Here is a 57671-nt window from a genome sequence, read left to right as displayed (position 1 = left end):
ACGCGGCCGTTCGCGCCCAGCGCGCAGGACCCTCCGGGCAGGCGGTCGACGAAGGCCGCGACCGCCGCCGCCTCGTCGGGTGGGACCGGGCGTCCGGCCGACGGGGACAGGGTCCGTGGCCGACCGGGGGGCGGCAGCGGGTCGCCGCGGTCCGCGGCCTGTTGCAGGAGGGTGCCCAGGCGGCGGCAGCCCGTCTCGATGGCGTCGCGTTCGCCGGTGCTCAGCTGCGGTGGACGACCCCCGGGCCACAGCAGCACCAGTCCGCCGCGGACCGCGGCGCTCGAAGTGACGGGGGCGGCCGACAGCGCGAAGTCGTACGGCAGCACGAGCGCCGGCCGCGGGTAGTGGCGCGCCATCTCCTCCTGACCGGCGATCCACACCAGGCGCCGCTCGCGCACGGCGTCGGCCACCGGCATCGGATCGGTCAGCGCGACCCGCCTCCACGGAGCCGCGATCTCGTACGGGGCCCCCGCCACGACGACCAGCCACAACGCGTTGTCGCCCGGCGGCAGTACGTACAGCAGCCCGCCGAACGCACCGGTTTCCCGCACCACGGCGGCCATCGCGGTGTCCATCAGCCGTCCAGGTGAAACCGCAGGGGTGGGGAGGCCGACCCGGGGCCGCTCCTCCCGGCCGCGTCCTGCCGCGCACCGCCGGCGGTCCGCCGCCGGCGCCGCGCCCGCCCAGCCGCTCGCCGGAGCGCCGGACCGCGGCAACGGCCGTGCCCCGTCGGTTCCGGTAGGGCCGTGTCACACCAGCCACACCGAACAGCGTCCATATGCGGACACTACGCCCAACTTTTCGCGGCGGCATCCAGGCACCGTGCCGTGTCGAGCGCCGGCCCCCGTCCCGGGTTCCGCCGGGGCGGCCAGGGCGCACCCGGCGGATGGTCCGGTGAGGGCCGCGTGGTGTCCTGCGCGTCGAAGGGGCCGGCGCGCCGCAGCGGCCGCCCGCGTGTCTTCCCGTGTTCCCGGCCCGGCGGCCGGAACGGTGCCGGAACCAGGAGTGTACGTTCGTACGCTCTCGATATAGGCTCGCGCGCATGACTGTGGACGTACTGCGCCGGCCCGCCCCGGCCGATCGGCAGGCCCGCGCGGCCGTCGCCGTGCTCTTCTTCACCAACGGGGCCCTGTTCGCCAACCTCCTGCCGCGCTATCCGCAGATCAAGGCGGACCTCGGCATCGGCAACGCCGCCTACGGGCTGGCCGTCGCGGCGTTCCCGACGGGTGCCATCGCGGCCGGCCTGGCGGCCGGGGTGCTCGTCCGCCGGTTCGGGTCGGCGCGCGTGGCGGTGGCCGGCACCCTGCTGACCGGCGTCGGGGTCCTCGCCGCCGGCCTGGCCGACTCGGTGGCGGTGTTCGCGGCAGCGCTGTTCCTGGCCGGGGCGATGGACGCGATCACCGATGTCGCGCAGAACGCCCACGGTCTGCGCGTGCAGCGCCGCTACGGACGCTCCATCATCAACTCCTTCCACGCCATCTGGTCCATCGGCGCCGTCGCCGGGGGATCCATGGCGGCCGCCGCGATCGCGCTCGACCTGTCACGCGGGCGGCACCTGCTGGTCTCTGCGGTGGTGTTCACCGTCGCCGCCTGCGCCGCCCTGCGGTTCTGCCTGCCCGGCCCCGACACCGAGCCGGACGGGAAGGAGACGGACACCGACGACCGGAAGCCGCGACGACAGCCCCCGGCGGCCCTGCGCACCGAATACGTGCTGGCCGCGCTCGTGCTCATCGCCACGGCCGGCACGCTCGTCGAGGACGCGGGCAACTCCTGGGCCGCGCTCTACCTCTCCGATTCGCTCGGCGCGCCGGTGACGCTCGCGGCCACCGGCTACATCGCCCTGGTCGGCGCCCAGTTCGTGGGCCGTCTCCTCGGCGACCGGCTCGTCGACCGGTTCGGCCAGCGCGCGGTGGCCCGCGCCGGCGGGCTCGTCGCCGCGGCCGGGATGGGCCTGGCACTGGCCGTGCCCACCGTGTCCGGGACGATCCTCGGTTTCGCCGCGGCCGGGTTCGGAGTGGCGACCCTGGTGCCCGCGGCCATGCACGAAGCCGACGAACTGCCCGGCCTCAAACCCGGATCGGGACTGACGATCGTCTCCTGGCTCATGCGCCTGGGCTTCCTGCTCTCCCCGCCCGTCGTCGGGCTCGTCGCCGACGCCGCCGGCCTCCGGACGGGCCTGCTGGCGGTGCCCCTGGCCGGACTGCTCGTGGTCCTGTTCGCCGGAGTGCTGCAACCCCGGCGACGCTGAACGGCGGCCGCACCGAGAACTTCGCGGGACCCGTTCCCGCACGGGCGGGGACCAGGCCGCCGGGGCGGAGAGCCGGGGGAGCGGCACGGTGCTCCGGCGACGGGGAGCGACTCGCTGTCCGTGCGCCTTCGCCTCCTCGGCGACGGCGGTGCGAGGTGGCGGCGAGCCGCTCCCCGCGGGCGGGGACCTCCCGGGTCCGGCGTCGCGCCGGACCCGGCACGCCGGGCCGGCCTGACCGCGGACCCCCGCGCGCACGGCGGACCGGCACGGTCCCGCATCGACCCGGACCGTGCGGGGCGCCAGGTCAGCCCGCCCACGCCAGGAGCCGCTCGCCCTGTTCCCGCTCCCGCAGGTGCGCCAGCGACTGCTTCTCCAGCTGACGGACGCGTTCGCGGGTCAGACCCACGTGCTCGGCGACCTCCTGCAGCTTGCGCGGCCGTCCGTCGTGCAGGCCGTACCGCAGGCTGAGGATCAGCGCCTCGCGCGGCGCGAGCGTGTCGATGGCCCCCCTGAGTTCCTCGGCGAGCGCCTGGAACTCGGCGACCTCCGGCGCCTGCAGGACGTCGGTGTCGGGGATGAGGTCGCCGACGACCGTGTCGCCGGTGTCGTCCACGGGGGTGTCCAGGCTGACCACCTGCCGTCCGACCCGGCGCAGCCAGGCGACCCTGTCCTCCGCGATACCGCTCTCGCCGGCCACCTCCTCGACCGTCGGCTCCCGGTCGAGACGGAGCTGCAGCCTGCGTTCGACCTTGCCGAGCTTCTGCAGCTGCTCCACGACGTGCACCGGCAGCCGTACCGTGCGGGCGTGCGTCGCCACGCCCCGTTCGATGGCCTGGCGGATCCACCAGGTCGCATAGGTGGAGAACTTGAACCCCTTGGTGTGGTCGAACTTCTCCACGGCCCTGATCAGTCCCAGGTTGCCCTCCTGGATGACGTCGAGCAGGGGCAGGCCGCGGTGGGCGTGGCGCTTCGCCATCGACACCACGAGCCGGAGGTTGGCGCGGATCATGTGGTCCTTGGCCGCCTGCCCGTCGCGCACGGCCGCCTCCAGCTCGCGCCGCCGCTCCCGCGTCAGGTCGCGGTCGCCGCTCCCGGCCCGCTCCAGTTCCTCCACGGCGCGCAGACCGGCCTCGATGCGCTGCGCCAGCCGCACCTCGTCCTCCGCGTCGAGCAGTGGCGTCGCCCCGATCTGCCGCAGGTACTGGCCCAGGAGGTCCGGTTCCTGATCGGGTTCGGGGAGGGCGCTGAGCCGCTTCCCGGCGCGGGCCGGGAGCCGACGACCGCCTTGTGCGGACGCCGTCGGCCTTCTTGTCGCGGGAGCCATCGTCGCGCTCCTCTTCTTCCCACGTTCCGGACGTCCCGGGTACCCGGGGGGGGCGTGGGCGAACCCACGGGCCCGCCCACCACGGCGGGGTCGTCCCCCGGCGCACCGGTCACGCCCGGGGACCGCCTTCCGGCAGAGCCGCCGGTCCCCGGGGCCCGGGCGGACGCCTCCGGGCGCAACGACGTCAGCGGGTGCCCGCAGGACGACGGCCGGCCCGCTGCGCGGCCTCTCGGGGGCTCCGCGTACCTTGCCGCACCCCTCAGGACGACCAAGGGCCCGTCGCGCCGGCCGGCCACCCGTACGGAGGTGCCGTCGTCACCGGCGACCGGCTCGGTGCGGGCACCGCCGGGGCCCGGGCGCTCGTGGCCACGGAGGGCCGTCCGATCGGCGGGCCCCCTCGCCGGGCCACGGCGGCTCGGTCAGATCATCGGAACGGCGCCGGCCCGCCCCACGCCAGGGCCGTTCGGCCCTGGGCCGCTCCTACGGACCGGACCGTCCGCGCGTCCTGCACGACCCGTTCCACCTGGCTGCGCAGCCGGTCCCGCAGCCGGTCCGCGAGCTCCCGGACGCCGGCCTCCCGGGCGTGGACGACGAGGAGGGCGTCGCCCACCCGGACCTCGGCCCCGGCCGACCACGGCTGCTCGGAGCGGGGCGCCGCCTTCGTGGCCCGCACGTCGCCGCTGACCGCCCCCGGCCCGTACCCGCACGGTGCCGGGGGGCCGGTCGGGCGCCGGTGTCCTCGAGGGGCGTGTGCTCGGGGGGGGGCGTGTGCCCGGCTCCTTGTGATCGCTGCGTGGCTCCAGCGTGCCGCGAGCCCCTCCCGGTCCCAGGGCCGTCCGGCCCCGGCACCGGGACCACGGGTCCTCGTCACCGGCTGCCGTCCGCCCCCGCTCCCGCCGACGCGGCCCGTCCGGCCTCCAGACGGGCCACCGGGACGCGGAACGGGGAGCAGGAGACGTAGTCCAGACCGGCGGTGTGGAAGAAGTGGACGGACTCCGGGTCGCCGCCGTGCTCGCCGCAGACGCCGATCTTCAGATCCGGCCGTGCGGCGCGGCCCTCGGCGACGGCGATGCCGACCAGACGGCCGACGCCCTCGCGGTCGAGGGTCTCGAACGGGGAGGAGGGGAAGACGCCCTTGTCGAGATAGGCGGGGAAGAACTCCGCTTCGACGTCGTCGCGGGAGAAACCCCAGGTGGTCTGGGTGAGGTCGTTGGTGCCGAAGGAGAAGAACTCCGCCTCCTCGGCGATCCGGCCCGCCGTGAGCGCGGCCCGGGGCAGCTCGATCATGGTGCCGACCGGGCACGTCACCGGGATGCCGGACGCCTCGGACACCTCGGCGAGGACGCGCTCGACCTCCGCGCGGGCGAGCCGCAGCTCCTCGACGGCGCCGACCAGCGGCACCATGATCTCGGCCGCGGGGGAGCCTCCGACCCGGGTCCGCTCCACCACCGCCTCGGCGACGGCCCTCACCTGCATGGCGACCAGGCCCGGGACCACCAGGCCCAGGCGCACACCGCGCAGGCCGAGCATCGGGTTCTCCTCGTGCATCCGGTTCACCGCGGCCAGCAGGGCGGCGTCGCGCGGGTCCGGCCGCTCGCCGCGGGCCTCGGCGGCGGCGACGCGCACCGCGAGGTCGGTCCGGTCGGGCAGGAACTCGTGCAGCGGCGGATCGAGCAGGCGGATGGTGACCGGCAGGCCGTCCATCGCCTCCAGGATGCCGGTGAAGTCCTGTCGCTGCAGGGGCAGGAGGGCCGCCAGCGCCCGGTCGCGCCCGGTGCCCGGGCCGGCGAGGATCATCTCCTCGACCAGCTTGCGGCGCTCGCCGAGGAACATGTGCTCGGTGCGGCACAGGCCGATGCCCTGCGCCCCGAACCGGCGGGCCCGCGCGGCGTCCTCGGGCGTGTCGGCGTTGGCCCGCACCTCCAGCCGCCTGACGCCGTCGGCCTCGTCCAGGACCCGGGCGACCGACGAGGCCACGCCCTCGGACGTCTCACCGGTCTCCAGGTACCGCATGACCGCCGAGTCGACCAGCGGGGCCGCACCGGGGTACACGGCACCGGCGGAACCGTCCACCGAGACGACCGTGCCCTCCTCGACGACGGTGCCGTCGCGGGTGGTGAAGCGCCGCCGCCCGGTGTCGACGGCGAGTTCCTCGGCGCCGCACACGCAGACCTTGCCCATGCCGCGCGCCACGACGGCCGCGTGCGAGGTCTTGCCGCCGCGGCTGGTGAGCACGGCCTGCGCGGCGACCATGCCGGGCAGGTCGTCCGGGGTGGTCTCCTGGCGCACGAGCACCACCTTCCCGCCGGCCGCGGCGCGCCGCACCGCCGCGGCGGAGTCGAAGACCACCGCGCCGACCGCGGCACCGGGCGAGGCCGGGATGCCGTGGGCCAGCGGGTCGCCGGTCGCGGAGGTGTCGAACCGCGGGAACATCAGCCGGGCGAGCTCCTCCCCGCTCACCCGGGCCAGCCCCTCCCGGGGGGTGATGAGCCCTTCGTCCGCCAGCGCGGTCGCGAGGGTGAACGCGGCCTCGGCGGTGCGCTTGCCGACCCGGGTCTGCAGCATCCACAGGGTGCCGCGCTCGATGGTGAACTCGATGTCGCACAGGTCGCGGTAGTGCCGCTCCAGCGTGGTCATGTGGTCGCGCAGTTGCCGGTACGAGCGCGGGTCCAGGCGTTCCAGCTCGGCCAGCGGCACGGTGTTGCGGATCCCGGCGACGACGTCCTCGCCCTGCGCGTCGGGCAGGTAGTCGCCGTACAGGCCGGGGCGTCCGGTGGCCGGGTCGCGGGTGAAGGCCACCCCGCTGCCGGAATCGCGGCCGAGGTTGCCGAAGACCATGCGCTGCACCGTGACCGCGGTGCCCAGGTCGTCGGGGATGTGCTCACGCCGCCGGTACAGGCGCGCCCGTTCCCCGTTCCAGGACTCGAACACCGCCAGGACCGCCCGTCGCAGCTGCTCGGCCGGGGACTGCGGGAAGGACTCGCCGGTCTCGCGCCGGATCAGGTCCTTGTACGTCTCCACGAGCCGGGCGAGGTCACCGGCGTCCAGGTGGACGTCGTCCGGGACGCCCCGCTCGTCCTTCAGCAGCGTGAGGGCGTCCTCGAACAGGGCGGCGTCGACCCCCATGACCGTACTGCCGAACATCTGGACCAGCCGGCGGTAGGAGTCCCAGGCGAACCGCTCGTCGCCCGACACCCCGGCCAGGCCCGTCACGGAGCCGTCGTTCAGACCGATGTCCAGGACCGTCTCCATCATCCCGGGCATGGAGAACCGTGCCCCGGAGCGGACGGACACCAGCAGCGGGTCGTCGGGCCGGCCCAGGCGCCGCCCGGCGGACTCCTCCAGTGCGGACAGACGGCGGGAGACCTCCCGGGACAGCCCCTCGGGCTCCGCCCCCGTCGCCAGGTAGGCGCGGCACGCCTCGGTGGTGACGATGAAACCGGGCGGTACCGGCAGCCCCAGCCGGGTCATCTCGGCGAGGTTCGCGCCCTTGCCGCCGAGCAGGTCGGCCATGTCCCTGCCGCCCTCGTGGAAGTCGTACACGTAACGGACCATGACGTCGCGCTCCTCAGCTCTGGACGGAGGGCCGGGGCCGCCCGGTGGGCCGATTCGTCCGTGCCGCCGCCCGGCGCCGGCGGGGCCGGCGGGGGGCGACCGCCCCCGAGCGGGTGGTCGGCGGTGGGGGCGAGCCGGACGAACGGTGAGGGGGGAGCCGCACGAACAGGGCCGACCGGCCCTGGCCGTCCGGCCCCGGACCGGGGAGGATCCCGAACGGTGGGCCGATGGGTCCATGATGGTTCACCGGCGCGAACCCGGCACGCAGAGAAACAGGAGCATTCCATGGCGGACGGCGAGCAGCCCGGTCCCGACAACCCGATCCGGGTCTTCCTGCTGGACGACCACGAGGTGGTCCGGCGCGGGGTGCACGACCTGCTGAACGACGAACCGGACATCAGCGTGGTCGGCGAGGCCGCCACCGCCGAGCAGGCCCTCGTCCGCGTCCCCGCGCTGCGCCCCCGGGTCGCGGTCCTCGACGTCCGGCTGCCCGACGGGGACGGCGTGAGCGTGTGCCGCGAACTGCGCTCGAGCATGCCCGATCTGGCCTGCCTGATGCTGACCTCGTTCGACGACGAGGAGGCCCTGCTGGACTCGATCATGGCGGGTGCGTCCGGGTACGTGCTCAAGCAGATCCGGGGCTCCGACCTGGTCGCGGCCGTGCGCACGGTCGCCCGGGGCCAGTCGCTGCTCGACCCGAGCGCCACCACCAGGCTGATGGCCCGGCTGCGCGGCGAACAGCGGAAGGAGGGGGAGCAGCCGGACGCGCTCCCGGGGCTGACCGGCCGGGAGCGGGAGATCCTCGCGCTGATCGGTGAGGGGCTGACCAACCGGCAGATCGGCCAGCGGCTGTACCTGGCCGAGAAGACGGTGAAGAACCACATCTCCCGGCTCCTGGCCAAGCTCGGCGTGGAGCGCCGCATCCAGGCCGCCGTGATCGCCACCGAGGCCCGGGACCGGCTGCGGCAGGAGGGCCACTGACGCCACGCGGGGACTTCCGGGGGCCGCCGACCGGGCGAACCGCGGCCCGCCCGGTCCTGTACCGTCCCTGGTGACGGGCCGTTGCCCCGGCCCCTCGCACGAGCGGCGGTCGGCGCCCGCCGCCGCGGACGGGACCTGGAGGACCACCGGTGGGAAGCTCCGAGGAGGCTCGGGAGGCCCATGTGCGGCTGCTGCCGCAGCTGAGGCTGGACGAGCTGCTGGAGGAGTTGCAGGCCCGCCTGGACGCGGCCCGCGGCACCCGTGACCGCGTGCACAGCCTGCTGGAGGCGGTGCTCTCCGTCGGCCGGGAGCTGGACCTGCAGCAGGTGCTGCGCAGCATCGTCGAGGCCGCGGCGCTGCTCGTGGACGCCGAGTACGCCGCCCTCGGTGTGGTCGGGCCGGACGGCAAGCGGCTGTCGGACTTCCTCACGGTCGGCGTCACCGACGAGCAGATCGCCAGGATCGGCCCCTACCCGGAGGGCCACGGCATCCTCGGGGAACTGATCCGGCACCCCGAGCCGCTGCGGCTGACGAGACTCTCCGACCACCCCGCCTCGTACGGCTTCCCGGCCCACCACCCGCCGATGAACTCCTTCCTGGGCGTCCCCATCCGGGTCCGCGACCAGGTCTTCGGCAACCTCTACCTGACCGAGAAGCGGGGCGGGGCGCAGTTCGACGAGGAGGACGAGTCGGTGCTGTCCACCCTGGCCGTGGCGGCCGGTGTGGCGATCGACAACGCCCGTCTGTACGAGGAGTCCCGGCTGCGCGAGCGCTGGCTGCGGGCGAGTGCCGAGGTCACCCACGGCCTGATGTCGGGCAGCGAGCGCGGCGAGGTCCTCGGGCTGATCGCCGAGCGGGCGCGGGAGATCACCGGTGCGGCCCTGGCCGTGGTCGCGGTGCCCATGGCGGACACCGGCTCGCTCACCGTCGAACTGGCCCTCGGGCAGGAGGCGGAGCTGCACCTGGGGCTGGTGCTGCCGGTGGGCGGCGGTCTGATCGGTGCCGCCTTCTCCGACGCCGCGCCCGTCTCCACTCCCGACATCACGCGCGACGAACGGGTCCCGCCGGGCCCGCCGCGCTTTCAGGGCCTCGGCCCGGCCGTGGCCGTCCCCATCGGCTCGGGCGACGGCGTACGAGGCGTCGTCCTGCTGGTCAGGGAGGCCGGCCGGGCCGTGTTCTCCGGGGAGGAGATCGAACCGCTGCAGGGCTTCGCCGCGCAGGCCGCGGTGGTGATGGAGCTGGCCGACCGCCGCAGGGACGCGCAGCAGATCGCGGTGCTCCAGGACCGCGACCGCATCGCCCGGGACCTGCACGACCTCGCGATCCAGCGGCTGTTCGCCACCGGCATGACCCTGCAGAGCGCCGCCCGGCTCATCGAGCACCAGGGAGCCTCGGAGCGGGTGGCGCGGGCGGTGGACGACCTGGACGAGACCATCAAGATCATCAGGTCCACGATCTTCGGCCTGCGGTCGCGCGACGAGACCGCCGGACCCGGCCTGCGGGCCCGGGCGGTGCGGGTGGTCGGCGAGGCGGCGCCGGTGCTGGGGTTCGCGCCCAGCGTGCGGATGGAGGGCCTCCTGGACACGCACGTGCCGAAGGAGACCGCCGATCACCTGGTGGCGGTCCTCTCCGAGGCGCTGACCAACATCGCCCGGCACGCGCGGGCGCGCCGCGCCGAGGTCGTGCTAGAGACCGACGGCCGCGAGGTGCGGCTGACCGTGTCCGACGACGGCGTGGGCATCCCGGCCGGGGGCCGGCGCAGCGGCCTGCGCAACATGGCCGAACGGGCGCAGCAGTCGGGCGGGGAACTGGAGTGGACCAGCCCCGCCGACGGCGGCACGACGCTGGTGTGGCGGGTGCCGATCACGACCCCGTAGGCACCGGCACCCGCGGGCACCGGCACCCCGGGACGGCTCGCTGCCGCCGGACACGCTCGGCCGCGCCTCGCGGCCCCTCCCCGCGCCTTCGCGACGGCACGACGCCGGGACCGGAGGCCGGTCGGGCCTCGTAAGGTCCCCCGGCGCGGCGTCCCCGCGGCGTCCGCCGCACGAGGCGGCGGACCGGTCCCGCACCCCTGCCCGGACGTGCGGCCGTGCGACGGACGGGGCGGGCGCCCCGCGGCCGAGGCGCCGATCGAGGCGGCCCCACGGGCCGGACCGCTCGTCCCGGAACACGCGCGGGCGGGAGGCGGCGGACGGGCACCTCCCCCTGCTCGACGGGCGCCCTCCGGCGCGCACCGGCCACCGGGACGCGGCGCTCGGCACCGACGTGGACCGGGCCGTGCGACGATGTCGTCGGCCACCGGACGTCCGTCCGGGCCGGCCGGTCGCGGCTTCAGCGGGTGCCCCCGCCTCCGTCGCCCAGGTGGTCGCGGAACCAGTCGGCGGCGGCTTCGGCGACCTCTTCCAGGGCACCGGGCTCGGGGAAGAGGTGGGTCGCCCCCGGCACCACGTGGACGGCGTGCGTCGCGGACAGCGCCCCGGCCGCCCGGCGGTTGAGGTCGAGGACCGTCTCGTCGTCACCGCCGACGACGAGCAGCACCGGGGCCGCGACCAGGGGGAGCGCCGCGTCGGCCAGATCCGGCCGCCCGCCGCGCGACACGACCGCGGACACCCTCCTCGGACGCTCGGCCGCAGCCACCAGAGCCGCGGCCGCGCCCGTGCTCGCCCCGAACAGACCCGCCGGAAGGTCCGCGGTGTCCGGTCGCTGCCCGAGCCAGTCGACGGCGCCCACCAGCCGCTGGGCCAGCAGGCCGATGTCGAAACGGTGCTCGGCGGTCACCGAGTCGCGGCGCTCCTCGTCCTCGGTCAGCAGGTCCATCAGCAGCGTGCCGAACCCGGCCCGGTGCAACGCGTCGGCGACCGCACGGTTGCGGGGGCTGAGGCGTGAGCTGCCGCTACCGTGCGCGAACACCACCATGCCGCGCGCACCCGCCGGGATCACGAGGTCACCGGCCAGCTCCGCCTTCCCCGAGGGAACGATCACGCTCTCGGAGATCATGCGCCGTCACCTCCCTGAGGTGCCCGTCGATCCGGCCGGGTACCCGGTCCGGCGGCCCCCTACCCGACCGGACCCAGGCCCCGGGGACCCGGAGACCCGGAGACCCGGAGCCCGTTTCGGTATTTCCCGGGAGGAAACCCCGTAAGTCGGACAGGGCGGGCGCCGTCGTCGTGACCGCGCCCCCGCAGGGAGCTCGGGCAGAGGAAGGCAGGCGCCGCCCATGCGCTACCGCGACCGCCGGCACGCAGGCGAGGAACTCGCCCTCCGGCTGATGGAGTGGGCCGCCGACGGCGACCTCGTGGACCCCCTCGTCCTCGCGCTTCCCCGTGGGGGAGTGCCGGTGGCGGCGCAGGTCGCCGGAGCCCTGCGGGCACCGCTGGACGTGCTGGTCGCCCGCAAGATCGGCGTGCCCGGCCGGCCGGAGACCGGGATCGGCGCGATCGTCGGTGACGACCCGCCGCTGTACGACCGGCGGGCGCTGGAGATGCTGGGGCTGAGCGAGGACCGCCTCGGCTCGGACGTGGCCCGGGAACGGACCGAGCTGCACCGCCGCGAGGGCCGCTACCGCGGGCACCGGCCGCCGCCCCGCGTCGCGGACCGGGCGGTGATCCTCGTCGACGACGGACTCGCCACCGGCGTCACCGCGCGCGCCGCCCTGCGCCACCTGCGTCGGCGAGGTCCCGCGCGACTGGTCCTCGCCGTGCCGGTCGGCGCGCCGGGCACCGCGGACCTGATGCGTGCGGAGGCCGACGACCTGATCTGCCTGCACCAGCCGCCGGACTTCCGGGCCGTCGGCCGGTGGTACGAGGAGTTCGACCAGGTCGACGACGAGGAGGTCGTCCGCATCCTGAACGAACTCAGCCCCACGGCATGACCCCGACCGCGTCCCTCTGACGCGCACGGTCACCGGGGCGGGCGGTCGGTGCGGCGGCGGTGCCGTCCCTGGCGACCGCGCCGCACTCCTCTTTCCGGTTCTCCGGCCTTTCCGGTCCTCCGGCCTTTCCGGGGGTCGGCACCGGGACATCTGGGTGCCGGACCCGACGGCTTCGGAACGTGAGGCGAAGGAGGGTGAAAGGGACGAGCGCCCCAAGGCGAACGTATGTACGATTACGGTGAAGGGGCGATGCCGTTCGGTGGGATCACGACCCACCCCCCCGCGGACGTCCCCGCAGCCCGGGAGGGAGGCATCATGTCCGGATGCGACGAGCGGCTCGACGCCACCGGGCTCCCCGCGCAGCGCGACGAGCCCGGCCCGCGCGGAACGCGGGAAGGGAGTCGTCCGCCCCGGGCGCGTGCGCGTGGACGCCGGCGCACGGGAGCCTGGCTGCTGCTCCTGGCGGGCATCGCCGGGACGGTGACCGGCATGGTCCTGCCGAACGGACTGCTCCTGGCCGCCGGCCTGGTCCTGGCCGGGGCCGCCGGGCAGTCGGCCGGCTCCCGCGGTTCCCTTCGGCCCCGGTGACGCGCACGGCACCGGAGCCGAACCGGGCTTCGGCCTCCGGCGCGGTACGTGACGTGCAGGGGGACCGCGCGCCGCACGCGTTCGATACGTCCGTCTGCCGCACCTTTGAGACTGATTCCGACGGCACGGGGCACCCTGGGAAGCCGACCGGGGTACACCGCCAGAGCCGAGCGGGACGGGCCCGGCCCGCACCGGGGAACCGGACGGGTCGGCGAACCGGGAGTTGACGGAGGAGTTGGTGCGGCGGTGCTGTTCCTGCTGGCCGCCCACGCGGGGTTCGCGCTGGTGCTCCCCTGGTGGCAGCGACGGCTCGGCCGTGCCGTATGGCTCGTGGCGGCCCTGGTGCCGCTGGCGGCCGTGGTCTGGGCGGGCACGCGGGCGCCGCGGGTGCTGGACGGCGGGGAGTACCGCGAGTCCCTGTCCTGGGCGCCCTCGCTCGGACTGACCGTCGAGCTGAGGCTGGACACCCTGGCCCTGCTGATGCTCTGGATCGTCGCCGGGGTCGGCGCCCTGGTGCTGCTGTACTGCCGGTACTACGTCGAGCACGACGCCGGCCGGCTGGCCGCCACGCTGCTGGCCTTCGCGGGCGCGATGACCGGACTCGTCCTGGCCGACAACCTGTTCGTCCTCTACGTCTTCTGGGAACTGACCACGGTCGCCTCGTTCCTGCTCATCGCCGAACGCGGCGAGGCGGCGGAGCAGCGGCGCGCCGCCCGGCAGGCGCTGCTGGTGACCACGGGCGGCGGTCTGGTCATGCTGCTCGGCTTCATCATGCTCGGGCAGGCGGCCGGAACCTACAGCGTCGCGGGGATCCTCGCCGAGCCCCCGCGCGGCACGGCCGTCTCCGTCGCGGTGGTGCTCGTGCTGATCGGGGCGTTCGCCAAGTCCGCCCAGATGCCACTGCACGGCTGGCTGCCCGCCGCGATGGTGGCGCCCACCCCGGTGAGCGCCTACCTGCACGCGGCCGCGATGGTCAAGGCGGGCGTCTACCTCGTCGCGCGGCTGGCACCCGCCCTGGCGGACGTGCCCCCGTGGCGGCCCCTGGTGCTCGTCGTCGGTCTGGTCACCCTGGTGCTCGCCGCCTGGCGGGCGCTGCGCGCGACCGACCTGAAGATGCTGCTGGCCTACGGCACGGTCAGCGAACTGGGCATGCTCACCGCCCTGTTGGGGGCGGGCACCCGGACCGCGGCGCTGGCCGGGACGGTCATGCTGCTCGCCCACGCGGCGTTCAAGTCCGCGCTGTTCCTGTCGGTCGGCATCCTGGACCACACCACGGGGACCCGCGACATCCGCGAACTGTCGGGCCTCGGCCGCCGCATGCCCGTGCTGTGCGCGGTCGCGACCGTGGCCGTGGCCTCGATGGCCGGCCTGCCGCCGCTGCTCGGGTACCTGGGCAAGGAGGCCGCGGTGGAGGCGTTCCTGCACGGCACGGAACTCGGCGGCCACCTCTGGCTGACGGCGGCGCTCCTGCTCGGCTCCCTGCTGACCGTGGCCTACGGAGCCCGCTTCGTGCAGGGCGCCTTCGGCGGGCCCCCCGGCGACGTGGCGGCCCGCGCCCACCGGCCGGCCCCGGGGTTCGTCGCGCCCGTGGCCGTCCTGTCGGCCGCGACCCTGGTCCTCGGCATGTGGTACGCGGGCACCGCGGCCCTCACCACGCCCTACGCCGACGCCTATCCGCCGGGCCCGCACGGCCCGTACGAGCTGTCCCTCTGGCACGGCTTCACCGCCGTGTTCGGCCTGTCGATGCTGTCCATCCTCCTCGGTGTCCTGCTCCACCTGGTGCGGGGCGACCGGTGGCGCCTGCCCCGACTGCCGGACGTGCAGCGCGCGTTCGACCGTGCGGTGGCGGCCGTGGACCGGCTGGCCGTGGTTCTGACCGGGCACACCCAGGTCGGTTCGCTGCCGGTCTACATGACGGTGCTGCTGACCGTCATGGTGGCGGTGCCGGGCGCGGCGCTGGTGGCCGCGGCGCCCTCGCCGGGCTCACCGCAGTGGTGGTGGTCGCCGAGCGAACCGTTCCTCGCGGTGGTGGTGCTGACGGCGGCGGCGGCGGTGGTCGTCACCCGGTACCGGCTGACCGGCGTCCTGCTGTCCGGGGCCGTCGGCTACGGAGTGGGCGTGATCTTCCTGGTCCGGGGAGCGCCGGACCTGGCACTCACCCAGTTCCTGGTGGAGACCATGACGCTGGTCGTGGTGGTGCTGGTGCTGCGCCGGATGCCGGCCCGGTTCGATCCCGGCCGGACGCTGACCCGCACGCGCGCCGTACGGGTCGTGGCGGCCGGGGCGATCGGCGTCCTCGTCACCTGCCTGTCCCTGGTGGCCTCCTCCGCGCGGACGGGGCCGGCGATCTCGGCGGAGTACGTGCCCCGGACGCCGGAGACCGGTGCCCACAACATCGTCAACGCGATCATCGTCGACTTCCGCGCGCTGGACACGCTGGGCGAGATCTCGGTGATCCTGGTCGCGGCGGTGGGCGTCGCCAGCCTGGTCAGGGTGGGCGGCCCCGGCGCGGTGCGGGACACCGGCGACCGCGTCGGCCGCCCGTTCCCGACGGCGCACTGGGACGAACCCGTGGAGACCTGGCTGCCGGGCGCGCGCGAGCGGCCCGGCGGCGAGCGGTCGGTCCTGCTGGAGGTGGCCACCCGGCTGCTGTTCCCCTCGATCCTGCTGCTCTCGGTGTACCTGCTGTTCTCCGGGCACTACGGCCCCGGCGGGGGGTTCTCCGGCGGCCTGGTGGCGGGCCAGGCGTTCGTGCTGCGGTACCTGGTGGGAGGACGCGCCGACCTGGGGGCCGCCGTGCGGGTGCGCGCGAGCGTGATCGTCGGCTCGGGGCTGATGCTGGCGACCGTCGTCGGTCTGCTCCCGCTCGCCCTCGGCGGGGTGCCGCTGGAGAGCACGGTGGTGACCCTCCACCCGCCGGTGCTGGGCACGCTGGAGTTCGCGACCAGCCTGTTCTTCGACATCGGCGTGTACCTGCTGGTCGTCGGCGTCACGCTCAGGCTGCTGTCGGCGGTGGGCGTCTCGCTCGACACCCCCAGGGCCGAGACGGACGACGACGATGACGATGACGACGCTGACGACGACCGGACCGGGGAAGGGGACGGGACCGGGAACCGGGACCGGCACAAGGAGGGCGGCCGACGGTGAACACGATCGACGTGACACTGGCCCTCGTGGTCGGCGGCCTCTTCGCCATCGGCTTCTACCTCATGCTCCAGCGCTCGCTGATGCGCATCGTCCTCGGCTTCGTCATCCTCGGCCACGGCACGAACCTGCTGCTCCTGGTCGGCGGAGGAACGCCGGGCCGCCCTCCGGTGCTGGACGGCACGACCTCGGACCCCGACCGGTTCGCCGACCCGCTGCCCCAGGCCATGGCGCTGACGTCCATCGTGATCACCTTCGGCCTCACCGCCTTCCTCATGGCCCTGGCCTACCGGTCCTGGCACCTGACCGGCAGCGACGAGGTCCCCGACGACCCGGAGGACCGGCGCATCGGCACCCTCCGGGAACGCGCCGACGAGGACCACGACACCTACCCCGACCCCGAGCCCGACGCGGTCCCGGCCGACGACGGCACACGGCGTGGAGGCGAGCGATGACGGCGGCGCTGCTGGCCCTGCCCGTCCTGCTGCCGGCCCTCGGCGCCGGACTGTCCCTGCTCCGCCTGTCCCCCCGCGCGGTGCGGGTGCTGAGCGCCGCCGTACTGACGCTGGTCCCGGCCGACGCGCTGGCGCTGCTCGTGCTCGCCGACACCCGCGGCCCGCAGGCCCTGCACGTCGGCGGCTGGCACGCGCCGCTGGGCGTCACCCTCGTCGCCGACCGGCTGTCTGCCCTGCTGCTCACCGTGTCGACGCTGGTCGCGCTGGCCGTGCTGCTCTTCGCCATCGGCCAGGGCACCGCGGAGGAACGCCGCCGCACGGCCGTGGTCTTCCACCCCGCCTACCTGGTCCTCGTCACGGGGGTGAGCCTGGCCTTCCTCACGGGCGACCTGTTCAACCTCTTCGTCGCCTTCGAGGTGATGCTCGCCGCCTCCTACGTCCTGATCACCGTGGACGCCGACGAGAACCGCACCCGTGCGGGCATGACGTACACGATCGTCAGCCTCACCTCGTCCATCCTGTTCATCACCCTGATCGCCCTGGTGTACGCGGCCGCCGGCACCGTCACCCTGGCCCAGCTCGGGCCGCGGCTCGCGGAGCTGTCGGACGGGCTGCGCGGGACGCTCGCCGTGCTGCTGCTGGTGGTCCTGGGCATCAAGGCGGCGATCATCCCGCTCCACCTCTGGCTGCCCGACAGCTACCCCACCGCTCCCGCGCCGATCACCGCGGTGTTCGCCGCGCTCCTGACCAAGGTCGGCGTCTACGCCGTGCTGCGCACCGAGACCCTGCTGTTCCCGCGCGGCGGTGTGTGGCCCGTCCTGACCTGCGCGGCGATCATCACCATGATCGTGGGCATCCTCGGCGCCGTCGCCCAGGACGACATCAACCGGTTGCTGTCCTTCACCCTGGTCAGCCACATCGGTTTCATGCTGTTCGGCATCGCGCTGTTCGACGTCCGGGGACTGACCGGCACCATCCTCTACATCATCCATCACATCGTCGTCCAGGCCGGGCTGTTCCTCGCCGCCGGCCTCGCCGTGATCCGGGTGGGAACGGCGTCGCTGCCCCGCATGACGAAGGGGCCGCCACCGGGCGTCGCCGTCGCCGTGCTGTTCGCCGTACCGGCACTGAGCCTGTCGGGGGTCCCGCCGTTCTCCGGCTTCGTCGCCAAGCTGGCCCTGCTCCAGGCCGGTGTCGCCCAGGGGGGCGCGGCCGCCTACGCCCTCGCGGCGGCCGCCCTGGTCACCAGCCTGCTCACGCTCTACGCCATGACGCGGGTGTGGACCACGGCCTTCGCGGGGCAGCCGGAGCACACCGGGCACAGCGCGTCCGGAAGGCTCGCGGCCGCCCAGGCGCCCGAGCCGACCCCCGGTGGCGTGGGCGGGGCCCGGCTGATGCTCGCCTCGACGGCCGGCATGGTGCTGACCGGGGTGGCGGTCGCCGTCCTCGCCGGGCCGCTGGCCCGCATCGGCGAGCGGGCCGCCGAGGACCTGCTGCGTCCCGAGGCGTACCGGTCCGTCGTCCTGGGGGAGGGGGAGCACCGTTGAGCCGAGGGGAGAGCTTCCGCCGGATCCTGCACCACCTGCCGCTGGTCGTGTGGCTGTGGCTGCTGTGGATGCTGCTGTGGGGGTCCACCAGCGCGGTCGTGCTCATCGGCGGGCTGCTCCTCGCCGGCGCCGGCGCCATGATCTTCCCGCTGCCGACCGTGCTGCCGGGAGTGGTGCCCCGGCCGCTGTGGATCGGGGCCCTGCTGTTCCACCTGCTGGCCGACCTCGTCAGGTCGGGGGTCACCGTCGCCTGGGCGGCCGTCCGGCACGGCGGGCGGACCCGCTCCGCGATCATGGAGGTCCCCCTGCACGTCGACAACGACGTGCTGATCACGGTCGTCGCCGAGATCACCACGATCGCCCCCGGCACGGTGGTCATCGAGATCGACCGTCGCCGCAGGCGCCTGTACGTCCACACGCTCCCGGTCCGCGACCTGCGGACCATCGTCCGCAGGAAGAAGGAGACACAGGACCTGGAGCGCCGGGTCGCACGGTCCGTCGGGCACCGCCACGGCCCGCCCGGGCGCGGACCACGGCCCGATCCGCCGTCGGACCCACCCCCCGACCCACCCCCCGATCCGCCGTTCGACCCGCCTTCCGACCCGACGGGTGGCACACCACCGGACCACCGAGGGAGACGACGATGACCCACCTGTACACCGTCACGCTGGGCGTGCTGATCGCGGCCGGTCTGCTCACCCTGGTGCGCCTCGTGCGCGGTCCACGTGCGCTGGACCGCATCATGGCGCTCGACGTCGTCGTCACCATGGTCATCGCCGGAACGGCGGTGGGCATGACGATGCGCGACGACAGCACCGCCCTTCCCGTGCTCGTGGTCCTCGCCCTGCTGGCCTTCATCGGATCGGTGACCGCGGCGCACCTCGTCGAGAAGCGGAAAGGCATGCGATGACCGTCCTGCGCGACGTCGTCACCGCCGTCCTGTTCCTCACCGGCGCGTGCTTCTGCCTGCTCGGCGCGGTGGGGCTGCTGCGCTTCCGGGACACCGTGAGCCGTCTCCACGCGGCGTCCAAGGCACAGACCCTCGGCCTCCTGCTCATCCTGGTCGGAGCGGCCGTGCACCGGCCCCTCGGGGAGGCCCCGGTGCTCCTGCTCGTCGCCCTCTTCCAGTTGTTCAACGCGCCCATCACCAGCCAGATCGTCGGCCGCACCGCCTACCGCACCCACGCGGTCGACCGTCGCCGGCTGTTCGTCGACGAACTCGCGGACCGCCTCGCCCGGGACGGCACCCCCCTGCACGAACAGGGCGGCCTCACCCCGGACAAGGAGGAGGGGGGAAACCCCGACGACACCGACCGCTGACGTTTGTGCCGGAGGCCGCACGGAACCCGTCAGCCTCCTGGCGGCGTGGTGCGCGGCCGGAGCGCGCGGGCGCGCACCAGCGGAAACGGAAGGTCGATGGCCGGCATGAAGGTGTCCGACTACATTCTCCAGCGGTTGCGCGAGTGGGACGTGGACCACGTCTTCGCCTACGCGGGCGACGGCATCAACGGTCTGCTGGCGGCGTGGGGACGGGCCGACGACGACCCGAGGTTCGTCCAGTCCCGGCACGAGGAGATGTCCGCGTTCCAGGCCGTCGGATACGCGAAGTTCTCCGGCAAGGTCGGCGTCTGCGCGGCCACCTCGGGCCCCGGCGCGATCCACCTGCTCAACGGGCTGTACGACGCGAAACTCGACCACGTGCCGGTCGTCGCGCTGGTCGGGCAGACCAACCGCAGCGCGATGGGCGGCTCGTACCAGCAGGAGGTCGACCTGCAGAACCTGTACAAGGACGTCGCCTCCGACTTCTGCGAGACGGCGACGGTGCCGGAGCAGCTGCCGAACCTCATCGACCGCGCCATCCGCACCGCGTACGCGCGGCGCACGGTCACCGCCGTCATCATCCCCGCCGACGTGCAGGAACTGGACTACAGCCCCCCGACGCACGCCTTCAAGATGGTCCCGTCGAGCATGGGCATCGGCCAGTACGCCCCGGTGCCCGCCGACGCGGACGTCCAGCGGGCCGCCGAGGTCCTCAACGCGGGTGAGAAGGTCGCCGTGCTCATCGGCCAGGGCGCCCGGAGCGCACGCGCCGAGGTGGAGGAACTGGCGGACGTCCTCGGCGCCGGCGTCGCCAAGGCGCTGCTCGGCAAGGACGTGCTCCCCGACGACCTGCCCTACGTCACCGGGGCCATCGGCCTGCTCGGCACCCGTCCCTCCTACGAGCTGATGCAGGGCTGCGACACCCTGCTGATGATCGGCTCCAGCTTCCCGTACACGCAGTTCATGCCGGAGCTGGACCAGGCGCGCGGCGTGCAGATCGACATCGACCCGCACATGATCGGCCTGCGCTACCCCTTCGAGGTGAACCTCGTCGGCGACGCGCGCGAGACGCTGCGCCGGCTCCTGCCGCTCCTGCGGCGCAAGAAGGAGCGGGCCTGGCGCGAGAAGGTCGAGAAGGACGTCGCCCGCTGGTGGGAGGTCATGCAGCGGCGCGCCGCCGTGGACGCCGACCCGATCAACCCGGAGTACGTGGTGCACGCCCTCGACGGGCGGCTCCCCGACGACGCGATCGTCACCGCCGACTCCGGTTCCGCCGCCAACTGGTACGCCCGCCACCTGCGGCTGCGCGGTCGGATGCGGGGCTCCCTGTCGGGCACCCTGGCCACCATGGGGCCCGGCGTCCCGTACGCCATCGGTGCCAAGTTCGCGCACCCCGAGCGGCCCGCCATCGCCCTCGTCGGGGACGGCGCCATGCAGATGAACGGCATGATGGAGATGGTCACGGCCGCCAAGTACCGGCAGCGGTGGTCCGATCCGCGCCTGGTCGTGGCCGTCCTCAACAACCGGGACCTGAACCAGGTCACCTGGGAGATGCGGGCGATGTCCGGGGCACCGCAGTTCGAGGAGTCGCAGCACATTCCCGACCTGCCGTACGCCGAGATCGCGCAGCGGATCGGACTCGAGGGCGTGCGCGTGGAGAAGCCCGAGCAGGTCGAGGAGGCCTGGGACCGGGCGCTGGCGGCCGACCGGCCCTTCGTCATCGACTTCCGCACCGACCCGGCCGTGCCGCCGATCCCGCCGCACGCGGAGCTGGACCAGATCGAGGCCGCGGCCTCCGCGATCCTCCACGGCGACAGCGACCGCGCCTCCGTGGTCAAGCAGGGGTTCAAGGCCAAGGTGCAGGAGATGCTGCCCGGCACCCGGCGCCGGGCCGACCGCCGCGGCGCCGGAGCCGACGACGGCGCCGAAGACCGCTCCTGAGCCCACCCGACGGCCCGTCCGGCCGCCCCGCGTCCACGGCCGGTCCGGCGTGTCGCCCTCCCGTGCGCGGACGCTGGAGGACGATGAAGGACCGACCGGCCTGCGACCGGGCCCGAACGGAGGAACCGGGTGGACCAGTGGGTCACAACCGAACGGAGCGGTGGACGGACCGGGGACGGCGCGCCCGGGGAGGCGGGGAACGCGCCGCGGGAACCCGGCCCGGACGCACGACGGCGGATCCCGCGCACCGACGCCGTCCTGCGCGATCCGCGGCTGCGGGAGGCGGCACGCCGGCTCGGGGCCGACGCGGTGAAGTCGGCGGTCCACCGGGCGCAGGAACGGGCGCGGGACGGCGCCGTGGAGCCGGAGGCGGTGGCCGACACGGCCGTCGCCCTGCTGCCGCGCTCGGCGAGCGGGCTGCGGCCGGTGATCAACGCCACCGGCGTGCTGCTGCACACCAACCTCGGCCGGGCGTCGCTGTCGGCGGCCGCCCGGCGGGCGGTGCAGGAGGCCGCCGGGCCCACCGACGTCGAACTGGACCTGCACACCGGCGTACGGGCCCGGCGGGGCCGCACCGCGCTGGCCGCCCTGCGCGAGAGGGTGCCGTCCGCCGCCGCGGCACACGTCGTCAACAACGGGGCCGCCGCACTGGTGCTGGCGGCCACCGCGCTCGCGGCCGGACGGGAGATCGTCGTCAGCCGGGGCGAGATGGTGGAGATCGGCGACGGCTTCCGGCTGCCGGACCTGCTGGTGTCCACCGGCGCCCGGCTGCGCGAGGTGGGCACCACCAACCGCACCACCGCCGCCGACTACGCCGGGGCGATCGGTCCGGACACGGCCTTCGTGCTGAAGGTGCACCCCTCCAACTTCCGGATCACCGGGTTCACGCGCGCCGCGGAGGTCGGCGAACTCGCGCCGCTGGGCGTCCCGGTCGTCGTCGACATCGGCTCCGGACTGCTGGCCCCCCACCCGCTGCTGCCCGAGGAGCCGGACGCCGAGAGCCGGTTGCGCGCCGGGGCGGCCCTCGTCACGGCGAGCGGCGACAAACTGCTGGGCGGCCCGCAGTGCGGTCTGCTCCTGGGACGGGAGGAGACCGTCCGCACCCTGTCCCGGCACCCGCTCGCCCGCGCCCTGCGCGTGGACAAGCTGACCCTGGCCGCACTGGAGGCGACGCTCACCGGGCCCGGGACCCCGACCGGCGAGGCCCTCGCCGCCGACCCGGCGTCGCTGCTGCGCCGCGCCGAGCGGCTCGCCGCCCTGCTGGGCGCCGACGGCATCGACGTGCGGGCCGTCGGCAGCTCCGCGACGGTCGGCGGCGGCGGGGCGCCCGGCGTGACGCTGCCCAGTGCCGCCCTGTCACTGCCCGAGCGCTGGGCCGCCGCCCTGCGCACCGGGCCGGTACCGGTGGTGGGACGCCTGGAGGCCGGGCGGTGCCTGCTCGACCTGCGGGCGGTGCCGGAACGGGACGACGAGCGGCTGGCCGGGGCGGTCCGGTCGGCCGCGGGGAGGTAGGCGGATGCGGGTGCTGGCCACCGCCGGGCACGTCGACCACGGCAAGTCCGCCCTGGCCCGGGCGCTGACCGGGATGGAACCCGACCGGTTCGCGGAGGAGCGGCGCCGGGGCCTGACCCTGGACCTCGGATTCGTGTGGACGCGGCTCGACGGCCCGGACGGCGAGCACCTGGCCCTCGTCGACGTGCCGGGCCACGAGCGGTTCGTCGCCACCATGCTGGCCGGCGTGGGGCCCGTCCCCGCCGTGCTGTTCGTGGTCGCCGCCGACCAGGGCTGGCAGGAGCAGTCGCAGGAGCACCTGGAGATCCTGGACGCCCTCGGCGTCCGCCACGCGGTGCTCGCCGTGACCCGCGGTGACCTGGCCGACCCGGAGCCCGTGCGGGCGGACGCCGTCCGCCGCATCGCCGCCACCTCCCTCGGCACCGTGCCGTCCGTCGCGGTGAGCGCGGTGACCGGTGCGGGACTGGACGAGCTGCGCGGGGAACTGTCCCTGCTGGCCCGTGCGTTGCCCGTCCCGCCCGCCGACGCGGACGTGCGGCTGTGGCTGGACCGCGCCTTCACCGTGCGCGGTCACGGCACGGTCGTCACCGGCACCCTGGGCGCGGGCACCCTGCGCGTCGGCGACCGGCTGGTGGCGGGGGACGGCACGACCGCGCTGCGGGTGCGCGGGCTGCAGTGCCTGCACCAGGACCGGTCCGCCGTCGGCGGCGTGGCACGCGTGGCCGTCAACGTCCACGGGGCCCCGGACGGCGTGCTCGGCCGGGGACAGGTGCTGCTGACGCCGGACCGCTGGCTGCTGACCGCGACGATCGACGCCCGGGTGGGGCCGACGCCCGTCGACGAGCTCCCCCGGACGGCCGCCCTGCACCTCGGCACCGCGGCGGTACCGGTGGCCGTCCGGCCGCTCGGGGCGGACACCGCCCGGCTCACCCTGGCCCGGAGGCTGCCGCTGCGGATCGGCGACCGGGCGGTGCTGCGGGAACCCGGCGGGAGCCGCGTGCCGTGCGGGGTGACCGTGCTGGACGTCCGGCCGCCGGAACTGACCCGGCGCGGGGCGGCCCGGGCCAGGGCGGCCGAACTGGCGGACATGACCGGCCGCCCGGACGGCGCGGCGGAGTTGAGACGGCGCCGGCTCGTCCGCCGGGCGGACCTCCGGGCCATGGGCGCGTGCGCCCCCGGGCCGCCGGTCGCCGGGGACTGGCTGGCCGACCCGGAGCACTGGGCGGCGCTGCGGGACCGGCTGGGCGCCGAGGTGGAACGCCACGCGGCACGGCACCCGCTGGACCCCGGCCTGCCCACCGAGGCCGCCCGGCGCCTGCTCGGCCTGCCCGACCGGGCCCTGGTCGACGCGCTCGCCGACCACCCGGGCACCGTACGACTGCGCCGCGGCCAGGGGCGGTTGCACGGCCCCGGGAACGACGGCCCCGCCCTCCCGCCGCCGGTCCGGGCCGCCGTCGACGCCGTGCGGCGGGAGCTGGAGCGGACCCCGTTCCGCGCCCCTGAGGCCGACCGGCTGGCCGAACTGGGGCTCGGACGCAGGGAACTGGCCGCCGCGGTCGCCGCGGGCGCGCTGCTGCGGGTCGGCGACGGCGTCGTCCTGCTGCCGGGGGCGGACGCCCGGGCCGCCGCCGTCCTGCGAGGCCTTCCGCAGCCGTTCACCCTGAGCGAGGCCCGCCGGGCGCTGGACACCACGCGCCGGGTGGCCGTACCGCTGCTGGAGTTCCTGGACGGACGGGGCCTCACCGAACGGGTGGACGACCTGCGCCGGCGCTGCCGGTCCGGCGCGGGGAGCGGAGGCGGACGGGAATCGAACCCGCCTGCCCGAGATCCTCGGGCACCTCGGTTTTGAAGACCGGGAGGGCCACCAGGCACCCACACGCCTCCACCGCCCGCCCAGGCTACCCCGGCACCCCCTCGTCATCACGGCACCCGCACCCGTTCCTCCGACAGGAGCCAGACATGCACTCCCCGACCCCCGCGCCGACCCGGACGCCCGTACGCCTCACGCAGTTCGCCCACGGCGGCGGCTGCGCCTGCAAGATCCCGCCCGGAGAGCTGGAGGACGTGCTCGGCGGCCTCGCCCGGCCGGGGCCGCCCCCCGGCGACACCCCGCTCCTGGTCGGGCTGGCCACCGGTGACGACGCCGCCGTGGTCGCCCTGCCCGAGCGGGACGGGAGCCCGGCCCGGGCCGTGGTCTCCACCGCCGACTTCTTCACCCCCGTCGTCGACGACCCCTACGACTGGGGGCGCGTCGCCGCCGCCAACGCCCTGTCCGACGTGTACGCGATGGGCGGGCGCCCGGTCCTCGCCGTCAACCTCCTCGCGTGGCCGCGGGACGTCCTGCCCTTCGAGCTGGCGCGCGAGGTGCTGCGCGGCGGGCTGGACGTCGCCGCCGAGGCGGGCTGCCACGTGGGCGGCGGACACAGCGTGGACGACCCGGAACCCAAGTACGGGATGGCCGTCACCGGTCTGGCGGACCCGGCCCGGCTGCTGCGCAACGACACCGGCCGTCCGGGGATGCCGCTGTCGCTCACCAAGCCCCTCGGACTGGGGGTGCTGAACAACCGTCACAAGGCCACCGGCGAGCGGTTCGAGCAGGCGGTGGCCACGATGACGGCGCTCAACCGGGACGCCTCGGCCGCCGCCCTGGCCGCCGGGGCGAGGTGCGCCACCGACGTCACCGGCTTCGGCCTCCTCGGCCACCTGCACAAGCTCGCCCGCGCCTCGGACGTGACCGCCGTGGTCGACACCGCCGCCGTGCCCTACCTCGACGGGGCCCGCGAGGCGGTGCGGGACGGCTACGTCAGCGGCGGCACCCGGCGGAACCTGGAGTGGGTGGCGCCGTTCACCGACTTCGGGTCCGCGGACGACGACACCCGTCTGCTCCTGGCCGACGCCCAGACCTCGGGCGGTCTGCTGGTGGCGGGCGAGGTTCCGGGCGCCCCGGTCGTCGGGGAGCTCGTCCCGAAGGGGGCGCACTCCGTCGTCCTCAGGTGAGCCGGCGGACGCGGGCCGCTCACGGCTCGGTGCCGGTGCGCTCGTCGATACCCGCCCGCTCCCGGTAGCCGCGCACCAGTTCCAGGGCGGCCGGGCCCCTCGGGCGGCGGCCCGGCCGGATGTCGACGGCGAACGCCTTCGTCTCCTGGATCTGCGTGTTGGGGTCCAGGGACAGGTGCAGCAGCTCGTTGGCCGCGTCGCCCGTGCTGTAGCCGTTCGGGCCCCAGTGGTAGGGGAGCCCCACCTGGTGCAGGGTGCGGCCGTGCACGGTCAGCGGCGCCATGCGGTCCGTGACCAGCACCCGCGCCTCGACGACGGCGCGGGCGCTGACGATCGTCGCCCAGCCGGTGTGCTCCAGCCCGCGCTCGGCGGCGAGTTCCGGTGACACCTCGCAGAAGAACTCCGGTTGCAGCTCGGCCAGGTAGGGCTGCCAGCGGGACATGCCGCCCGCCGTGTGGTGCTCGGTGAGCCGGTAGGTGGTGGCCACGTAGGGGAACACCTCGGTGCCCGGCTCACCGCCGCTCGGCTGGTAGCGGTTGTCCGGATGCGGCGGCAGCAGGTGCCGCACCGGGTTGCGCTGCTGCCGGTACAGCAGGTTCGGGAACGGCGAGTCCTGCGGTTCGTAGTGCGTCGGCAGCGGTCCGTCCGTGAGGCCGGACGGCACGTACAGCCACGCCTTGCCGTCGGCCTGCATGATGAACGCGTCAGTGCCCGACAGCGCCTCGGGCCCGGTCGCGTCCTCGGGGGGCCGGTGGCCGGGGGGCTTGTCCTTCTGGAAGTCGGGGACGTCGTGCCCGGTCCACTCCCCGCGCTCCGCGTCCCACCACACCAGCGCCTTGCGCTCGCTCCACGGCCTGCCCTCCGGGTCGGCCGAGGCGCGGTTGTACAGCACCCGGCGGTTGGCGGGCCAGGCCCAGCCCCACTCGCCGGCGACCCAGTCCTGCCGGTCGCCCGGCTTGCGGCGGTCGGCCTGGTTGACGCCGTCGGCGTACACCCCGCAGTAGATCCAGCAGCCGCAGGAGGTGGATCCGTCACCCTCGAGCTGCTCGTAGCCCGCGAGTGGGGCGCCCCCGGCGTCGCGCCCGTTGATCTCGGCGAGGACGGCCTCGGCGTCCGGCTCGGCGAGCTCGCCCCGCGTGGGGTAGTCCCAGGTCAGGTCGAGCAGCGGCCGGTCCATCGGATCGGTGGACGCGGCGAGCTTCTCCCGGATGATCCGCCCGAGGTGGAAGGCGAACCACAGGTCGCTGCGCGCCTCGCCGGGCGGCTCGGCGGCCTGGTGGTGCCACTGCAGCAGGCGCTGGGTGTTGGTGAAACTGCCGTCCTTCTCGGTGTGCGCGGCCGCCGGCAGGAAGAAGACCTCGGTGCCGATGTCCTCGGTGCGCAGCTCGCCCGTCTCGATCTCCGGACCGTCCTGCCACCAGGTGGCCGACTCGATGAGGGAGAAGTCCCGTACGACGAGCCAGTCCAGGCGGGCCATGCCCAGGCGCTGCAGCTTGGCGTTGGCGGAGCCGACCGCGGGGTTCTCGCCCATGAGGAAGTAGCCCTTGCAGGTGCCCTCCAACTGGGCCATGACCGTCTCGTACGTGGAGTGGGAGCCGGTCAGCCGCGGCAGGTAGTCGAAGCAGAAGTCGTTCTCCTCGGTCGCCGCGTCACCCCAGTACGCCTTGAGCAGGCTCACCAGGTAGGCCCGCATGTTGCCCCAGTAGCCCTTGCCCGCCTCGTCGGCCCGGACGAAGGATTCCAGGTCCCGGTCGTGGTGGGCGTGGGGCATCGGGATGTACCCGGGCAGCAGGTTGAACAGCGTGGGGATGTCCGTCGACCCCTGGATGGAGGCGTGGCCGCGCAGCGCGAGGATGCCGCCGCCGGGCCGGCCGATGTTGCCGAGCAGGGACTGCAGCACGGAGGCCGCGCGGATGTACTGGACGCCGGTGGTGTGCTGGGTCCAGCCGACCGCGTACGCGAAGGCGGTGGTGCGGTCCCGTCCGGAGTTCTCGGTGACCAGGTCGCACACCTGGCGGAAGAGGTCCCGGGGGACCCCGCAGACCCGCTCCACCATCTCGGGCGTGTAGCGCGCGTAGTGCCGCTTGAGCACCTGCAGGACGCAGCGCGGGTGGGTCATCGTCTCGTCGCGCTCCGGTTCGGTCCGGGAGATCGCGGGGCCGCCGGAGCCGTGGGACTCGCCGCGCGCGGCCCCGGAGACGGAGCCGTCGGCCCGGACGCTCCCACCGAACCGCTGGTCGCGCTGCCCGGAGGCCGCCCGCGCCTCGGTGCCGTGGTACTGCCAGGTGCCGGGGTCGTAGCTGCGGTTGTCGGGGTCGAGCCCAGAGAAGACGCCGTCGAGGTCCTCGGTGTCGCGGAAGTCCTCCCGCAGGATCACCGGCCCGTTGGTGTACGCGACCACGTAGTCCCGGAAGTACGCGTCACCGCTCAGGACGTGGTTGATGATCCCGCCGAGGAAGGCGATGTCCGAGCCGGCCCGCAGCGGCACGTGCACGTCGGCCAGCGCGCTGGTGCGGGTGAACCGCGGGTCGACGTGGACCACCTTCGCTCCGCGGGCCTTGGCCTCCATCACCCACTGGAACCCGACCGGATGGCACTCGGCCATGTTCGAGCCCTGGATGACGATGCAGTCGGAGTGCTGCAGGTCCTGCTGGAAGGTGGTCGCGCCGCCGCGGCCGAACGAGGTTCCCAGACCGGGAACGGTGGAGGAGTGTCAAATACGGGCCTGGTTCTCGATCTGGACGGCGCCCAGCGCGGTGAACAGCTTCTTGATGAGGTAGTTCTCCTCGTTGTCCAGCGTGGCCCCGCCGAGGCTCGCGATGCCCATGGTGCGCCGGGTGCGGGCCTGGTCCACCTCCCACTGCCAGCCGGCCCGGCGGGCCTCGATCACCCGGTCGGCGATCATGTCCATCGCCGTGTCGAGGTCGAGGCGTTCCCAGGCGGTGCCGTGCGGGCGGCGGTGGAGCACGTGGTGCTCGCGCGCGCCGCCGGTGGTCAGCTGCAGACTGGCGGCGCCCTTGGGGCACAGCCGGCCGCGCGAGACGGGGGAGTCGGGGTCGCCCTCGATCTGGGTGACGCGTCCGTCCTCGACGTAGACGTTCTGACCGCAGCCGACGGCGCAGTACGGGCACACCGACTTCACGATCCGGTCCGCCGTGGCCACCCGGGGCGCGAGCCGCGCGCTGCGCCCGCTCCTGACGGCGGCGCCGAGGCCCAGGGGGTCGGTTCCCTTGAGCTGGCGGTAGACCGGCCAGGAGTCGATCCAGGTGCGTACGCCCATGACGTCAGCCCTCTCGGAGTGCCGCTTGCCGCATGCCGTTCGGCGTGTACCGTCCGCGGTTCCCGGCCTCGGCCGGCCCGCTCCTTGCGTCGGATTCTCCCGCAGCGGACCGCGCACGGCATCTTCGAGCGCCGCGTACGGCCCGCGCCGCGGGTGCGGGGCACGGGGGACCGAGCGCGGTCGCCGCCGCGGGCGTCCCGCTCGGTCCGGTGTCCGCCGGCGTCCCGGGGCTCCTGGTGTGGGCCACCGCCGACCTCGTCGGCCGGGTGGGCGCGTGAGCGGTGACCGCGTCCGTCGTCCGCCCGCCGCCGGCCGGGACGGTCACGGCCGGCCGCCTTCGGCGCCCCCGGGGCGGGACCGGGCCGCCAGCCGTTCCCGCTGCGGTACGACCGTGTACTTCGGGTCCTCGGCCGAGGCCACCCCGGCGTGGAACACACCGAACCGCAGGGCCGCGGAACCGGCCAGCAGGGCCGTACCCGCCACGGCGCCGAGCACCCGGCTCCGGCGGCGGCCCGCGCACGCCGCCAGTGCGGCACCGCCGGCCGTGAGCACCTCCGCGGTGCGCAGCAACCCGTGCGGCCGGCCCGTCTCGTACGGCTCGGCCGCCAGTCCCATGCGCCGCTTCATCAGCCGGAAGGCGCCCAGTTCGAGCGCCGCGCCCAGGACGGCCGCACGGCGCGCCGGGCCGGTCTGGCCGGCGGGCGCTCCGGCCAGGGCGAGCCCGGCCGCCGCGGTGGCGGCGGAACCGGCGAAGACGAAGGGCAGTTCGCGGTGGCCCTCGTGCCACGAGGGCACGGCCGTGTCGGAGATCAGCACGGCGGTGTACGTCGCCACCACCGGGCCGAGGGCGGCCGCGCCGGCCGTGGCGGCGGCGCCCACGACCCGGTACCGGCCCGTGACGTCGGCGGCGGCCGCGGCCACCGTGAGCGGTGCGTAGCCCGCCAGCAGCCACGAGCCCAGGCTCATCGGGGACGTGGGTTTGACGACGCGGAGCATGTTGAGGAAGCGGGCGGGGCGCCCGAGGTCGTGCACCAGCGCCGCCAGCGAGACGGAGATCGCGCCCGCCGCCCCCAGCTTCGCCGTGCGGGCCAGGACCGGCCGGGCGGTGGCGTCCGCCCCGGCGGCCAGCAGCGACGACGCCCCGGCGAGACCGCCGCAGAAGAGGTAGCCCGCGATGTCCAGCGCCTTCCACGTCGGTCGGTTGAGGACCGGCTCGCCGTAGTACGAGGAGAACTCGGCGTCGGGCACCACGGCCCGCTCGCCGCGTCCGCGGCCCCGACGGCGCCCGGCGTGCGCTCCGGTGAGGGCGTCGCGTCCGGGACGGGCGCCCTCCACCCCGTCACGGGAGACGTCGGACCCGCTCATCGGGGCCTCCCGGCGAAGCAGACGGCCGCCAGCGCGGTGAGCGAGACGGCGGCCGCCGCCGCGTGCCGCCACATGGCGGGCAGATCGCGGGTGGTGACGACCGGGTCGGGCGGCAGCCCGTACACCTCCGGCTCGTCCAGCAGCAGGAAGAACGCGCCGTCGCCCCCGACGCCGTCCTCCGGGTCCGCGCCGTACAGGCGTGCGTCCGTGACGCCCGCGGCGTGCAGTCGCGCGACGCGGGCCGCCGCACGCTCGCGCAACTCCTCCAGCGGGCCGAACTGGATGGAGTCGGTCGGGCAGGACTTGGCGCAGGCCGGTTCCATGCCGACGCCGAGCCGGTCGTAGCACAGGGTGCACTTCCAGGCGCGTCCGTCGCCCGGACGCTGGTCGATGACGCCGTACGGGCAGGCCGGCACGCAGTAGCCGCAGCCGTTGCAGACGTCCTCCTGCACGACGACCGTGCCGAACTCGGTCCGGAAGAGGGATCCGGTGGGGCACACGTCGAGACAGGCGGCTCGGGTGCAGTGCTTGCACACGTCGGACGACATCAGCCAGCGCAGCTCGGTGCGCCCGTCGGGCGCGAGGGGGGAGCCCGGCGGGGCGCCGAGCCCCCGGGCCGCGGCGAAGACGTCGATGTCCTCGTGGTCCTCGTGGTTCCCGTGGCCGACGCCCGGTTCCTGACCGCCCAGCGGCTTGCGCTGCTCGACGAAGGCCACGTGCCGCCAGGTGCTCGCACCGAGCCCCTGGGTGTTGTCGTAGGACATGCCGGTCAGCTCCAGGCCGTCCTCCGGGATCGCGTTCCACTCCTTGCACGCCACCTCGCACGCCTTGCACCCGATGCACACCGAGGTGTCCGTGAAGAAGCCCACGCGGGGCGGCGCGCCCGTGGAGCCGGCCGCTCGCGCTGCGGTGTCGTCCGTCATGCGGGGACCTCCTCGTCCTCTCACGCGTCGTCCCCCTCTTTCCGTCTCCCCCGCCGCGCCGCGCCGGGGGAGGCGGTACGTCCCGGCCGGCGGCATCGGGTGCGGGGCGCCCTCCGGGAAGCCCGCGCACCGGCCGGGCCGGGAGCCGATCGGGACGCGGCCGGGCCGGTGGGGGCGGAGGATCCGCACCGGGGCGGTCTGCGGCAGGGGCGGCCGGCCGGGTGAGCACGCCCGCCACAGTGGGGAACGGCCCGGCGGATCCGGTGGCGTACCGGGGGAAGAGCGGCCCGCCGGCCACGGGCACCAGGGGGCCGGGGGCGGTCCCCCGGCAGGAACGAGCCGGTGGCCGGGAACACCCTGTGCACCGTCCCCCCGCCCGCGGGCGGGGGCGGGGCCGCCGTCCGCTCACCGCGCGCAGCGGGACGGACCGGCCCGTCCTCCTCGGGCACCGCCACGAGAGTGTCCGCCCTCCTGTCGCCCGGCCCTTCCGGTCGTCCACCGCGTCCGGCCGCCCACCGTTCGCTCCGAGCCTGGCACGGATGCCCTCGGCGTGCGCGGCCACGACCGCCACCACGGTGAACGGAAGCCGGGGCGGCCGGCCGGCGGATCGGGCGACACGTGCGGGGCCCGGCCGTCAGACTCTTGTGAGGGCCGGACGGTCCGCTGACCGCCCGGCCGGGTATCCGTCGTCCGGACGTACGGTCCGAGCATCTGTTGGAGGCACCGCGTGACGACCACGCATCCGCCCGTCACCCTCGACGACGTCCGCGCCGCGGCCGTGCGCCTCAAGGGCGTGGCGCACCGCACGCCGGTCCTGCGCTCGCGCACCCTGGACGCGCTCGTCGGCGCCGAGGTCCACCTCAAGTGCGAGAACTTCCAGCGGGTCGGCGCCTTCAAGTTCCGCGGCGCCTACCACGCGGCCTCCCGCCTCACTCCCGAGCAGCTGTCCCGGGGCGTCGCCGCCTACTCCTCCGGCAACCACGCCCAGGCCGTGGCCCTGGCCGCCCGGGAGCTGGGCACCACCGCCGTCATCGTCATGCCCGAGGACGCACCGCCGTCGAAGCGCGCGGCCACCGAGGGGTACGGGGCCGAGATCGTCACGTACGACCGCTACACCGGTGACCGCGTCGCCGTCGCGGAGGCACTGGCCGCCGAGCGCGGCCTGGCCCTCATCCCCCCGTACGAGCACCCGCACGTCATCGCCGGACAGGGCACGGCGGCCCTCGAACTCCTCGAGGAGGCGGGGGAGCTGGGCGCGCTGCTCGCACCGGTCGGCGGCGGCGGACTGATCGCCGGAAGCGCCACCGCCGTCAAGGGCCTGTGCCCCGCGGCGCGGGTGATCGGCGTCGAGCCGGAGGCCGGGGACGACACCAAGCGGTCACTGGAGGCCGGGCACCGCGTGAGCATCCCGGTCCCGCACACCATCGCCGACGGCCAGGCGCTGCACACCCCCGGTGAGCTGACGTTCTCCCTCAACCGGCGGCTGCTGGACGGGATCGTGCTGGTCGGCGACGACGAGATCAGGGACGCGATGCGGTTCGCCTTCGAGCGGCTGAAGGTCGTCCTGGAGCCGAGCGGGGCCACCGCGCTGGCCGCGCTGCTCACCGGCCGCGCGGGCGCCCTCCCGGACCGGGTCGGGGTGATCCTCTCCGGCGGGAACGTCGACGCCGGGCGCTTCGCGCGGCTCTGCGGATCCGGCGGCTGACGCACCGGTCCGGTCCCCGTCGCCCGGATGGCGTCCCCGAGCGGACGGGCGGACGATGAAGTGGTGGGGCCCGGCCCCCGCCGGTGCCGTTCGGGGCAGACGGAGACCGGACCCGGTCGTGCAGGCGGCGACCGGAAGGGAGAAGGGGCATGCTCGAGGTCAAGACGCTGGACAAGCCGGACGAGCGGAGGGATTTCCCCAGGGGGCACCTCGAAGCCGTCCACATGACGGGGCTGGACTTCGCCGTGGCCACCTTCGAGCCGGGGTGGCGCTGGTCCGAGTCCGTCGGCCCCATCGCGGGCACCGAAAGCTGCCGGATCCACCACAACGGCTACGTCGTCCAGGGCCGCATGCGCATCCGCATGGACGACGGCGCCGAGAGCGAGGTGGGTCCCGGCGACGTCTTCGTCTGCCCGCCCGGCCACGACGCGTGGGTCGTCGGTGACGACCAGGTGGTGGTGTACGACTTCGCGGGCGGCATGGCCCAGACGTACGCGAAGGCGGACTGACCGGCCCGGGCCGGTCATCCGGAGCCGTGTCCCCGACGGGCCTGCCCGCCCCTGCCCGTGAAGCACTCGGCGGGCCGCCCGTCGGCGGTGGCCGCGGCGGCACCCGCGGGCGGGCGGAACCGGACGAACCCGAGGAGCGCAGTCATGGCGAACGCGACCGGCACGGACGAGGCGGACCGTGCGCTGAAGGCCGGGCACCGGGCGTTGTGGGCCGAGGGCGACTACCCCTCCGTGGCCGCCGAGCTGATCCCCGACCTGGGGAGGATCCTGGTCGAGGCGTCCGGGGTGGGGCCCGGCGACCGGGTGCTGGACGTCGCGGCCGGTACCGGCAACGCCGCGATACCGGCGGCCCTGGCCGGCGCGGACGTGGTGGCCGCCGACCTCACCCCCGAGCTGCTGGCCACCGGACGGCGGCTGGCGGAGGAGAGGGGCGCGGAACTGCGCTGGCAGGAGGCCGACGCCGAGGCGCTGCCCTTCGACGACGCCGCCTTCGACGCCGTGCTGTCCTGCGTCGGGGTCATGTTCGCCCCGCACCACCGGGCGGCGGCCGGCGAACTGGTCCGCGTCTGCCGGCCGGGCGGCACGATCGCGCTGCTGAGCTGGACGCCCGAGGGTTTCGTCGGGCGCATGCTGGGCGCGATGAAGCCGTACGCGCCGCCGCCCCCGCCCGGTGCGCAGCCGCCCCCGCTGTGGGGGGACCCGGAGCACGTGGAGGCGCTCCTCGGCGACCGGATCACGGACGTGACGGCCGAACGCCGCACGGTCGTGGTCGACCGCTTCGCGACGCCCGAGGCGTTCCGGGACTACTTCAAGCAGCGCTACGGCCCGACCATCGCCGTCTACCGGGCCAACGCCGACGACCCCGGGCGCACCGCGGCCCTGGACCGGGACCTGGCCGACCTCGCCCGCCGCCACGACCGGGGGACGAGGGCCGGCACCGTGGTGATGGAGTGGGAGTACCTGCTGTTCACCGCCCGCAGGGCCGCCTGACCCCCGGCGCGGTCACACCGGCAGCAACCGCCCGACCAGCGCGCTCAACTGCCGTGCGGTGCGGCACTCGTGCATCTCCACCAGCTCGGCGTACGCGGGTGCGGCGGAGTCGCCGGTGCCCCAGCGGGAGCGCTGCTCGGGATTGAGCCAGTACACGCGCCGGGCCCGGCCGGCCAGTTCACGCACGGCCGGCAGGTTCGGGTCGGCCGTGTTGGTGCGGGCGTCGCCGAGGACGAACACGGTCGTACGCGGGCCGACGGCGTCGGCGTACCGTTCGGTGAACTCGCCCAGCGCCGTGCCGTAGTCGCTGCTGCCGTGCCAGCCGGTGACGGCCGCCTCGCCGCGGATCCGCCCGCTCAGGTCCTCCGGGTCGGCGGCGCCGTGCACGAGCAGCCCGGTCACCTCGTCGATCCGGTTGACGAAGGCGAACACCCGCACCTTCGAGAACTGGTCGTGCAGCGCCTGCACCAGCAGCATCGTGAAGTCGGAGAACCCGGACACCGAGCCGGACACGTCGCACAGCAGCACCAGTTCGGGCCGGGCGGGCCGACGCCGGCGCAGCACCGGCCGCACCGGCACCCCGCCCGTCGACAGCGAACCGCGCAGGGTCCGCCGCAGATCGATGCTGCCGCGCGCGGCCCGGCGGCGCCGCGCGGCCAGCCGGGTCGCCAGCTTGCGGGCCAACGGCCGCACCGTCCGGCGCAGTTCGGCCAGCCGGTCCTTCCCGGCGAACAGGAAGTCGACACGGTCGGCGGACGGGGCCACCGCGCGCCGGGCGACCTCGTCCCGACCGCGCCGTTCGGCGACCCGGCGCCGCGCCTCCGCGGCCACCAGCCGCCGGAACTCCTCGATACGGCGCCGGATCTCGTCCTCCAGCAGCCGGTCGCCGAATCCGGCCGCTCCGTCCCGTGCCCGGACCTCGTCCCGCACCCGCGCGAGCAGCGTCTGCGGGCGCAGCCGGTCCAGCGTCTGGTACGACGACCAGCCGTCCGACGCCGGTGAACTCCCGTACCCGCCGAAGCCGTCGACCGCCTCCACCGCCAACCGGGCCGTCAGCGCCGCGTCGCCGTCGGCGAGCGCGGCCGCCAGCCGCTCGCGCAGGTCGTCCCGGTCCGCGGGGCCGGCTCCCGGGGCGCCGACCCCGCGCGGGAAGTACAGGTCGAAGACCGCGTCGAACACCGGGCGTCGACCGGCCGTGTGCAGCAGGGTGGCAGCCAGGCCCTCCCGCAGCCGGTCCCGGTCCACGAGCCCGAGCGCCTCCACCGCGCGGGCCGCGTCCACGGTCTCGCCGGTACCGACGCGCACGCCGTGCGCGCGGAGCGCGTCGACGAGGCCGGTCAGCCGTGCCGCGAGATCCGGGTCCGCGACGGCGTTCACACGGCGTCCAGGTCGAGTTTGGCTGCGGCCTTCTGGATGTCGTCCTGGTGCTTGAGGACCACGCCCAGGCTGTCGCGCACGACCGTCTCGTCCAGGGTGCCGGCGCCCAGCGCCAGCAGGGTGCGGGCCCAGTCGACGGTCTCGGCGACCGACGGCACCTTGCGCAGGTCCATGGCGCGCAGCGCCCCCACCACCCGTACGACGGACTCGGCCAGCGCGGCGTCGAGCCCCGGCACCTTCAGCCGCACGATCCGCCGCTCCAGCTCCGCGTCGGGGAAGCCGATGTGCAGGAACAGGCAGCGGCGGCGCAGCGCCTCGGACAGCTCGCGGGTGGCGTTCGAGGTGAGGACGACGAACGGACGGCGGGTCGCGGTGACCGTGCCCAGCTCGGGAACGGTCACCTGGAAGTCGCTGAGCACCTCCAGGAGCAGGCCCTCCACCTCGACGTCCGCCTTGTCGGTCTCGTCGATCAGCAGCACCTTGGGGTCGTCGCCGCGGATGGCGGTCAGCAGCGGACGGGGGAGCAGGAACTCCTCGCTGAAGATGTCCGTGCGCGTCTCGTCCCAGGCCTCGTCCCGGCCGGCGCTGATGCGCAGCAGCTGCTTGGCGTGGTTCCACTCGTACAGCGCCCGCGACTCGTCGACGCCCTCGTAGCACTGCAGGCGCACCAGCCGGGCCCCGGCGACCTGCGCGACGGCCTTGGCCAGCTCGGTCTTGCCGACCCCCGCGGGGCCCTCCACCAGCAGCGGCTTGCCCAGGCGGTCGGCGAGGAAGACGGTCGTGGCGACCGCGGGCGACGCGAGATAGCCGGTCCCGGCGAGCCGCGCGGAGACGTCGTCGACGGAAGTGAACAACAGGGGCCTCCGGCTGAGCACGGGAACGACGGTGTCCGGACACCCCAGGGGTGCCCGGACACCATCCAAGCGCTTGCTCACCACTCTGTCACGCGGTTGCGGCCACCGCCCGCACCGCCGGCGTGCGCAGCACGCGCCGGGCCGTGGCCAGGCTCGTCCCGAGCGTCGCCGCCGCGCCGATCGAGGCGACGGCCGCCCACACGCCGAACACCTGCTCCGGCAGCACCGCGTCACCGCGGACCACGGTGAACGGCACGATCCCGGCCAGTGCCGCCAGCGTGCCGAACAGCAGCCCGACGACCGTGAGGACCAGCCCCTCGGCCCCCACCACTCCCAGCACCTGCCCGGGCGTGGCCCCGGCGAGGCGCTGCTGCCCGAACTCCCGGCCGCGGTAGGTCGTCGCCGCGTACAGCGAGTTGACCAGCATCACGCAGACGAACACCACGATGATGCCGACCACCGTGAAGTTCAGCGTCTCCAGGTTCTTGGCGTCGACCGACTTCACCAGGCCCGAGGCCGCCACCGCGTCGCTCTCCACCGCCTGCATGGTGAGGGTCGCCGTGGACACCGCCGTGAACAGGATCAGCGACATCAGGATCCCGGCGAGGTCCCCGGCCCGCTGCCGCAGGTTCCGTACCGCCAGCCACCCGCTCGCCCCGCCCGGTGCCAGCCGGCCGAGCACGCCCTCCAGCAGCCGCGGCGCCATCAGCGCCAGCCCCACCGACAGCAGGATCGCCCCGTACGCGGGCGGCGCCATCAGCGCGCCGTCCGTCGCCGAGAAGGCGAACGTGGAGCACACCGCCGCCGTACCGGCCGCCAGCGCCCCGTAGGCGAGGAACGACCGCGCCCTGCCGTGCCGCCGCCGCCCCCGCGTCGCGCGCCGCAGCGCGAGGAACGCCGCGCCCGCCGAGGCGAGCAGGGTGATGTCGATGCCGGACATCAGCGCGATGACCCCGAAGGAGTGGTCCACGGACCCGGCGACCTGCCCGCTGTCCCGGAACACCTCGAGCAGCAGCCGCCCGCCCAGCACCGCCGGGACGACCGCCAGCGCCGCGCCCACCAGGGCCACGACCGCCGCCTCACCCACGACCATCCGCTTCAACTGCGCCGGGGTCGCACCCGAGCAGCGCAGCAGCTCCAGCTCGGCCGCCCGTTGCCGCACGTTCACCGTCAGGGTCGAGGCGACGGCGAAGAACACCAGCAGCGTGCCGTACCCGCCGACCACGCCGGCCGCCGTGCGGAGGGTCTCGGCGCTCACCGGGTCCACGCCCGGCCGGCCGGCGGTGTCGTGCATCGAGTTGAACGTCATGATGACCGCCGCGCCCAGGAAGGCGGACAGCAGCGTCGCGAGGAACCGTCCGGGCCGCTGCCGGATCGACCGCATGGCCAGTACGAACACGGCTCACACCCCCGCCGTCGTCTCGTCGCCCAGGTGCGCCAGCCGCTCGGCCACCGCGTCCGCCGTCGGCGCGTCCAGCCGGCCGGCCAGCCTGCCGTCCGCGAGGAACAGCACGCTGTCGGCGTAGGAGGCGGCGACCGGGTCGTGCGTCACCATCACCACGGTCCGCCCGTGCACCCGCACCGCCTGCCGGAGCAGCGCCAGAACCTCCCGCGCGCTGCGCGTGTCCAGCGCACCGGTCGGCTCGTCCGCGAAGATCACCCGGGGTTCGGTGACCAGCGCCCGGGCGATCGCCACGCGCTGCCGCTGACCGCCGGAGAGCTGGTCGGGCCGGTGCCCGAGCCGGTCGCCCAGACCGACGGCGGCCAAGGTCTCCCGGACGCGCGCCCGGTCCACGCGCCGCCCGGCCAGCTTCAGCGGCAGGACCGTGTTCTGCACGACGGTCAGCGTCTCCAGCAGGTTGTACTGCTGGAACACGAACCCGATCCGCCCGCGCCGGAACTTCGTCAGCTCCGCCTCGCTGCCGCCCGTCAGCTCGGTTCCGTCGACCCGGACGATGCCGCTGTCCGGCCGGTCCAGCCCGGCCGCGCACTGCAGCAGCGTGGACTTGCCCGAGCCCGACGGCCCCATGACCGCCGTGAACGTGCCGCGCCCCAGGCCGAGCGTCACCCCGTCGAGCGCGGTCACGGCGCTGTCCGCGGTGCCGTAGGACTTGGTGACCTTCACCAGCCGCAGCGCCTCGGGGGCGGGTCCCGTGTCGTGGTCGCGTCGTGCCCCGTTGCGAAACATCGGCATCTCCTCCGTCCGGCACGTCCTGTGCCACGCCGAAGACGCTACGGAGGAGAGGGCCGCGGCACATTGGGCGCAGAGCCCGTATCCACGGGTGTACTCAGCGACACCCCCCGAGGGGGCTCACCCGACGAGCACGACCTCCAGCGTGCGCGGCCCGTGCACGCCCTCCACCCGGTCGAGTTCGATGTCGCTCGTCGCCGACGGCCCGGAGATCCAGGTGAGCGGGCGGGCCGGGTCGAGGCGTTCGAGGGCCTGGGGGACGGAGGAGACGACCTGGTCCGGGACGCGGACCACGCAGATGTGGTGGTCGGGGACCAGGGTGATGCGACGGCGGCCCTGGTCGGGGGAGCCGTCCAGGACGACGGTGCCGGTCTCGGCGATCGCGACCGCGCAGGCGGTGACCACGCTGTCGACCCGGTCCAGTTCGTGCGGGGTGCTCTCCGCACGGTCCGCCACCCGCGCCACCTCCGCCGATGCGAGCCAGTCCTCGTCGAGGCCGGGCGGCACGAGCACCGACGACGCGCCGCGCGCCGCGAGCAGCCCGGCGACCACCCCGGCCAGCCCGGCCGCGTCCGTACGGTGCACGAGCGCCCGGTAGTCGGCCAGGTTCTCCGCGAGGAGGTCCACCGTCTCCTCGACGGTGCGCTCACCGTGCTCGCGCAGGTAGTCACGGGCGACGGCCCGCTCGTACGGGGTGTCGTCGCGCGGTACGTCGGCGAGGGCCCGCCGCACCCGGCCCAGGATCCGTTCCCTGCTGCTCACTTCGCCGCTCCCTTCCCGCCCTGCGTGCGCTGCCACCAGTCCCGGAACGGTTCCGCCGGCACCGGCGGAAGGTCCCGGGTGCCGCTCCAGGCGCGGCCGGGGCCCGGCAGGGTGCGCGGATGGAGCCGGCGGGTGCGCGAGGCGAGGCGCTGGCCGGTGCGCAGGGCCCCGGGGCGCGCGAAAGCCCAGCGGGCGGCGCGCATCGCGGCGCGCTCGGCGGCGTGCCCCTTGGCCGGCTTGAGCACCACCTTGTTGCCGTTCCGGGTCACCTCCCCGCCCTGGGCCACCCGTTCCCGCAGGTGCACCAGCACCTCGGGGATGTCGATGGCGACCGGGCACACCTCGTAGCAGGCCCCGCACAGCGACGAGGCGTACGGCAGGGACGCGTCGATCTCGCTGCCGGTGCCCCGCAGCTGAGGGCTGAGGATGGCGCCGATCGGCCCCGGGTAGACCGAGCCGTAGGCGTGGCCGCCGGCCCGCTCGTAGACCGGGCAGACGTTGAGGCAGGCCGAGCAGCGGATGCAGCGCAGCGCCTGCCGGCCCACCTCGTCGGAGAGGGCGTCGGTGCGGCCGTTGTCCAGCAGGACCAGGTGGAAGTTCCGCGGCCCGTCCTCGTCGGTGGTGCCGGTCCACATCGAGGTGTACGGGTTCATCCGCTCGGCGGTCGAGGAGCGTGGCAGGGTCTGCAGGAACACCTCCAGGTCCCGCCAGGTCGGCACGGTCTTCTCGATGCCGACGACCGAGATCAGCGTCTCGGGCAGGGTCAGGCACATCCGCCCGTTGCCCTCGGACTCCACCACCACCAGCGTGCCGGTCTCGGCGACCATGAAGTTGGCGCCGGAGACGCCGACCTTGGCGCGCAGGAACTTCTCCCGCAGGTGCAGCCGCGCCGCCTCGGCGAGTTCGGCGGGCGCGTCCGTCAGCCCCTCGGGGGCGGGGCGGCCCCACTCGCTCATCTCGCGGGCGAAGATCTCCCGGATCTCCCCGCGGTTGCGGTGGATCGCGGGCACCAGGATGTGCGAGGGCCGGTCCTCGCCCAACTGCACGATCAGCTCGGCCAGATCGGTCTCGTAGGCGGCGATGCCCTCCGCCTCCAGGGCTTCGTTGAGCCCGGTCTCCTGCGTGGCCATCGACTTGACCTTGACGACCTCCGACTCACCGGTCGCCTTCACCAGCTCGGTGACGATCCGGTTGGCCTCGTCGGCGTCGACGGCCCAGTGCACGGTGCCGCCCGCCGCCGTCACCGACTCCTCCAGCTGCTCGAGGTGGCGGTCGAGGTGGCGGAGCGTGTGGTCCTTGATCCGCTTGCCGGCCTCGCGCAGCTCGGCCCAGTCGGAGACCTCCGCGACGGCATTCGCCCGCTTGGCCCGGATGGTGTGCGTGGCGTGCCGCAGGTTGCCGCGCAGGGTGGTGTCGCGGACGGCGTTCCGCGCGGCGGCGGGAAACGCCGGGTGGGTGGGTGGGGGAAACGCCGGGTGGGTGGGTGGGGGAAACACAGGCATTCCGACGAACGTTCCGCTCATGCGGCCGGCTCCTCCTCCGTGCTCGCCAGGATCTCCGCGATGTGCACCGGTCGCATGCCGGTGCGCAGCCTGGTCATCGTTCCGCCGATGTGCATCAGGCAGGAGTTGTCCGCCGCGCACAGCACCTCGGCGCCCGTCGACTCGGCGTTGCGCACCTTGTCGGCGCCCATCGCCGCCGAGACGTCGGAGTTCTTCAGCGCGAAGGTGCCGCCGAAACCGCAGCACTCCTCGGCGCCCGGCAACTCGACCAGCTCCAGCCCCTTCACCGCCTCCAGCAGCCGCCGGGGCCGGTCGCCGAGGCCCAGTCCGCGCAGCCCGTGACAGGTCGGGTGATAGGTCACCGTGTGCGGGTAGTACGCCCCGACGTCCGTCACCCCCAGCACGTCCACCAGGAACTCCGTGAGCTCGTACGTCTTCGGCACCACCGGCGCCAGCGTCGCCGCGAGGGTGTCCCCGCGGCCCTCCGCCCGGGCCCGCTCGCCCATCCGCGGATACAGCTCCCGCACCATCGCCCCGCACGACCCGGACGGCGTCACGATCGCCTCGTAGTCCTCGAAGACGTCGGAGAAGTGCCGGGCGAGCGGCTCGGCCTCGTGACGGTAACCCGTGTTGTAGTGCGCCTGACCGCAACAGGTCTGCGCCATCGGGAAGTCGACGCCGACGCCCAGCCTGGTCAGGAGTTTCACCACGGCGCGCCCGGTGTCCGGATAGAGCGTGTCGTTGACACAGGTCAGGAACAGGGCGACACGCATCGCGGCTCCTTGTGGATCGATCATCGGGGGAATGCAGGGTAGTCCGGGGACGAGGGCCCGGGGGAGACCGCGTCAGTACCGGGCGAGCCGGGCCTGCGCCGCCTGCCAGCGCTGGGTGCCGCCGCGCGGTTCGTACCGCGTCAGCAGCTGGGTGCGGGTGAGCAGCCGGCGCATTCCGGCCAGGTCGCCGACCAGGCCGTGGGCGCGGGCCTGCACGAGCACGTTGCCCAGCGCCGCCGCCTCCGTCGGCCCGGACACCACCGGCAGTCCGCAGGCGTCGGCGGTCAGCTGGCACAGCAGGGCGTTGCGGGTGCCGCCGCCGACGACGTGCACGACGTCGACCGCGTGCCCGGCGAGCCGCTGCGCGTCCTCGACGGCCCTGCGGTGGGCCAGGGCGAGCGAGTCGAGGATGCACCGTGTGATCTCGGCGGGCGTGGCAGGCACGGGCTGTCCCGAGTCCCGGCAGGCCTCGGCGATCCGTTCCGGCATCCGACCCGGCGCGAGGAACGCCGCGTCCCCGGCGTCCACCACCGACCGCAGCGCGGGCACCTTGGCCGCCTGGAGCAGCAGCGCGCCCAGGTCCGGCTCGCCCCAGGCCCGCACGCACTCCTGGAGCAGCCACAGGCCCATGATGTTGCGCAGGTAGCGGACCGTGCCGTCCAGCCCCAGCTCGTTGGTGAAGTTGGCGGCCCGGCTCTCCTCGGTGAGCACCGGCGCGTCCAGCTCCAGCCCGGCCAGCGACCAGGTGCCGGTGCAGATGTACGCGAACCGCTCACCGCCGGCGGGCACCGCGGCCACGGCGGACGCGGTGTCGTGCGAGCCGACCGCCGTCACCGGGACCGGCCCGGCCAGTCCGGTCTCCTCCAGCACCTCGGGCCGCAGGACCCCGGCCGGGTCCCCGGGGTGCCGCAGCGGCGCGAACAGCCCGAGGTCGATGTCCAGCCGCCGTGCGACACCGTGCGCCCAGTCCCGGGTGCGCGGGTCGATCAGCTGGGTCGTCGAGGCGTTGGTCAGCTCCGTGCCCTGCTCGCCCGTCAGCCAGTACGTCAGCAGGTCCGGGATCAGCAGCAGCCGCTCGGCCCGGTCCAGTTGGGCCGATCCGCGGGCCGCCGCCAGCTGGTACAGCGTGTTGAACGGCGCGTGCTGCAGACCGGTCGCCGCGTACAGCTCCTCGGCGGGCACCGTGGCCCACACCTTCTCCGCGACGCCCTCGGTACGGCTGTCGCGGTAGTGCACGGGGTTGCCGAGCAGCGCCCCGTCCGCGTCCAGCAGCCCGTAGTCCACGGCCCAGCTGTCGATGCCGACGGAGTCGACGGCGCCCGCCGCCTCCAGCCCGTCGAGCACCCCGGCGTAGAGCCCGAGGACGTCCCAGCGCAGCCCCTCCGGCACGCGCACGGGCCGGTTGGGGAAGCGGTGGGCCTCGGTCAGCTCCAGGCTGTCGGGGCCGACGCGGCCGACCATGACACGCCCGCTGGACGCGCCGAGGTCGACCGCGGCGTACGACTTCACGGCGGCGCTCATCGCAGGAACGCGGCGGCGACGCCGGCGTCGACCGGGACGTGCAGCCCGGTGGTGTGGGTGAGGTCGCCGCCGGTCAGTGCGAAGACGGCGTTCGCCACGTGTTCGGGCAGCACCTCGCGCTTGAGGAGCGTCCGCTGGGCGTAGAACTCGCCGAGCTTCTCCTCCGGCACCCCGTACACGGCCGCGCGCTGCGCGCCCCAGCCGCCGGCGAAGATCCCGGATCCGCGCACCACACCGTCCGGGTTGACGCCGTTGACGCGGATGCCGTGCTCACCCAGCTCGGCGGCCAGCAGACGTACTTGATGCGCCTGGTCGGCCTTGGTCGCGGAGTAGGCGATGTTGTTCGGACCGGCGAAGACGGCGTTCTTGCTGGCGATGTAGACGATGTCGCCGCCGAGCCCCTGCGCGATCATCACCCGGGCCGCCTCGCGCGAGACGAGGAAGGAACCGCGGGCCATGATGTCGTGCTGCAGGTCCCAGTCCTTCGCGGACGTCTCCAGCAGCGGCTTGGAGACGGAGATCCCGGCGTTGTTCACCACCAGGTCCACGCCGCCGAAGGCCAGCACCGCCGCCCGGAACGCCGCGGCGATCTGCTCCTCCGAGGTGACGTCCACGGTGACGGCGACGGCCTTGTCGGGCCCGCCCAGTTCCCCGGCGACGGCGGCGGCGTTCTCCCCGTTCAGGTCCGCCACGACGACACAGGCGCCCTCGGCCACCAGCCGGTGCGCGATCGCCTTGCCGATCCCGCTGCCCGCACCGGTCACCAGCGCCACCCGGGTCGCCAGCGCCTTGGGCTTCGGCATCCGCCGGAGCTTGGCCTCCTCCAGCGCCCAGTACTCGATGCGGAACTTCTCCGACTCCTCGATCGGCGCGTACGTGGAGACCGCCTCGGCCCCGCGCATCACGTTGATCGCGTTGACGTAGAACTCACCCGCCACCCGGGCGGTCTGCTTGTCCTTGCCGAAGCTGAACATGCCCACCCCGGGGATCAGCACGATCGCCGGGTCGGCGCCGCGCATCGCGGGGGAGTCCGCTTCCGCGTGCCGTGCGTAGTACGCGGCGTACTCCTCGCGGTAGGCGGCGTGCAGCTCCTTCAACCGGGCGACCGCCTCGTCGAGCGGAGCCGTCGGCGGCAGGTCGAGCACGAGCGGCCGGACCTTGGTGCGCAGGAAGTGGTCGGGGCAGGACGTGCCGAGCGCGGCGAGGCGCGGATGCTCGGCGCGGGCCAGGAAGTCGAGCACGGCGTCCGCGTCGTCGAAGTGCCCGACCTGCGGCCGGTCCTGCGAGGCGACGGCCCGCACGTACGGGGCCAGCGCCGCGGCCCGCTCCCGCCGCTCGGCCTCGGGCAGCGGCTCGTACCCCTCGATCACCGGACCGAAGGGCTCGGCCTTCCCCCGCTCGGCGAGGAACTTCTCGGCGGTCCGGATGATGTGCAGCGAGTTCCGCTCGCACTCCTCCGAAGTGTCACCCCACGCCGTGATCCCGTGCCCGCCGAGGACGCACCCGACGGCCTGCGGGTTGGCCTCCTTCACGGCGGCGATGTCCAGCCCGAGCTGGAACCCGGGGCGCCGCCACGGCACCCACACCACCGTGTCGCCGAAGCACTCGGCGGTCAGCTTCTCCCCGTCGGCGGCGCAGGCCAGCGCGATCCCGGAGTCGGGGTGCAGGTGGTCCACGTGGGCCGCCTCGACCAGCCCGTGCATGGCGGTGTCGATGGACGGAGCCGCGCCTCCCTTCCCGTGGAGGCAGTAGTCGAACGCGGCGACCATCTCGTCCTCGCGCTCGACCCCGGGGTAGACGTCCTTGAGCGCCCGCAGCCGGTCCAGCCGCAGCACGGCCAGCCCCGCCCCGGTGAGCGTCCCGAGGTCCCCGCCGGACCCCTTGACCCACATCAGCTCGACGTCCCCACCGGTGACGGGGTCGGTGTCGGTGCCTTTCGCGGAGGCGTTGCCGCCGGCGTAGTTGGTGTTCCGGGGATCGGAGCCGAGCCGACGGGAGCGGGCGAGGAGAGCGGCGGCTTCAGGATGGGTTGCCATGAGCGTTCAGTCCTTGTGCGAGAGACGGAGGGGTGACGCGCCCCACGGGGGCGCGGGGTTGTTCCAACGCGCGGCTACCGCCGCGGGGGCGTGACCGACCACGAACGGCCCGCGGTCCGCGACGGACGGAACCCGGCGGACGCTCACGCCCCCCAACCGGCCTGCTGCCCGCCGACCCGCTCGGCCGCGATCTTCTCGGCCCACCCGGACCGGCGGTACGCCGCGAGGGGGTCGGGGTCCAGCCCCATCTCCTCCCGCACCTCGCGAAGCAGCGGACGCACGTCCGTGTTGTACGCGTCCATCAACACGGCGTTGGCGCCGAGGACGTCCCCCGCCCGCTGGGCACCGGCCAGCGCCGACCGGTCCACCAACAGAGCCTTCGCGGTCGCCTCCTGCACGTTCATGACGGAACGGATGATCGCCGGGATCTTCGCCTCGATGTTGTGGCACTGGTCGAGCATGAACGCGACCTCGGGCGTGAACCCGCCCCCGCGCACCACCTCGTACATGATCCGGAAGAGCTGGAAGGGGTCGGCGGCGCCCACCATCAGGTCGTCGTCGGCGTAGAACCGCGAGTTGAAGTCGAACCCGCCGAGCCTGCCCTCCCGCAGCAGCGTCGCGACGATGAACTCGATGTTGGTGCCCGGCGCGTGGTGTCCGGTGTCCACGACGACCTGCGCCTTCGGGCCGAGCTTCAGGCAGTGCGCGTACGCCGTGCCCCAGTCCGGGACGTCCGTCGTGTAGAAGGCCGGCTCGAACAGCTTGTACTCCAGCAGCATCCGCTGCCCCTCGCCGAGCCGCCCGTAGACCTCCGCGAGCCCTTCGGCGAGCCGGTCCTGGCGGGCGCGGACGTCGTCCTGCCCGGGGTAGTTCGTCCCGTCGGCGAACCACAGCTTCAGGTCCCTCGAGCCGGTCGCGTCCATGATGTCGACGCACTCCAGCAGGTGGTCCACCGCCTTGCGGCGCACCGCCGGGTCCGGGTGGCAGATGCTGCCCAGCCTGTAGTCGTCGTCCTGGAAGGTGTTGGAGTTGATCGCGCCGAGCCTCACCCCGCGGTCCTCGGCGTACTCGGCCAGCGCCGCGTAGTCGTCGACCCTGTCCCACGGGATGTGCAGCGCCACGGTCGGCGCGACGCCCGTGAACTCGTGCACCCTGGCCGCGTCGTCGAGCTTCTCCTGCGGGGTGCGGGGCACGCCCGCCTGCGCGAACACCTTGAAGCGGGTCCCCGAGTTCCCGTACGCCCACGACGGCGTCTCCACGGCCTGTGTCTTGAGGGCGGCCTTCGCCGCGGCGAGCTCGGTCACGTCAGGGCTCCTGTGACATCGGGTCTTGACGACCACTGAATGAAACGATTCAGGACGGGAAGCTATGGGGCCCCCGAAGGGGTGTCAACCCCTTCGGCCGAGACCGCTCACTGTGACCAGGGCATGATCTGAAACTGTCGAAACTTTTTCGACCGGGCCCCATTGACGTGACATGCGCCGCGCGCCTAACGTCCCGGCAACCCAGTTGAAACCTTTCACGACGCCGGGAGGTCCGTCCCGCCGGCGTCGTCGAGGAGCCCCCATGACCCACCCGTCCGACACGGGTCCGGCCCCGGTCCTCGCGCTCAGGGACGTCTCCAGGTCCTTCGGCGCGGTCCGCGCCCTGCGGGACGTCTCCCTGGAACTGTTCCCCGGTGAGGTGCACGCCCTCGCCGGCGAGAACGGAGCCGGCAAGTCGACCCTCATCAAGACGCTCGCCGGAGTGCACCGGCCGGACGCCGGCCAGGTGCTGCTCGACGGTGCGCCGGTCGTCTTCCACGGACCCAAGGACGCCCGCGACGCCGGTATCGCCGTGATCTACCAGGAGCCCACGCTCTTCCCCGACCTGTCGATCGCCGAGAACATCTACATGGGCCGGCAGCCCCGGCGCGCCCTCGGCCGGATCGACCACAGGGCCACGCACGAGGCCACCGCCGCCCTGATGAAGCGGCTCGGCGTCGACCTCGACCCCGACCGTCCGGCCCGCGGGCTGTCCATCGCCGACCAGCAGATCGTCGAGATCGCCAAGGCGCTCTCCTTCGACGCCCGCGTCCTGATCATGGACGAGCCGACCGCGGCCCTCACCGGCAGCGAGGTCGCCCGCCTCTTCGGCGTCGTGCGCACCCTGCGCGAGCAGGGCGCCGCGGTGCTGTTCATCTCCCACCGGCTGGAGGAGATCTTCGCGATCTGCCAGAAGGTGACCACCTTGCGCGACGGCGCCCGGATCGCCAGTGAACCGCTGGACGGCATGACCGAGGACGACCTGGTGCGCCGGATGGTCGGCCGCGACCTCGAGGAGCTGTACCCCAAGCAGGACGTGCGCCCCGGCGAAGTGGCCCTGAGCGTGCGCCGCCTGACCCGTGAGGGCGTCTTCACCGACGTCTCCTTCGACGTGCGGCGCGGCGAGATCGTCGGCCTGGCCGGACTCGTCGGCGCCGGGCGCACCGAGGTGGCCCGCGCCGTCTTCGGCATCGACCGCCGGGACGCCGGCGAGGTGGAGGTCGACGGGCGCAGGCTCACCAACGGCGCCCCCTCCACCGCCATGGCCGCGGGCCTCGCCCTGGTCCCCGAGGACCGGCGCGCCCAGGGCCTGGTGATGGACATGTCCATCGAGCGCAACATCGGTCTCACCGGACTCCGTACGACCGTGAGGGCCGGTCTGATGGACCGCGGCGCCGAACGCAGCCGCTCCCTCGACTGGGCGGTCAGGCTCCAGGTCAAGTACGCCCGGATCGCCGACGCGGTGAACACCCTGTCCGGCGGCAACCAGCAGAAGGTCGTCCTCGCCAAGTGGCTCGCCACCGGCCCGAAGGTGCTGATCGTCGACGAGCCCACGCGCGGCATCGACGTCGGCACCAAGGCCGAGGTGCACCGCCTGCTCTCCCAGCTGGCCGCCGACGGCGTCGCCGTCCTGATGATCTCCTCCGACCTGCCCGAGATCCTCGGCATGGCCGACCGCGTGCTGGTGATGCACGAGGGCCGCCTCACCGCCGAGATCCCCCGAGCCGACGCCACCGAGGAAACCGTGATGGCCGCAGCCACGGGGAGGGCGGCCGCATGACGGTGCTCAGCCCCGACCCCGCCCCCGTGGCCGACGTGCCCGGGTCCGGCGCCACCCGCCTGGTCGACCGCGTCTTCAGGATGCGCGAACTCGCCATCCTGGTCGTCTTCCTGGTGATGATCGCCGTCACCCAGGCCGGCAACAGCGAGTTCCTGTCCGAACAGGGCATCAAGGACCTGCTGCTGAACGCGACCATCCTGGTCCTGGTCGCCACCGGCCAGTCCCTGGTCGTCATCACCCGCAACGTCGACCTGTCCGTCGGCTCCACCCTCGGCATCAGTGCCTTCGCCGCCGGCACCTACCTCCAGGGCGGCGGCGACCCCGTCGTCGCCGTCGCCCTCGCCGTCCTGCTCGGCGTCGGCTTCGGACTGCTCAACGGCCTGCTGGTCAGCCTCGGCCAGGTGCCCGCCCTGGTGGTCACCCTCGGCACGCTCTACGTCATCCGCGGCATCGACTCCGTCTGGGTCGGCTCCCGCCAGATCACCGCCGCCGACCTCCCCGGCGGATTCGTCGACTTCGGCTCCGGCGGCGTCTCGGCCGTGCCGTACCTGGCGCTCATCGCGCTCGCGGTGCTCGTGGCGACGGCGTACTACCTCAAGCACTTCGGCAGCGGACGCGAGCTGTACGCCCTCGGCTCCAACCCGGAGGCCGCCCGGCTCGCCGGCGTCCCCGTGCGCAAGCGGGTCGTCGCCGCGTACACCTTCTGCGGCGCCCTCGCCGGCCTCGCGGGCGCGATGTACCTGGCCCGGTTCGGCAACGTCGACTCCGGCACCGGCAACGGCTACGAACTCACCGTCGTCAGCGCGGTCGTGGTCGGCGGCGTGGTCTTCACCGGCGGCTCCGGCAGCGTGTACGGCGCGGCTCTCGGCGCGCTGCTGCTGACCTCCGTCAACAGCGTGCTGCCCGCCCTCGGCGTCAGCTCCGTGTGGGTGCTCGCCATCAACGGCATCCTGCTCCTCCTCGCCATCGCGGTCGACCGGATCGTCGCGCTGCGTGTGGCCTTGGCCCTGAAGAAGAGGAACGCCCGCCATGCCTGAGTCCCTCACGCGCGCGGTCCGGTGGGACACGGTCGTCGGCGCCCTGCTCGTCGTGGTGCTGCTGCTGTCGTTCGCCACGGTCGACGGCTTCGGCAACGCGCTCAACCTGTCGTTCCTCATCGGCAACACGCTGCCGATCGCCCTGATCGCGCTCCCGATGACGCTGCTCGTGGTCTGCGGGGAGATCGACCTCTCCGTCGCCTCCACGGCCGGTCTGTCCGGCGCGGTGATGGGCGCCCTGTGGAACCAGGGCATGGCCATCGAGACGATCATCCCGATCTGCCTGCTCGTCGGTGTCGTCTGCGGCCTGGTCAACGGCCTGCTGGTGACCCGGCTCGGGCTGCCGTCCCTCGCCGTCACCATCGGCACGCTGGCCGCCTACCGGGGCATCGCGCAGATCGTGCTCGGCTCCGACGCGGTCACCGACTTCCCCACCCGGTACCTGGACTTCGCCGCCGGACGCATCGGCGACACGTTCGTCCCGTACGCCTTCCTGCCGTTCCTGGTGCTGCTCGCGATCGCCGTGGTCGCGCTGCACGCCACCCCGTTCGGGCGGTCGCTGTTCGCGATCGGTGCCGGCGAGGAGGCCGCCCGGTTCGCCGGCATCCGCGTCAAGCGGCAGAAGCTGATCCTGTTCACCCTCACCGGCCTGATGTCGGCCCTCACCGGCGTCTTCTGGGCGCTGCACTACGCCAGCGCCCGCTACGACAACGCCACCGGCCTCGAACTCTCCGTCGTGGCGGCGGTGTTGCTCGGCGGCATCGACTTCGACGGCGGCAGGGGGACGCTCGGCGGCGCGATCGCCGGTGTGTTCCTGCTCGGCGCGCTGCAGAACGTGATGAGCCTGCAGGACGTCTCCGCGCAGTCACAGATCGTCGTCACCGGTGTGCTGCTGGTGCTGTCCGTCCTGGGCCCCCGCGTCGCCCGGCAGGTCGCCGTCGCACGCGCCGGACGCCGGGCCGCAGCGTCACCACCGGCGCCCAAGGCACCCACCCCGGCCCCCTGAACCCTTCTCGCCCCCAAGGAACCCGCCATGCGCAAGACATCCCTGAGCCGCACCTGCGCGGCCCTCGCCGCCGTCACCTCGCTCGCCCTGGCCGCCACCGCCTGCGGCGGCACCACCAAGGAGGACGTCAAGAACGAGGGCGGCGCGGCGGCCCCGGCCGGCAAGGCCGACCCCGACGCGCCCACCAAGAAGGGCCTGACCGTCGGCTTCCTGCCCAAGCAGGTCAACAACCCGTACTTCACGGTCGCCGACAAGGGCGGCGAGAAGGCACTCGAGGAGCTGGGCTCCACCTACAAGGAGGTCGGCCCCTCCAGCGCCACCGACACCGCCGGCCAGGTCTCCTACGTCAACACCCTCACCCAGCAGCAGGTCGACGCCATGGCCGTCTCCGCGCAGGACCCGGGCGCCCTGTGCACCGCGCTCAAGCAGGCCATGAAGAACGGCATCAAGGTCGTCACCTACGACTCCGACACCGACCCCGGGTGCCGCAACGCCTTCGTCTCCCAGGCGTCCGCCGAGGACCTGGGCCGCACCGAGGTGCAACTGCTCGCCGAACAGATCGGTTACAAGGGCGAGATCGCGATCCTGTCCGCCGCGCAGACCGCGACCAACCAGAACACCTGGATCGAGTTCATGAAGGACGAGCTCAAGGACCCCACGTACAAGGACGTGAAGCTGGTCAAGGTCGCCTACGGCAACGACGACGCCCAGCAGTCGTTCCAGCAGACCCAGGGCCTGCTCCAGGAGTACCCGGACCTGAAGGGGATCATCTCCCCGACCACCGTCGGCATCAAGGCGGCCGCCCAGTACCTGTCCGGTTCCAAGTACAAGGGCAAGGTCAAGCTGACCGGCCTCGGCACCCCCAACGACATGCGCAAGTACGTCAAGAACGGCACCGTCGAGGCGTTCGAGCTCTGGGACCCGGCCAGGCTCGGCGAGCTGGCCGCGCGCACCGCCGTCGCCCTGGCCTCCGGCCAGATCACCGGCAAGGAGGGCGAGACCTTCACGGCCGGCGCGATGGGCGAGTACACCATCGGCGAGGACGGCGTGATCGACCTCGGCAAGCCCACCGTCTTCAACGCCGAGAACATCGACCGGTTCGACTTCTGATCCCGACGAGCCCGCGAGGAGCGGTACTTCATGCAACGCGTCTGTTTCCTGCTCAAGGTCCGCCAGGACCGGATCGCCGAGTACCGCGAACGCCACGCCGCCGTGTGGCCCGAGATGCGCGCGGCGCTCTCGGCCACCGGCTGGCGCAACTACTCCCTCTTCCTGCGCGACGACGGCCTCCTCGTCGGGTACCTGGAGACCGAGGACTTCGAGGCCGCCAAGGCCGGCATGGAGGCCACCGGGGTCAACGCCCGCTGGCAGGCCGAGATGGCCCCCTTCTTCGAGTCCCTCGACGGCGCCCGCCCGGACGAGGCGATGAAACCGCTCACCGAGGTCTTCCACCTCGCCTGACGACGGAGCCCCCGCGATGGGACGACGCACCCTGCTGACCGGAGCACTCCTCGGCACCGTGACGGCCCCCGCCCTCGCCGCCGGCACCGCCGCCCCCGGCCCGTCGGTCACCCGCACCGGACGCACCACGCTCGACCACCGGGCGATCTACTTCGTGTCCTACGAGGGCCTGGTCAACAACGACTCCTTCCAGAAGAACGGCCTGCTGACCCACAGGGGCCACCAGTACGCGGCCTGGTGCACCGCCGACCGGGGGGCCGTGGTGGGCCGCCGTGCCCTCGGCGCGACCACCTGGCAGACCGTCAGGGTCGGCCACACGCTCCGGTACGACGGCTCCCACAACGTCATCTCCATGGGCGTGTCGAGGAGCGACGGCCGCCTGCACCTGAACATGGACTCCCACAGCGACGGCTTCACCCGCGTGAGATCCGTCGCCGGGCTCATGGACGACCCGGCGGGACAGAGCTGGACCGCGAACCGCTTCGGCGCCCCGCAGCCCACCCTGGACGGACTCGCCCTCACCCCGCGGTTCACCTACCCGCAGTTCATCGCCACGCCCGAGGGCCGGCTCCAGCTCAGCCACCGGGCGGGCGTCTCCGGCAACGGCCGCAACGCGCTGGCGGAGTACGACGGCGCGAGGTGGACCGCACTGGGGGAGTGGACCGGCTCCACCGGCACCTACCGCGGCGAGCACGGCTCCTCCACCGCCCGCAACATGTACCTGCACGGCATCGACTACGACCGGAACGGCCGGCTGCACGCCTTCTTCACCTTGCGCGAGCAGAACGGCGCGGTCATGTGCAGCGGCGGCGGCATCACCAACCACGACACCGGCTACGTGCACTCCGACGACCGGGGCCGCACCTGGCGCGACGACGCGGGCACGGTCGTCGGCACCACCGGCGGCCCCGGCCGGGTCTCCGTCACCGCCCCGGTCCTGGTGGTCGACCCCTGGACCCGGACCACTCCCTGATGAACCAGGAGAGCCAGTTCACCGACTCCGCCGGCCGGCCGCACGCGGTCATCAGCTACGTCCCCGGCCGCTTCGGCCGGTGCACCACCGACTACGTCGCCGACCGCACCCGCAGCGGCCGCGCCTTCCACGTCCGCAAGACCGCCTCCGGCACCTGGCGGAAGACCGAGATCCCCGTCCCGCTGAACTCCGGCCAGCGCACCAAGCTGGTCCTGGACCGGTACGACAACGCGTACGCGATCCTCCCCTACGGCCGGACCGCCGGCGCCTCCGCGGCCTCGGACCACACCGACTGGAAGCTGCTGTACGACGGCGCCGGCCTGAACGCCTTCGGCGAGGTCGTGATCGACGAGACGCGCGTCGCGCGGGACGGGGTGCTGTCGTTCCCGTACCAGGAGAAGTCCAGCGGTACGACACCCTCGGCGCTGCACGTCGTCGACTTCCGGCTGCCGGCCTGACCCCGCCCGACCGAAACCCCCCGGGAGGCCGTGCCGGTAATGTGAAGGCCCCCCGACCACCCCCGTTTCCTTGGAGGTCCCCGCCCGATGGCCCAGTCGGTGGGTATCAAGGACGTCGCCCGCGTCGCCGGAGTCTCCGTCGGCACGGTCTCCAACGTGATCAACCGCCCGGACACGGTCGCCGCCGAGACCCGGGCGCGGGTGCTGTCCGCCATCGACCGGCTCGGCTACGTCCGCAGCGAGTCCGCGCGCCAGCTGCGCGCGGGCCGCAGCCGGATCATGGGTCTGCTCGTCCTCGACATGGGCAACCCCTTCTTCGTCGACGTGGCGCGCGGCGCCGAGCGCGCCGCGCGCCGGGCCGGCCTCGGCGTGATGGTCTGCAACAGCGCCCAGGACGCGAGCGAGGAGGCCGAGTACCTCTCCCTCTTCGCCGAGCAGCGGGTCCGGGGCGTCCTGCTCACCCCGGCGGACGCCACCGGCCGCAACATCGACGCCTTCCGCCGCCACGGCATCCCCTTCGTCCTGGTCGACCGGGTCGCCGAGGGCACCACCGAGTGCTCGGTCTCCGTGGACGACGTGGCGGGCGGCGCGCTGGCCGTGCGGCACCTCGTCGACGCGGGGCACCGCTCCCTCGCGTACGTCAGCGGGCCGCCCGGCCTGAACCAGGTCCGCGACCGCCGCACCGGCGCCCTGAGCGCCCTCGCCGAGGCCGGTCTGGGGCCGGACCGCCTGCGCGAGCTGCCCACCGAACGCCTCGACGTCGCCGCGGGGCGGGACGCCGGTGCCCGCCTCCTGGGCCTCGCCGACCGCCCCACGGCCGTCTTCTGCGCCAACGACCTGCTCGCCCTCGGCGTGCTCCAGGCGATGTACGCGGCCGGGGTCGGCGTCCCCGACGACCTCGCGATCGTCGGCTACGACGACATCGAGTTCGCCGCCGCCGCGGCCGTCCCGCTCACCTCGGTGCGGCAGCCCGCCGTCACCATGGGGGCCATGGCGGCGGAGCTGCTGCTGGAGGAGACGGAGGCCGGGACCGCGGCGGAGCCGCACGAGCACCGGCGGGTCGTCCTCAGCCCCGAACTGGTGGTCCGCCGCTCCAGCCTGTCGGCCCGCTGACCGGTCGTTCAGGAAATACTTCATGATCCCGGGCTCGTTGACCGGACGAACATGTGCTGAACTGGGACGCGGTCCGACAATCCGTCCGTCCCGGGAGCCCCGTTGACCGTCAGCTACCGCCAGCCCGGCGTCGTCCTCACCGACCGCCGCTTCACCGTGCCCCTCGACCACGACGACCCCGCGGGGGAGACGATCGAGCTGTACGCGCGCGAGGTCGTCGCCCGCGAGAAGGCGGGCAGGGACCTGCCGTGGCTGGTGTACCTCCAGGGCGGCCCCGGCTTCGGGGCGAACCGTTTCATCGGGAAGCAGGCCTGGCTCGGCCGGGCGCTGGAGGAGTACCGCGTGCTGCTCCTCGACCAGCGCGGCACCGGCCACTCCACCCCCGCCAACCGGCAGACGCTCCCGCTGCGCGGCGGCCCCGCCGAGCAGGCCGACTACCTCACCCGCTTCCGCGCGGACTCGATCGTCCGCGACTGCGAGGCGATCCGCCCGGAGGTCACCGGCGGCGCCCCGTGGACCGTCCTCGGCCAGAGCTTCGGCGGCTTCTGCACCGTCGCCTACCTGTCCACGGCCCCCGAGGGCCTGGACACCGCCCTCGTCACCGGCGGACTGCCCTCCCTGGACGCCCACGCCGACGACGTCTACCGGGCGGCCTACCCGCGCGTCGAGCGCAAGGTCACCGCCCACTACGCCCGCTACCCGCAGGACGCCGAACGCGCCCGCCGCATCGCCGACCACCTCCTCACCCACGACGTGGTCCTCCCGAACGGCTACCGGCTCACCGTCGAGGCCTTCCAGTCCCTCGGCATCCTCCTCGGCAGCGGCGACGGCAGCCACCGCCTGCACCACCTCCTCGAGGACGCCTTCGTCCGCACCCCGGCGGGACCCGCGCTGTCCGACGCGTTCCAGGAGCAGGTCCAGGGCCTGCTGTCGTACGCAGGCCACCCGCTGTACGCGCTCGTCCACGAGGCGATCTACGCCCAGGACTCCCGCCCCACCGCCTGGTCCGCAGAGCGGGTGCGGGCCGAGTTCCCGCAGTTCGACGCGGCCAAGGCGCTCGCCGGCGACGAGCCCCTGCTGTTCACCGGCGAGACGATCCACCCGTGGATGTTCGACTGCGACCCCGCGCTGCGCCCGCTGCGCGAGACCGCCGAACTGCTCGCCGCGCGCACCGACTGGACGCCCCTGTACGACCCGGCCCGCCTCGCCGCCAACGAGGTCCCGGTCGCGGCGGCCGTCTACCACGACGACATGTACGTCCACACGGCCCACTCGCTCGAGACCGCCCGCGCGATCCGCGGCCTGCGCACCTGGGTCACCGACGAGTTCGAGCACGACGGCGTCCGGGCCGGCGGCCCCCGCGTCCTGGACCGGCTGCTCGCCCTCGTGCGCGACGAGGTCTGATCCGGGCCCGGAGCGTCCGGCGCGAGCCCCGGTGCGGTGCCGGTGCCGCGGGTTAGTCTGCGGGCATGACCGAGCCGACGATCAGTCAACTCCAGCCCATGCCCGACGACTGGCAGCGTGCCCTGGCCGTCGTGGCCCACCCCGACGACCTCGAGTACGGCTGCTCGGCGGCGATCGCCTCCTGGACCGACGCAGGCCGCGAGGTCGCCTACGTCCTGGCGACCCGCGGCGAGGCGGGCATCGGCACCCTGGACCCGGCGGAGTGCGGCCCGCTCCGGGAGCGGGAGCAGCGGGCGAGCGCGGCGGTGGTCGGCGTGTCGGCGGTGGAGTTCCTGGACCACGCGGACGGGGTGATCGAGTACGGCCCCGCCCTGCGCCGGGACATCGCCGCCGCGATCCGCCGCCACCGCCCCGAACTGGTGATCACCCTCAACCACCGGGACACCTGGGGCGGCACCTACTGGAACACCCCGGACCACGTGGCCGTCGGCCGTGCCACGCTCGACGCGGCCGGTGACGCCGGCAACCGCTGGATCTTCCCGGAACTGGTCGGGCAGGGCCTCGAACCGTGGGACGGGGTCCGCTGGGTCGCCGTCGCCGGTTCCAGCACGCCCACGCACGCCGTGGACGCCACGGACGGACTGGAGCGGGCGGTGCGTTCCCTGCTCGAACACCGCGCCTACATCGAGGCGTTGACCGACGAGGACCCGGAAACCTACGCACGCGGCTTCCTGACGCAGAACGCCGAGGACACGGGCAAGCGGTTCGGGGGCCGGCCCGCGGTCGCCTTCGAGCTGTTCCCCCGGGGATGACGGCGTGAACGACGAGGAACTGCTGGCGGAGCGCTTCGAGGAGCACCGCGGACACCTCAACGCCGTCGCCTACCGCATGCTCGGGTCGTCGGCCGAGGCGGAGGACGCCGTCCAGGAGGCCTGGCTGAGACTGGGCCGCGCGAACCCCGGCGAGATCGACAACCTCGGCGGCTGGCTCACCACGGTGACCGGCCGCATCTGCCTGGACCTGCTGCGCTCGCGCACCGCGCGCCGCGAGCAGCCGATGGACGAGACCTTCGTCCCCGACCCGGTGCTCAGACCCCTGTCCCACGCCGACCCGGAGCAGGAGGCGCTGCACGCCGACTCGGTGGGCGTGGCCATGCTCGTGGTCCTGGACCGGCTGGAGCCCGACGAACGGCTCGCGTTCGTCCTGCACGACATGTTCGCCGTGCCCTTCGACGACATCGCGCCGGTCGTGGAGCGCAACGCGGCCGCCACCCGGCAGCTCGCCAGCCGGGCCCGCCGCCGGGTCCGGGACGCGACTCCCCCGTCGGAGCCCGACCTCGGCCGGCAGAAGGAGGTGCTCGACGCCTTCATGGCCGCCGCGCGCGGCGGTGACTTCGAGTCCCTGGTCGCCGTCCTCCACCCGGACGTGGTCCTGCGGGCCGACGCGGGCGCCCTGGTCCGCGGCGTGGCCGGCTCCAGGACGCTCCAGGGGGCGAAGGCGGTGGCCGAGTCGGCGCTCATGTTCGCCCGGTACACCGCGGCGGCGCGGACGGTCCTGGTCAACGACGCGCTGGGCCTGCTCAGCGTGGTGGACGGCCGGATCCGGTCGGTCATGTCCGTCACCATCACCGACGGCCGCATCACCGGCATGTACGTCCTGGCCGACCCGGAGCGGCTGGAGCGCCTGGAGGTGCCGGCCGGCGAGGCGTGAACCCGCGACCGGCGATCCGGCGCCCGCGCCCCGTTCCGTATGCTGAACGCCATGCGAGAACAGAGGGCCGGCCAGGCGGAACTGCGCGGCGACTGCGCACGGTGCTTCGGGCTGTGCTGCGTCGCCCTGCCGTTCACCGCCTCGGCCGACT

At 74.2% G+C, this 57671-nt stretch carries 45 protein-coding genes, 1 tRNA gene and 2 pseudogenes (2 of these 48 running past the window's edge); 29 read left to right on the top strand and 19 right to left on the bottom strand.

From position 1 onward, the window contains the following. Positions 1 to 575: the 5' end (the start) of a SpoIIE family protein phosphatase gene (locus tag FHS37_RS27575; protein WP_184826036.1), read on the bottom strand. Its footprint begins 1534 nt before the window's first position; the window shows 575 of its 2109 coding nt (coding positions 1-575); the start codon lies at positions 573 to 575; its stop codon lies off the left edge, out of view. 467 nt (positions 576 to 1042) lie between these two features. Between FHS37_RS27575 and FHS37_RS27570 the strand changes: the two genes are divergently transcribed. Further along, the gene (locus FHS37_RS27570) at positions 1043 to 2248 is read left to right on the top strand and encodes an MFS transporter (protein WP_184826034.1); all 1206 of its coding nucleotides are present in this window, start codon (positions 1043 to 1045) and stop codon (positions 2246 to 2248) included. A gap of 304 nt (positions 2249 to 2552) precedes the next feature. Here FHS37_RS27570 and FHS37_RS27565 read toward each other — a convergent pair whose 3' ends face one another. The 3 genes from FHS37_RS27565 to ppdK form a co-directional block, all read right to left on the bottom strand. Next, positions 2553 to 3572: a sigma-70 family RNA polymerase sigma factor gene (locus FHS37_RS27565; protein WP_184826032.1), complete on the bottom strand. Its 1020-nt coding sequence runs from the start codon at positions 3570 to 3572 to the stop codon at positions 2553 to 2555. A gap of 424 nt (positions 3573 to 3996) precedes the next feature. Beyond that, entirely contained in the window at positions 3997 to 4245 is a 249-nt protein-coding gene (locus FHS37_RS27560; RefSeq protein ID WP_308436714.1) for a hypothetical protein, read from the bottom strand. Between the two features lie 194 nt (positions 4246 to 4439). Beyond that, entirely contained in the window at positions 4440 to 7127 is a 2688-nt protein-coding gene (gene ppdK, locus FHS37_RS27555; protein ID WP_184826030.1) for a pyruvate, phosphate dikinase, read from the bottom strand. A gap of 285 nt (positions 7128 to 7412) precedes the next feature. Between ppdK and FHS37_RS27550 the strand changes: the two genes are divergently transcribed. Together FHS37_RS27550 and FHS37_RS27545 are read left to right on the top strand one after the other, a co-directional pair. Continuing rightward, positions 7413 to 8108 (top strand): response regulator, encoded by a 696-nt coding sequence (locus FHS37_RS27550; protein WP_184826028.1) that lies wholly within the window; start codon positions 7413 to 7415, stop codon positions 8106 to 8108. Positions 8109 to 8257: 149 nt separating this feature from the next. Beyond that, positions 8258 to 9985 (top strand): sensor histidine kinase, encoded by a 1728-nt coding sequence (locus FHS37_RS27545; protein ID WP_184826026.1) that lies wholly within the window; start codon positions 8258 to 8260, stop codon positions 9983 to 9985. Positions 9986 to 10442: 457 nt separating this feature from the next. Here FHS37_RS27545 and FHS37_RS27540 read toward each other — a convergent pair whose 3' ends face one another. After that, positions 10443 to 11108, bottom strand: a complete 666-nt coding sequence (locus tag FHS37_RS27540) for a dienelactone hydrolase family protein (protein WP_184826025.1) — start codon at positions 11106 to 11108, stop codon at positions 10443 to 10445. 220 nt (positions 11109 to 11328) lie between these two features. On the opposite strand from FHS37_RS27540, the gene FHS37_RS27535 reads away from it, so the two are divergent. From FHS37_RS27535 to FHS37_RS27485, 11 genes and pseudogenes are all read left to right on the top strand, one after another. Continuing rightward, positions 11329 to 11982, top strand: coding sequence for a phosphoribosyltransferase (locus tag FHS37_RS27535; protein WP_184826023.1), 654 nt, complete (start codon positions 11329 to 11331; stop codon positions 11980 to 11982). Between the two features lie 315 nt (positions 11983 to 12297). Then, complete coding sequence (locus FHS37_RS27530) at positions 12298 to 12570, top strand: hypothetical protein (RefSeq protein WP_184826021.1); 273 nt, start codon at positions 12298 to 12300, stop codon at positions 12568 to 12570. A 246-nt stretch (positions 12571 to 12816) separates the two neighbouring features. Next, entirely contained in the window at positions 12817 to 15717 is a 2901-nt protein-coding gene (locus FHS37_RS27525) for a Na+/H+ antiporter subunit A (protein WP_184826019.1), read from the top strand. After that, on the top strand, positions 15714 to 16169 hold the full coding sequence (locus FHS37_RS27520; protein WP_184826017.1) for a Na(+)/H(+) antiporter subunit C: 456 nt from the start codon (positions 15714 to 15716) through the stop codon (positions 16167 to 16169). Before FHS37_RS27525 ends, FHS37_RS27520 begins: the two co-directional genes overlap by 4 nt. Beyond that, the gene (locus tag FHS37_RS27515; RefSeq protein ID WP_184826015.1) at positions 16166 to 17716 is read left to right on the top strand and encodes a Na+/H+ antiporter subunit D; all 1551 of its coding nucleotides are present in this window, start codon (positions 16166 to 16168) and stop codon (positions 17714 to 17716) included. The genes FHS37_RS27520 and FHS37_RS27515 overlap by 4 nt, the downstream gene beginning before the upstream one ends. Beyond that, positions 17713 to 18363 carry a Na+/H+ antiporter subunit E gene (locus tag FHS37_RS27510; RefSeq protein WP_229889903.1) on the top strand — a complete coding sequence of 217 codons (651 nt, stop codon included), beginning with the start codon at positions 17713 to 17715 and terminating at the stop codon, positions 18361 to 18363. Before FHS37_RS27515 ends, FHS37_RS27510 begins: the two co-directional genes overlap by 4 nt. Beyond that, on the top strand, positions 18360 to 18626 hold the full coding sequence (locus FHS37_RS27505; protein WP_184826013.1) for an MrpF/PhaF family protein: 267 nt from the start codon (positions 18360 to 18362) through the stop codon (positions 18624 to 18626). The genes FHS37_RS27510 and FHS37_RS27505 overlap by 4 nt, the downstream gene beginning before the upstream one ends. Then, the gene (mnhG, locus tag FHS37_RS27500) at positions 18623 to 19036 is read left to right on the top strand and encodes a monovalent cation/H(+) antiporter subunit G (protein WP_184826011.1); all 414 of its coding nucleotides are present in this window, start codon (positions 18623 to 18625) and stop codon (positions 19034 to 19036) included. Before FHS37_RS27505 ends, mnhG begins: the two co-directional genes overlap by 4 nt. Before the next feature lie 105 nt (positions 19037 to 19141). Further along, positions 19142 to 20977, top strand: a complete 1836-nt coding sequence (locus tag FHS37_RS27495; protein WP_184826088.1) for a thiamine pyrophosphate-requiring protein — start codon at positions 19142 to 19144, stop codon at positions 20975 to 20977. Between the two features lie 237 nt (positions 20978 to 21214). After that, positions 21215 to 22489 (top strand): L-seryl-tRNA(Sec) selenium transferase, encoded by a 1275-nt coding sequence (gene selA, locus FHS37_RS27490; protein WP_184826086.1) that lies wholly within the window; start codon positions 21215 to 21217, stop codon positions 22487 to 22489. Between the two features lie 4 nt (positions 22490 to 22493). After that, a pseudogene (locus tag FHS37_RS27485) lies at positions 22494 to 24245 on the top strand (SelB domain-containing protein); the annotation flags it as partial. Between the two features lie 35 nt (positions 24246 to 24280). Here FHS37_RS27485 and FHS37_RS27480 read toward each other — a convergent pair. Further along, positions 24281 to 24373, bottom strand: a tRNA-Sec gene (locus FHS37_RS27480). Between the two features lie 75 nt (positions 24374 to 24448). On the opposite strand from FHS37_RS27480, the gene selD reads away from it, so the two are divergent. After that, a complete protein-coding gene (gene selD / locus FHS37_RS27475) occupies positions 24449 to 25486 on the top strand; it encodes a selenide, water dikinase SelD (protein WP_184826009.1) in 1038 nt (345 codons plus the stop codon). Between the two features lie 19 nt (positions 25487 to 25505). Here selD and fdh read toward each other — a convergent pair whose 3' ends face one another. The 3 genes from fdh to FHS37_RS27455 form a co-directional block, all read right to left on the bottom strand. After that, entirely contained in the window at positions 25506 to 28766 is a 3261-nt protein-coding gene (fdh, locus tag FHS37_RS27470) for a formate dehydrogenase (RefSeq protein WP_229889902.1), read from the bottom strand. 321 nt (positions 28767 to 29087) lie between these two features. Further along, complete coding sequence (nrfD, locus tag FHS37_RS27460) at positions 29088 to 30131, bottom strand: NrfD/PsrC family molybdoenzyme membrane anchor subunit (RefSeq protein ID WP_184826005.1); 1044 nt, start codon at positions 30129 to 30131, stop codon at positions 29088 to 29090. Next, positions 30128 to 31054 carry a 4Fe-4S dicluster domain-containing protein gene (locus FHS37_RS27455; protein ID WP_184826003.1) on the bottom strand — a complete coding sequence of 309 codons (927 nt, stop codon included), beginning with the start codon at positions 31052 to 31054 and terminating at the stop codon, positions 30128 to 30130. Before FHS37_RS27455 ends, nrfD begins: the two co-directional genes overlap by 4 nt. Before the next feature lie 727 nt (positions 31055 to 31781). Between FHS37_RS27455 and FHS37_RS27450 the strand changes: the two genes are divergently transcribed. The 3 genes from FHS37_RS27450 to FHS37_RS27440 all read left to right on the top strand — a co-directional run bounded on the left by FHS37_RS27450 (position 31782) and on the right by FHS37_RS27440 (position 34258). After that, positions 31782 to 32759 carry a pyridoxal-phosphate dependent enzyme gene (locus tag FHS37_RS27450; RefSeq protein WP_184826002.1) on the top strand — a complete coding sequence of 326 codons (978 nt, stop codon included), beginning with the start codon at positions 31782 to 31784 and terminating at the stop codon, positions 32757 to 32759. A 149-nt stretch (positions 32760 to 32908) separates the two neighbouring features. After that, on the top strand, positions 32909 to 33268 hold the full coding sequence (locus tag FHS37_RS27445; protein ID WP_184826000.1) for a cupin domain-containing protein: 360 nt from the start codon (positions 32909 to 32911) through the stop codon (positions 33266 to 33268). Between the two features lie 144 nt (positions 33269 to 33412). After that, positions 33413 to 34258: a class I SAM-dependent methyltransferase gene (locus FHS37_RS27440; RefSeq protein WP_184825998.1), complete on the top strand. Its 846-nt coding sequence runs from the start codon at positions 33413 to 33415 to the stop codon at positions 34256 to 34258. A gap of 12 nt (positions 34259 to 34270) precedes the next feature. On the opposite strand, the gene FHS37_RS27435 is transcribed toward FHS37_RS27440, so the two are convergent. From FHS37_RS27435 to rhaI, 10 genes are all read right to left on the bottom strand, one after another. Further along, positions 34271 to 35635 (bottom strand): VWA domain-containing protein, encoded by a 1365-nt coding sequence (locus tag FHS37_RS27435; protein ID WP_184825997.1) that lies wholly within the window; start codon positions 35633 to 35635, stop codon positions 34271 to 34273. Further along, positions 35632 to 36489, bottom strand: coding sequence for an AAA family ATPase (locus FHS37_RS27430; RefSeq protein WP_184825995.1), 858 nt, complete (start codon positions 36487 to 36489; stop codon positions 35632 to 35634). Before FHS37_RS27430 ends, FHS37_RS27435 begins: the two co-directional genes overlap by 4 nt. Before the next feature lie 88 nt (positions 36490 to 36577). After that, positions 36578 to 37888 (bottom strand): FtsX-like permease family protein, encoded by a 1311-nt coding sequence (locus tag FHS37_RS27425; protein ID WP_184825993.1) that lies wholly within the window; start codon positions 37886 to 37888, stop codon positions 36578 to 36580. Positions 37889 to 37891: 3 nt separating this feature from the next. Further along, a complete protein-coding gene (locus tag FHS37_RS27420; protein ID WP_373304268.1) occupies positions 37892 to 38677 on the bottom strand; it encodes an ABC transporter ATP-binding protein in 786 nt (261 codons plus the stop codon). 123 nt (positions 38678 to 38800) lie between these two features. After that, the gene (locus FHS37_RS27415; protein ID WP_184825989.1) at positions 38801 to 39442 is read right to left on the bottom strand and encodes a LutC/YkgG family protein; all 642 of its coding nucleotides are present in this window, start codon (positions 39440 to 39442) and stop codon (positions 38801 to 38803) included. Continuing rightward, positions 39439 to 40965: a lactate utilization protein B gene (locus FHS37_RS27410; protein ID WP_375372323.1), complete on the bottom strand. Its 1527-nt coding sequence runs from the start codon at positions 40963 to 40965 to the stop codon at positions 39439 to 39441. The genes FHS37_RS27415 and FHS37_RS27410 overlap by 4 nt, the downstream gene beginning before the upstream one ends. Beyond that, entirely contained in the window at positions 40962 to 41717 is a 756-nt protein-coding gene (locus FHS37_RS27405; protein ID WP_184825985.1) for a (Fe-S)-binding protein, read from the bottom strand. Before FHS37_RS27405 ends, FHS37_RS27410 begins: the two co-directional genes overlap by 4 nt. Positions 41718 to 41789: 72 nt before the next feature. Then, positions 41790 to 43238, bottom strand: a complete 1449-nt coding sequence (locus FHS37_RS27400) for a rhamnulokinase (RefSeq protein ID WP_184825984.1) — start codon at positions 43236 to 43238, stop codon at positions 41790 to 41792. Beyond that, positions 43235 to 45274 carry a bifunctional aldolase/short-chain dehydrogenase gene (locus tag FHS37_RS27395; protein ID WP_184825982.1) on the bottom strand — a complete coding sequence of 680 codons (2040 nt, stop codon included), beginning with the start codon at positions 45272 to 45274 and terminating at the stop codon, positions 43235 to 43237. Before FHS37_RS27395 ends, FHS37_RS27400 begins: the two co-directional genes overlap by 4 nt. A 143-nt stretch (positions 45275 to 45417) precedes the next feature. Beyond that, positions 45418 to 46578: an L-rhamnose isomerase gene (gene rhaI, locus FHS37_RS27390; RefSeq protein WP_184825980.1), complete on the bottom strand. Its 1161-nt coding sequence runs from the start codon at positions 46576 to 46578 to the stop codon at positions 45418 to 45420. A 262-nt stretch (positions 46579 to 46840) separates the two neighbouring features. Between rhaI and FHS37_RS27385 the strand changes: the two genes are divergently transcribed. The 11 genes and pseudogenes from FHS37_RS27385 to FHS37_RS27335 all read left to right on the top strand — a co-directional run. Beyond that, entirely contained in the window at positions 46841 to 48358 is a 1518-nt protein-coding gene (locus FHS37_RS27385) for a sugar ABC transporter ATP-binding protein (protein WP_184825977.1), read from the top strand. Beyond that, positions 48355 to 49395, top strand: coding sequence for an ABC transporter permease (locus FHS37_RS27380; protein WP_184825975.1), 1041 nt, complete (start codon positions 48355 to 48357; stop codon positions 49393 to 49395). Before FHS37_RS27385 ends, FHS37_RS27380 begins: the two co-directional genes overlap by 4 nt. Then, positions 49388 to 50401 carry an ABC transporter permease gene (locus FHS37_RS27375; protein WP_184825973.1) on the top strand — a complete coding sequence of 338 codons (1014 nt, stop codon included), beginning with the start codon at positions 49388 to 49390 and terminating at the stop codon, positions 50399 to 50401. Before FHS37_RS27380 ends, FHS37_RS27375 begins: the two co-directional genes overlap by 8 nt. A 27-nt stretch (positions 50402 to 50428) precedes the next feature. Further along, the gene (gene rhaS / locus FHS37_RS27370; protein ID WP_184825972.1) at positions 50429 to 51511 is read left to right on the top strand and encodes a rhamnose ABC transporter substrate-binding protein; all 1083 of its coding nucleotides are present in this window, start codon (positions 50429 to 50431) and stop codon (positions 51509 to 51511) included. Positions 51512 to 51541: 30 nt separating this feature from the next. Further along, positions 51542 to 51862: an L-rhamnose mutarotase gene (locus tag FHS37_RS27365; protein WP_184825970.1), complete on the top strand. Its 321-nt coding sequence runs from the start codon at positions 51542 to 51544 to the stop codon at positions 51860 to 51862. Positions 51863 to 51878: 16 nt separating this feature from the next. Beyond that, positions 51879 to 53293 (top strand): annotated as a pseudogene (locus tag FHS37_RS27360) (BNR repeat-containing protein). Positions 53294 to 53380: 87 nt separating this feature from the next. After that, positions 53381 to 54406 (top strand): LacI family DNA-binding transcriptional regulator, encoded by a 1026-nt coding sequence (locus FHS37_RS27355; protein WP_184825968.1) that lies wholly within the window; start codon positions 53381 to 53383, stop codon positions 54404 to 54406. A 102-nt stretch (positions 54407 to 54508) separates the two neighbouring features. Next, positions 54509 to 55810, top strand: a complete 1302-nt coding sequence (locus tag FHS37_RS27350; RefSeq protein WP_184825966.1) for an alpha/beta fold hydrolase — start codon at positions 54509 to 54511, stop codon at positions 55808 to 55810. Between the two features lie 65 nt (positions 55811 to 55875). After that, entirely contained in the window at positions 55876 to 56622 is a 747-nt protein-coding gene (locus tag FHS37_RS27345) for a PIG-L deacetylase family protein (RefSeq protein WP_184825964.1), read from the top strand. A gap of 4 nt (positions 56623 to 56626) precedes the next feature. Beyond that, positions 56627 to 57520, top strand: a complete 894-nt coding sequence (gene sigJ, locus FHS37_RS27340) for an RNA polymerase sigma factor SigJ (protein WP_184825962.1) — start codon at positions 56627 to 56629, stop codon at positions 57518 to 57520. 39 nt (positions 57521 to 57559) lie between these two features. Beyond that, positions 57560 to 57671, top strand: the beginning of a protein-coding gene (locus tag FHS37_RS27335) for a pentapeptide repeat-containing protein (RefSeq protein ID WP_184825960.1). It continues 731 nt past the right edge of the window; only the first 112 of its 843 coding nucleotides appear in the window; its start codon is at positions 57560 to 57562; its stop codon lies off the right edge, out of view.

This window comes from Streptomyces griseomycini, assembly GCF_014203535.1.
GTDB lineage: Bacteria > Actinomycetota > Actinomycetes > Streptomycetales > Streptomycetaceae > Streptomyces > Streptomyces griseomycini.
The sequence above is the reverse complement of the archived record's forward strand: the minus strand, read 5'-3'. Positions and strand labels throughout refer to the sequence as shown.

Bases quoted from the DNA above. Each gene is read 5' to 3' on its own strand.
- FHS37_RS27570 (WP_184826034.1), top strand. From the start codon at position 1,043: ATGACTGTGGACGTACTGCGCCGGCCCGCCCCGGCCGATCGGCAGGCC.
- FHS37_RS27565 (WP_184826032.1), bottom strand. From the start codon at position 3,572: ATGGCTCCCGCGACAAGAAGGCCGACGGCGTCCGCACAAGGCGGTCGT.
- ppdK (WP_184826030.1), bottom strand. From the start codon at position 7,127: ATGGTCCGTTACGTGTACGACTTCCACGAGGGCGGCAGGGACATGGCC.
- FHS37_RS27550 (WP_184826028.1), top strand. From the start codon at position 7,413: ATGGCGGACGGCGAGCAGCCCGGTCCCGACAACCCGATCCGGGTCTTC.
- FHS37_RS27540 (WP_184826025.1), bottom strand. From the start codon at position 11,108: ATGATCTCCGAGAGCGTGATCGTTCCCTCGGGGAAGGCGGAGCTGGCC.
- FHS37_RS27535 (WP_184826023.1), top strand. From the start codon at position 11,329: ATGCGCTACCGCGACCGCCGGCACGCAGGCGAGGAACTCGCCCTCCGG.
- FHS37_RS27530 (WP_184826021.1), top strand. From the start codon at position 12,298: ATGTCCGGATGCGACGAGCGGCTCGACGCCACCGGGCTCCCCGCGCAG.
- FHS37_RS27515 (WP_184826015.1), top strand. From the start codon at position 16,166: ATGACGGCGGCGCTGCTGGCCCTGCCCGTCCTGCTGCCGGCCCTCGGC.
- FHS37_RS27505 (WP_184826013.1), top strand. From the start codon at position 18,360: ATGACCCACCTGTACACCGTCACGCTGGGCGTGCTGATCGCGGCCGGT.
- mnhG (WP_184826011.1), top strand. From the start codon at position 18,623: ATGACCGTCCTGCGCGACGTCGTCACCGCCGTCCTGTTCCTCACCGGC.
- FHS37_RS27495 (WP_184826088.1), top strand. From the start codon at position 19,142: ATGAAGGTGTCCGACTACATTCTCCAGCGGTTGCGCGAGTGGGACGTG.
- selD (WP_184826009.1), top strand. From the start codon at position 24,449: ATGCACTCCCCGACCCCCGCGCCGACCCGGACGCCCGTACGCCTCACG.
- nrfD (WP_184826005.1), bottom strand. From the start codon at position 30,131: ATGAGCGGGTCCGACGTCTCCCGTGACGGGGTGGAGGGCGCCCGTCCC.
- FHS37_RS27455 (WP_184826003.1), bottom strand. From the start codon at position 31,054: ATGACGGACGACACCGCAGCGCGAGCGGCCGGCTCCACGGGCGCGCCG.
- FHS37_RS27445 (WP_184826000.1), top strand. From the start codon at position 32,909: ATGCTCGAGGTCAAGACGCTGGACAAGCCGGACGAGCGGAGGGATTTC.
- FHS37_RS27440 (WP_184825998.1), top strand. From the start codon at position 33,413: ATGGCGAACGCGACCGGCACGGACGAGGCGGACCGTGCGCTGAAGGCC.
- FHS37_RS27420 (WP_373304268.1), bottom strand. From the start codon at position 38,677: ATGTTTCGCAACGGGGCACGACGCGACCACGACACGGGACCCGCCCCC.
- FHS37_RS27410 (WP_375372323.1), bottom strand. From the start codon at position 40,965: ATGAGCGGAACGTTCGTCGGAATGCCTGTGTTTCCCCCACCCACCCAC.
- FHS37_RS27405 (WP_184825985.1), bottom strand. From the start codon at position 41,717: ATGCGTGTCGCCCTGTTCCTGACCTGTGTCAACGACACGCTCTATCCG.
- FHS37_RS27400 (WP_184825984.1), bottom strand. From the start codon at position 43,238: ATGAGCGCCGCCGTGAAGTCGTACGCCGCGGTCGACCTCGGCGCGTCC.
- FHS37_RS27395 (WP_184825982.1), bottom strand. From the start codon at position 45,274: ATGGCAACCCATCCTGAAGCCGCCGCTCTCCTCGCCCGCTCCCGTCGG.
- FHS37_RS27385 (WP_184825977.1), top strand. From the start codon at position 46,841: ATGACCCACCCGTCCGACACGGGTCCGGCCCCGGTCCTCGCGCTCAGG.
- FHS37_RS27380 (WP_184825975.1), top strand. From the start codon at position 48,355: ATGACGGTGCTCAGCCCCGACCCCGCCCCCGTGGCCGACGTGCCCGGG.
- FHS37_RS27375 (WP_184825973.1), top strand. From the start codon at position 49,388: ATGCCTGAGTCCCTCACGCGCGCGGTCCGGTGGGACACGGTCGTCGGC.
- rhaS (WP_184825972.1), top strand. From the start codon at position 50,429: ATGCGCAAGACATCCCTGAGCCGCACCTGCGCGGCCCTCGCCGCCGTC.
- FHS37_RS27365 (WP_184825970.1), top strand. From the start codon at position 51,542: ATGCAACGCGTCTGTTTCCTGCTCAAGGTCCGCCAGGACCGGATCGCC.
- FHS37_RS27355 (WP_184825968.1), top strand. From the start codon at position 53,381: ATGGCCCAGTCGGTGGGTATCAAGGACGTCGCCCGCGTCGCCGGAGTC.
- FHS37_RS27345 (WP_184825964.1), top strand. From the start codon at position 55,876: ATGACCGAGCCGACGATCAGTCAACTCCAGCCCATGCCCGACGACTGG.